Genomic DNA, 57,671 nt, shown 5'->3' on the forward strand with positions numbered 1-57,671 from the left:
GGACTAACTTTGCCAAAAATAGCAATCCAAATGACGATGCATTACCAAATTGGCCTGCTTTTAATAATGACAAACCCAGCACTATGTATTTTCAACAGCAAGCGAAAGTCGGCCCAGTGCCCGACAAACAAGCGCTAGAAACACTTGATCAGTATTTTAAATGGCGCCGCACACCAGCCGGTGAAAAATGGGCTAACCAAGTTCGTTAGTGTGCAGCTATCCAAATAAAAGCCAAATCAATATTTGGCTTTTATTTACATGCCTCCCCTTTAGTAACGCCTCTTTCAGCCGATAAGTATGATTAAATCACATTATAAAGAGCCATGATGCAGATACATAAACCACTGGGACAGCCAATTGCGTCACCATCAGAGTCTACGGTAAAAAGTAACGATACTACTGGCTATCGTTTATCAGAAAAAGAGTTAGACAATATATCAGGCCGGGAAACTAAAGAGAAAGCAGAAAAAGAGGCCAATTCAGATATGCCCGATCACATCGCTAAAATGATCGAACAGCTGAAAAAAATCAAAGAACAGATTGAACAACAAAAAGAGCAACTCGAAAAGTTAAAAGCGCTAGATAACCAGCAAGATGAAGCTGTTAAAGCACAAGTCGAAGCGCAAACTAATATGATTGTATCAATGCAAGCTCAAATGGGTTCGTTAGTTCAAACCATCGCTGAAGCGATGAAAGAAGCTGGTATTACCGACACAGGTGCACTTGTCAGTGCCATGGTGTGATCAACTGAAATCGCGATTAGTTGTTACTATTGTAGTACTGCTCATATTCTATTATTAGCAATCGTGTTTTTAGCTATACTTAAATAAGCGCAATATCAACAATTAGGCATAATTATGAGTTATAAAAACTGGCCAATCGCTAGGCAGATTGGTGCACTCGTATTTCCTTGCTACAGCAATTTTTACTGACAAAAGTAAATCGGCCATTAAAATGCCTTCTGCTACCAGGCGCAATAAGCTTTGCAATTTAATCACCAAAATAATTAGTGATTGTTTAATCGATAGATTTTTAGTTAAAGGAACCGCTTTTTATTTGTAGATACTTTTCGATAGTTTTATCTTTCTTATCTGATGCAAGCACTTCATCTAAAGATTTCTGAATTTTTGTTATCATTTCATCTGATGTTTTTTTATTAGCTATCATGTAATAGCCACCTTCGTTCGACAGTAAATAGGCTTTTTCAATTGCTGACTGATCATAGCCCAGCGTTTTCATTTGATAGGCTAAATCTAATGGATCTCCAGGGATCAGATCTGTCCTTTTTTTAAATAAAGCTTTTAATATTTGTTCTGAATTAACAGTAACATAGTAGTCTATATTTTCTTGAAAGTGATTACGCTTAAGGAATTGCTCAACTGAACCGCCCATCAGCACACTAGTTTTATATTGTTTGATATCTGCGATTTTGTTGATCTGTATATCAGATCGGGAATTTAATTTATACAGATATACCTCTCTGGTGTGCAAAGGGCCAATCCATTTATACATATTTTCGAGCTCAGGAATGCGGGCTACTGTAAAAAGCAAAGTGTTAGGAGTTTGTTGGACAGTGTATAAAGCGCGTTTAAAAGGATAAACTAACAGTTTGTATTTGATGTTCGCTTTTTGCAGCGCGGCTTCTACTAACTCTGTGCTAATACCAACTAGCTTACCACCTTTGTTAAAATTATAAGGTGGCCAGTCGTTCAACAAAATTGTAAGTTCAGGCTCTGGATCCTGAGCATTTGCATTTATATTTGACAATAAACTCAATAATAAAATCATTCTTAATATCATGAGGCTTCCTATTCCTGTGCCTGCTTCTATCTATAAAAAGCGCTATTTTTTAAGTTTATTTTATAATTATCTTTGGCTTTACCTTACATATTAGCAGCCTACGCTAACATTACACTTGGTTCACTGTATCTTACAATTATGGACAATCAAATTGTACCTTTGCTGCGTCACCTTACACTAATTAAATTAGCGACAACAGCTTAAAATACAACCACCTTTTATATTGAGCGAATCGCTTAACTTTGGCAGTTTGTTAAAAAATACTAAATGTACAGGCCGCGAGTGCACTTTATTAATGATGGCAATAACACGACTATTCAAATGTAAGTTCATAAAATTAAAACGCACGCTACATACACATAAAAAAGCCACTATCGAAACAGTGGCTTGGTGAGAGTCGAACGCTTATTTACATTTACTTTGGTTCGCGTAAATGGAAAATTTGGCACTTGTTACCTAAATCAGGTTGTTGTGCAAAATTAGTTTTATCTGCAAGGCCACAATCACTTAAACCCAGTGCTTGCTTTGTATAACGGTTGATCAACATCACGCCGCCACCTTCAACAGGGGTTATACGCCATTGTGCTGTTTTAGTTTCGCACGAAGCCATTTCAACGTTAGCGCCAGGCACTAAAGCATTGTTTGCCACAGCAGCGCAATAATCGCTATCTAGGTCTTGTTTTAGAGCAACGTAGCCTGTGTCTGTTGGCGCAAAGAACCATTGCTGGGCATCGCTGTGAGTAAACGCTTGTTGCTCAACATTAGTACCCGCTTTAACAGCTCCTGCAACGCTCAATGCTTTACCACTTTGTTGGCTCATTACCGCGACACTACCTACAGGCTGTAACTGCCAATCAGCACATGCAGTATCTTTACCTTGTTGTAAAACCGCTTGATTTTGCGCGGCTGAACACCCTGCTACGGCTAATGGTTTTTCAGTGTAACGGTTAGTAATAGTGACATTACCATCAGTGCTTGGTGCTACTTTCCATTGCTGACAGAAGTTATTACGCCACGCTGCAGATTGTATTTTCGCATTATCAGCATCACTGCAATTAGCCAGCTCTAAAAACTTGCTGTCTTCACGATTTGCTAAACGTACAAAACCATCTGTGGTGGCATCAATCACCCATTGACCATTGGTGCTTGCACATTGGCGTTGCACGGCACGCGCATCTTGAGGATCCGCTGCAATATCTAAACATAAACCGCTGGTTGCATTAACTAAGTTATAACGCTGACCTTGCACACGAGTTACAAGTGGCCCGTATTCACCTGATGGTGGAGCCACTTCAACACCCGGTGTAACAGGTTTTGCAAAGTTTGGCGTGCCATCCTTATTCCAAGTAAATTTTTGCGCACGTAAAGAACGTGTGGCACTACAACCATGCTCTACTGAGTCATTGCCATGGTATACCAGCCAGTCTTCACTGCCATCGGGTGAGGTAAAAAAGCCATTATGGCCTGGGCCAAATACTTCATCAGTACGTTCAAATACCGGCTCGTCAAACTTCTTCCAGCTGTTTGCATCAAGCGGATCATCACCTACAAGTTCTAACATCCCTAACTTGTAGTCTGGGGTGTTACAAAAGCTTGCTGAGTAAGTCATAAACGTGCGACCGTTATGCTGTAAAATCTCAGCGCCTTCGGTAACTTTACGGCCACTGATCTCCCAATCGAGTTCAGGACGTGTGATCACCGTGTGCGGTGAATTCTTTTTCAATGTCCACGGGTTTTCCATTTCAGCAATAATGTTTAACTGTTGATCTCCTTGCCACTGTGAGTAGATCACATACAGTTTGTCTTTATAGTTTAGGTAGTTACCATCGATATTCCATACATCAGGCATGAGTGCGCCTTTGTATTCATACGGACCCATTGGGTCGTCACCGGCACTTTCTAATACATTAAGATGTTGGTTATCTAAAGTACCATCAGTCCCTGCTGTATACATCATGTACCAACGGTAGCCGTCAGGGCCTTTAACACGATGAAATTCAAACGCCCAAAAGTTACAACAACGCGCAGGATCGGTCGCTGACCATACATTTACTGGGGTTGCATCGGCAAGTCCTGCTAAAGTAGGTGATTTACGCATCACCAATTCAGATGTCCATGTTGTCGTCGTTAGGTAATAGTTACCATCCCAGTACTCAAGCCATGGATCGGCACCATTAGGAAATAATGGATTAGTGAATACGCCATCATCTTGCGTGGGTGCTTTTGCGCTCGCGATTGGTGCTGCATCTTGTGTTTGTTGTGTGTCTGCGCGGGTTGTAGATTCACACCCTGTAAGTGAGCTTAATGACAAAGCGAATAAACCTACAAGGCCTGTTGCTTTAGCAGTACGCTTTAATTTAGTGCGCAAGTGATGTTGTGCATTCATTGTTGTTATCACCCTTAGTTATTATAACAAACCCGCTATTGGGGTTTAATTTTATAGAAAACAGTTTTGAGTTGAGCTGTTGCGCCTCAACCTGTGTTAATTTTTTACCTGCGCTAAGTAGCTGGGCTGAACTGAAGTTACTAAAGCTTAAGTCAATATCTAACGTAATAGCTTTATCCTGCGCATTAATACCTGCAACATACCAGTTGCAGCGAGAACGTCTCGCCATCACCACATGCTTACCTGGGCTGCCTTGCAAGAGCCTTGTTTCATCCCACAGAGTAGGCAGCGATTTCAAATAAGCTTTTACTGGTTCTGAAACTTTCGTCATTTGCTCAGGCGTTGTCACTAAGTGCTGTACCCCAGATGTAAATAAAATCGGCAGCGCGAGCTCAAAGGCATTATTGGTTTTGCGTTCAATATTAGGAATATCACCAAGTACCATAGGTGTAAAATCCATTGGATCAAACACGTTCCGAGTAAACACTAAGGTCGCTGCATGCTGCGCTTCTTTATCGGCAAATGCTTGAAAAAAGCTTATCATCTCAAAGCCTTTTACTGCTTCGGAGGTCATTAGATTAGGATAAGTTCGCTGCAAGCCCCTTGGCAAAGTGGTGCCATGAAAATTGACCATTAACTGATGTGCTGCTGCGTCTTTCAGCATAGCTTCGTAATAGGCCATCACAGATGAACCATCACCCGGGAAGAAGTCGACTTTAATGCCTTTAATTCCCATAGCTTGAAGTTTTGCAAAATGTTTAATGCGATCAGCACGCGTTAGTAATGCACTTTTAGGAGAATAAACCGTGTTATTCCACGCGCCTGATGAGTTATACCAAACCCATAAATCAACATTTTTTTGCTTAGCATAGGCTGCCAACTGCTGCATTTTCTCCCAGCCTATTTTTTGATCCCAATCCGCATCAATCAATACATATTGCCAGTGCATATCTGCTGCATAATCAATGAACTGTTTTTGCACAGGAAAGGTTGTAAAGTCATCCTTTAATAACCCCCAACTCCAAGCAGCAATCCCCGGTTTAACAAAATCAGTGTTAGTTAGCTGGTTTGGTCGTGCTAAGTCAGTCCCTAAAGTAGACTCAGTAACCGTTTGCAACGTGCCAATTACCAATAAACGCCAAGGCGATAACAGCGGCAGTGTATGCTCTGGTAAATAGCCACCATTAGAAGTAACTTCACGCTGATCAGGAAAACGAACCTTAAACTGCCCTTGGCTATTATTGGTTAAATTAGTACCACTGTAATAGTCTTCACCACCAGCTTCTGAGATTAAAATATACTGCTCTTGGTGCTTAAATAATGCCGGATACACCCAGCCATTATTGGTTATTGCAGGGGTCGTTAATGCTGTCGCTTGTAAATATTCTTCTTCATAAGAAGGGTTAGTGTTCATCCAGCCAGATTGCGCTTGCGCTTTAGGCTGTAACCACGCAACGGTTTCACTTGGGAAGTTAAAACCCGTTTGTTCACTCATAACGACCCGCGTATCCGAGGACTCCCCATCTAACTCGTAGCGAAAAGCAACCCCATCGTTGCTCACTTGAAAGCGAACATTCAATGTTTCGTGTTGCTGATTAGTCACGCTTACAACCGTACTGTTAGCCTGGTAATCAACAAACTGTTGCTTACCAGTAAAAAGCTGGTAGCTATCATTCACTGTCGGCTGTTGTTTAACAGCTAATAATCTAAGCTTTTTAGTAAAATCGGTATTATTAAGCGTGATACCTAATAAAGATGGCTCAATTACTTTATCGCTACCTGACTGTACTTGATAACTTAACTGCCCTTGCTCATCTAAATCAACCAATACGGCTAACTGCTGATCTGGGCTATGAATAGTCGCAACCTCAGTCGCTTGCGCCACAGTTGTTATCACTAAGGCTGCAAACAGCAGCCCTATTTGATTAACGAAGTGCATTACTTAGTGCCAAACTCATACACAATACGCGTTGAATAAACCTCACCAGGCATCAAAGTTGTACTGGGGAATGTTGGCTGATTCGGTGCATCAGGAAAGTGCTGTGGCTCTAGGCAAAAACCACTTCTTAATTTATGTACTAAACCAGAGGCTTGCTTACTGCTTCCATCTAAAAAGTTACCTGAGTAAAACTGTACCGCAGGTTCTTCGGTATACACAGTTAGGGTTCGACCTGAGCTTGGCTCATAAACGTTAGCTGCTTCAATCAAATCATGATTAGGTTTGTTTTTCAGCACAAAGTTATGGTCATAACCTTTACCAAGCTTCAGCTGCTCATCATCCACATTAATTTCTTTACCAATTGCTTTTGGATTTCTAAAATCAAACGGTGTACCCGCCACTTGCATTAACTCACCCGTTGGGACCAAACCGCCATCCACAGGGGTGATTGCGTTTGAGTTGATTTGCATTTGATGATCGAGAATATCGCCCTTACCGGCTAAGTTAAAATAACTGTGCTGGGTCATATTGATGATGGTTGGCTTATTTGTTTTTGCCACAAACTGCATATCAAGGGTATTTTTGTTGGTCAATGTATAGGTGACTTGTGTGGTCAGCTCACCAGGATAACCTTGGTCACCATCAGGACTTACGAGGCTTAGTGTTACACCAGCACTGTTTTGCGTGCTAAATGGCACCATATTCCAGACTTTCTTATCAAAGCCTTGCACACCACCGTGTAAATGGTTAGCACCATCGTTAGTTGCTAACTGATAATCCGTGCCGTTTAAGCTAAATTTACCATTAGCAATACGGTTACCAAATCTGCCAATGATCGCGCCAAAGTATGTGGTTGCATTAGTGTAATCTTCTAAATTATCCATACCTAAAACAATATTACCCATGTTGCCATTGCTGTCTGGCGTTTCGATACGGGTAATAATGCCGCCATAATTGATCACATCAACGCTCACGCCATTACTATTGGTTAGGGTAACTTGGTTGATCGGAGTTTGGTCTGCCAGCTTGCCATAAGCGTGCAGTAATGCAGAAGGTGAATTGGTCATATTGTCTCCTTGGTGAGCACACGCGGGGGTTAAAGCAATCCCAAAGGACACTGCTATTGCAAAGATACCGCGAGATAATTTTTTAATCGATGTTGACGACTGATGAACCGCTGTTAGGCGCTGAGTTACACATTGCAATGACATGACAATAACCTTATTATAATTGTATTTATACTTTTATAATACAATATAGTGATCGATTGCAAATTTATTCGCCTAACTTTTTAGTTGTATTTTGCCGTCTTTGACTAAAATACAGTCCATACCTGCCGCCGCTGCTGCCTGATAACCTATTTGCGTGTCTTCAAACACCACACAATTTTGTGGTTGAATGTTTATTTGTTTGGCTACGCTTAAAAAAGTTTCTGGGTGTGGTTTACCGTGGCGAACATCACTGGCAGTAACTAATGCGTCTATTTTATCGATTAACCCTGTTTGAGTTAGATGCTCAATGGCATGCGCACGGTCCGCGCCAGTACCTACCCCAATAGGCATTTTGCCATGGTAATAGTTTAATACATCGACTGTCTCAGTAATGATTTCTGGCTGATGGTTTAAGCCTAACCAAAATTGGTGTTTTTGCTTGGCAACTTCATCAGGATCATGACTAAGTCCATATTTTTCATTGAGAATATCAACAGTGGCAAGTGTTGGTACGCCACCTAAACTATACATATAGTCATAGTCAAACGGATAACCTAATGCATGGCAGGTCAGCTCCCATGCTTGTAAATGAGAGCCCATCGAATCGATAAGCGTGCCATCCATATCAAAAATAATGCCTTGGTATTTTGTGAGATCGAGCATGTGTACTCCAAAGTCTTAGAAAACAAAAGCCAACTTTACTATAAAGTTGGCTTATTTAGTTAACTTAGATCACTGCTGTTATAGGTGATTAAAGTCCACGTTTTAACATGTAATACGCTGCATTGTGGCGTAGCTCTGTTTTGAAACCACGGATGCTGGTATCAGCATCGATAATCATCGTTTCAACACCTGCCATTTCAGCAAAATCAACAATCATATCGGTGGTAACAGCTTGGCTGTACGCAGTGTGGTGCGCACCACCGGCATGGATCCACGCAGCAGACGCCACTGATAGATTCGGTTTTGGTTCCCACAATGCTGATGCAACTGGTAAATGCGGTAACTCAGCCGGTGGCGTTACTGTATCTACTTCGTTGATCAAAATACGGAAACGATTACCCATATCAATTGGCGAAACGTTAATTGCCGCACCGGCTTTAGCGGTAAACAATAAACGACCCACATCACATTTCACCCCAATGGTGTGAGTGTGAACTTCAAGGCGTGGTTTTTGCGCAGCAATTGATGGACACACTTCTAACATGTGAGCACCTAGTACTTGGTCGGTATCACCCATGTTATACGTGTAATCTTCCATAAATGAACAACCGCCTTCACGGCCTTCACCCATTACTTTCATGATGCGTACCATAGCAGCTGTTTTCCAGTCGCCCTCGCCGCCATAGCCATAGCCTTTAGCCATTAAACGCTGCGTTGCAAGTCCTGGTAAACCTGATAAACCAGACAAGTCTTCAAAACAGTTAGTGAATGCTTTAAAGCCACCTTTTTCTAAAAAGCGTTCCATACCAAGCTCTAAACGCGCTTCGTTGCGTAGCATCGATACTTTGTAGTCATCTTGCAACGTTTCATCGCTAATCACATAGTCAGTTTTATATACTTCAAGCTGGGCATCGACTTCAGCATCTGTCACGGTATCAACAACTTTAACGAGCTCAGCTACACCAAAGGCATGCACTTCATAGCCAAAGGTGATTTGTGCTGATACTTTGTTACCTTCTGTAACCGCAACTTGGCGCATGTTATCGCCAAAACGTGCCACTTTAAGTGTTTGGCTCTCAGCCCAACCTTTAGCAGCGCGACACCAATCATCAATTTGCTTTTGCACGTCAGCACGTTGCCAGTGACCAGCCACTACTTTACGCTCTTTACGCATTACAGTACCAATAAAACCAAACTCACGGTCACCGTGGGCACTTTGGTGGGTATTCATGTAGTTCATATCAATATCAGCCCACGGTAGCGCGGCATTGAATTGCGTATGAAGGTGTAACCATGGTTTACGTAACTCGTTTAATCCAGCAATCCACATTTTCGCAGGTGAGAACGTATGCATCCATAATACTAAACCCACACAGTTAGGATCGGTGTTGGCTGCTTGGCACACGGCATGAATTTCTTCAGGCGTTTTCACCGTTGGCTTACACACTAAGTTAACTGGTAAATTAGCTTCGCTATTTAAACCAGCCACAATTGCAGCGCTATTATCTGCAACGGTATTTAACACTTTTGGGCCATATAAATGTTGTGACCCAGTTACAAACCAAACTTCTTTCATTGACGACGGCATATATAAATTCCTCTTGTACTTGTTAGCCACGGTTACTTTGGCCGTAGTAGGCATCTTTACCGTGTTTTCTTAAATAATGTTTATCCATCACAGACTTCTTAAGCGCAGCTGCATTTTGATCAAGCGTGCGAGTTAAGTAAGCCATGCGAGCAATTTCTTCTAGCAGCGCCGCGTGATACACAGATTGCGCAGCATCTTTACCCCAAGTAAACGGTGCATGTCCTGCCACAATCACCATAGGTGCCGCTTTTGGGTCACGGTCTTTATAAGCATCGGTAATTTGAATACCGGTCTCAAGCTCATAATCACCATTTACTTGCGCATCAGTAAGCTCGCGGGTGCAGGTAATGTCACCGTGCACATAATCAGCGTGTGTAGTACCAAAACAAGGAATGCTCTGCTTTGCTTGTGCCCATGCAGTGGCATACGTTGAATGAGTATGCGTTACGCCACCAATGTCATTAAAATGACGATACAAATGAATATGGGTTTTGGTATCCGAAGACGGCCGCATGCTGCCCTCAACAATGTTGTTTTCTAAATCAACAATCACCATGTCTTCTGCTTTCATTTGGTCATACGATACACCACTTGGTTTAATCGCAATCACGCCTTTGTCGCGGTCGATTTGCGATACATTACCAAAGGTATAAATCACCAAACCACGACGTTGTAATTCCATATTTGCTTCGAATACTTCGCGCTTTAATTCTGTGTAGCTCATGCTTTTGCTCCATCAACATACTGTGCTAACGCTTGATAGTTAGCATAGAGTTCGTTATAAACCGCAACCCGCTCTGGGTTAGGTAAATACTGATGACATACAGCAGAAGCCATAACTTGCTGAGCATCCGCCACTGTTGCATATTCGCCCGCTGCCACAGCAGCCATAATTGCAGCACCAAGCGCACAGCTTTGCTCGCTTTCAAGTACGTCAATTGGGCAGTTCCATACATCCGCACAGGTTTGCATTACGTAATCTGATTTTTTTGAAATGCCGCCAATTACCACTACTGAATCAATCGGCACGCCTTCACTTTGAAAACGCTCAGTAATGGCGCGTGCGCCAAAGGCCGTCGCCTCAACTAATGCTTTAAAGAACTGCGGCGCATCAGTGCCCATTTTCATGCCCGTCATGGCCATTGCTACGCTTTGATCAGCATCAGGAGTGCGACGACCGTTGACCCAGTCAAGTGCCGTTACATCGGTATTTTTAACCGGTAACGCACTGGCAGCTTTTGATAAATCAACTAAAATTGAGTCTTCAATTTTGTTGATCAAGCTTTGTTCAACGTCGTTTAAATTTGTTAATTGGCGAGTCGGCCATAACATCAGGTTTTTAAACCATGCATATAAATCACCAAACGCAGATTGACCCGCTTCAAGGCCAATCATGCCTGGGATCACTGAGCCATCTACTTGACCACAGATACCTTTAACACAGGTATCGCCAAGTTGCTGTTTTGAAGTAACAGTAATATCACAAGTTGAAGTACCCATTACTTTAGTTAAAACACCTGGACGCACATTGGCAGCAACTGCCCCCATGTGACAGTCAAACGCACCGTAACCTACAACTACATTCTGTGATAAACCAAGTTTATCAGCCCATTGCGCGGTTAATTTACCAGCGACTTGGTCACTTGGTTGGGTTGCTGCATTAAGCGTATCAACCACACCATCTAATAATGGGTCAATATTGCTGAAGAAACTATTTGGTGGGAAACCACCCCATTGCTCATTCCACATTTGTTTGTGGCCCGTTGCACAGCGTCCCAGTGTTAATACTTCTGGGTGAGTGGTGCCACACATCAATGCCGTCATCCAATCACAATGCTCAACCCACGAGTAAGTTGCCGCTTTTACAGCCGCATCATCTCTAAAAATATGTAATGCTTTAGCCCAGTACCATTCTGATGAATAGATGCCGCCCATGTGTGAAAGATAATTAACCTCGTTATTGGTCGCGGCTTTGGTGATCTCATTCGCTTCTTTAATCGACGTATGGTCTTTCCAAAGAATGAACATCGCATTAGGGTTTTCAGCAAATTCTTCAGTCAGCGCTAAAGGCGTGCCTTGGCTATTAATCGCCACTGGCGTTGAGCCTGTGGTATCAAAGCTCATACCTATTACTTTATCCGCAGTTCCCGCAGGTACTTGTTGCCATAGACCATTGACGACCTCAATCAAGCTGTCGATGTAGTCTTGTGGATGCTGGCGAAATTGATCTTTACTTGGAGCGCAATATAAACCTTGCGCCCAACGCGGATAATTCACTAAATGGCTAGCCAGCTCTTTACCTGTGGTTACATCAACAAGCAGTGCTCTTACTGAATCAGAGCCATAATCTAAGCCCAATGTATAACGAGACATAAATACCTTTCACTAATTGGATACTAACAATGTTAGTCATTACTGTTATTTGTATGATAATATCAATAATGACGGGTTGTAAAGGTATTATAAAAATATTATTAACAGATTTATTCTGAAATATTCGTGACACCTGTGCCCTTTAAACTAATGTTTTGCACTAATAAAGGGCTTAAACCATGTCATAAGCAATGCTAAAAGCCGTTAATTTATTTTGTATGATGAAAATAGGATGTCTATGTCTAGCCAATTAGAACAATTAAAAACCATGACCACTGTGGTTGCTGATACCGGTGATTTTGAAGCAATCGATCAATATAAGCCGCAAGATGCCACTACCAATCCATCGTTATTGCTCAATGCGATTAAAATTGAAAAATACCGCCCACTGGCTGTTGAAGCCGTTGCTTGGGCTAAGCAACAAACAAGTGACAATGCACAGGTGATCAGCAAAGCTGCTGACAAACTGTCGGTACTAATTGGTGCAAATTTAATGGCTCAAGTGCCAGGGTTAGTGTCTACCGAAGTAGATGCGCGCTTATCGTTTGACACTCAAGCAACTATTGATAAAGCCCTTGAGCTTGTTGCGCTCTATAAAGAGCAAGATATTGATACCTCGCGCGTACTGATCAAAGTGGCGTCTACATGGGAAGGTATTCAAGCAGCAAAAGTACTCGAGCAACAAGGTATTCGCTGTAACCTAACGTTGGTGTTTGCATTTGCTCAAGCTCGTGCGTGTGCTGAAGCAGGTGCTTATTTAATCTCGCCTTTTGTTGGTCGTATTCTTGATTGGTATAAAGCAAACCAAACTGATAGCGATTTTAGCGGTGCTAATGATCCAGGCGTACAGTCTGTTGCACATATTTATAACTTCTTCAAAAAGCACGATTATAAAACCATCGTTATGGGTGCAAGCTTTAGAAACATCAGCGAAATCCAATTACTGGCAGGTTGTGATAGATTAACTATCAGCCCAGGGCTATTATCAGAACTAGCCGCAACAGATGCCCCATTAGCGCGTCAACTGACTGCTGCTACTGAAACAGTTGCCCCGCCAACGCCTATGACTGAGCAAGCATTTCGCTGGGAAATGAATCAAGATGCCATGGCCACTGAAAAACTAAGCCAAGGTATTCGCCAATTTGCAATTGACCAAGAAAAACTAGAAGCCATTCTAGCTGAGCTGATCTAAGCTTCAGTCGTTATATAAAATCAATTCTGCAAATAAAAAAGCCCGCTGATTTAATTAAATCAGCGGGCTTTTTGTTCAGGTAAATTTTTAACCCAAGTTCAAAACAATTAAGCGTCTAGTAACGCATTAGCCTTAGCAACTAGGTTACTCACAGTAAAGCCAAAGTATTCAAGCAGAACTGGTCCTGGCGCTGACTCACCAAAGGTAGTCATACCTAGTACATCGCCATCTTGGCCAACATATTTATACCAAAAATCGCTATGTGCAGCTTCTACCGCAATTTTAGCAACACCAACAGGTAATACACTCTGGCGATAGGCTTTATCTTGCAAGTCAAACTGATTGGTACATGGCATAGATACAACACGAACCTGTTTACCCTGTTCGGTTAGATCAGCTGCTGCATTTACCGCTAACTCAACTTCAGAACCAGTAGCAATAATGATCAGTTCAGGTGTGTGCTCGCTATCAACTAAGATATAGCCACCTTTAGCAACATTCGCTAGTTGCTCTTTAGTGCGCGGCATTGCTTTAGTACCTTGGCGACTAAAGATCAATGCACTTGGGCCAGCTTCTTTGATTAAAGCCTGACTCCATGCAACCGCTGTTTCAACTTCATCACATGGGCGCCAAGTCGACATATTTGGCGTCATACGCAAATTAGCAATTTGTTCAATTGGCTGATGGGTCGGGCCATCTTCACCTTGACCAATAGAGTCATGGGTATACACAAAAATACTCTGTGCTTTCATCAGTGCAGCCATACGCACTGCGTTACGAGCGTATTCCATAAACATTAGGAAGGTTGCACCAAATGGGATAAAGCCGCCATGCAGCGCAATACCATTCATTATCGCGCTCATGCCAAACTCGCGTACGCCATAAAATACATAGTTACCGGCAGCATCATCTTGCAAGCCTTTCGCGTCAGGCCATAAAGTTAAGTTGGAACCGGCTAAATCAGCGGAGCCTCCCATAAGTTCAGGCAAATGCTCAGCAAAGAAGGTAATGGCATTTTGTGATGATTTACGGGTTGCTATGTTTTGCATATCTTCTTGGCACTTGGCAATGTACTGATCAGCAATTTCTGCAAAGTTGCTCGGTAATGATTTAGCCGTTACACGGCGGTTAAATTCTTTACTCAGCTCTGGGTGTGCTTTGCTGTAAGCGGCAAAGGTTTGTTGCCATGCGCTTTCTAAATCTTGGCCTTTGGCTTGGCCATTCCACTCATTGTATAGATCTTGAGGAATTTCAAACGCTGGATGTGGCCAATTTAGTTGCTCACGAACCGCTGCAATTTCATCATTACCCAGTGGTGAACCGTGACAATCATGACTACCCGATTTATTGGGCGAACCAAAACCAATCACCGTTTTACAACAGATAAGCGTTGGCTGATCTGGGTTAGCTTGCGCAGCTTCAATAGCACTGGCAATCGCGGCCATATCGTGACCATCAACGCCACTAATAACCTGCCAACCGTATGATTCAAAGCGTTTTGGGGTATCGTCAGTAAACCAGCCTTCTACTTCGCCATCAATTGAGATGCCATTGTCATCCCAAAAAGCGATGAGTTTACCTAACTTTAATGTACCTGCTAATGAACATGCTTCATGAGAGATACCTTCCATCAAACAACCATCACCTAAAAAGCAGTAAGTGAAGTGATCAACAATATCAAAGTGTGGTTTATTAAATTGTCCAGCTAAGGTTTTTTCAGCAATTGCCATACCAACCGCATTGGCAATACCAGCACCAAGTGGCCCTGTAGTTGTTTCAACCCCAGGTGTATAACCATACTCTGGGTGACCCGGCGTTTTAGAATGCAGTTGGCGAAACTGTTTAATGTCTTCAATACTGACATCATAACCACTTAAATGTAGTAATGCGTACTGCAACATAGAGCCATGGCCGTTTGACAACACAAAACGGTCGCGGTTAGGCCAATCAGGATTCAATGGATTGTGGCGGTGGAAGTTTTGCCAAAGAACAGCAGCAATATCGGCCATCCCCATTGGTGCACCTGGGTGACCTGAATTAGCTTTTTGAACGGCATCGACAGCAAGCATACGGATTGCATTTGCAGATTGAGAACTGGGCAGAGTCATCTGTTACTATTTCCTTTTAATATTATATTATAAATAATATCTCAAAATGTAATATAAATAGCAATCAGAAATCGCCCGAACTCGCTAAAAACAGTTCTTCAGCGCATACAAATGCAGCTCTGCAAATCATTTTCCTAGAACTTAACGATTTGTTGCACAAAAAACAGACAGTGAGGGTAAATGAGAAACCATGAAATAATTTGTAGCTCGTGCTTAGCACGTTAAGCATATCGTCGCCGTAAGCATCCGTAGTGTGGCTTGTAGAAGAGCGCTTTAGCGCCGAATAGTGATCAAAAAACTCGTTTCACTGCCTCGCCACCTAAGCTGCCTGTGTCGTAGGCGCTAAGCTTGCTGGCGCGAAAAAAAACATCGGCGTTTGAATCCATCCATGGAGCTTGGTTACATCGGTCATTGCCTAAATGGATTTAGGTACTTAGATTTTGTCGGGAACAAAAATCTGCCATGACCTCACTTCTTCGCGCTGCACTCTTTACTAGATATGTCGTTTACTTTAGGCGTCCTGCCCTTCGCCATAAAGGTCTGCTTCGCAGTTCCAAAATATTCCCGATATTTTTGTCGGTCCCTCGTCACCTAAGCTGCCTGTGCGGCAGTAAACTTTTACGTGTCGGGGCTAGAGTAGTAAACTGCTTTCTAAGCTGCCTGTGCGGCAGTAAACTATAGAATATCAGCATAAAAATAAGTTACAACAAGCCATTAGGTTAAATATTACTATTTTACCTTATCAAAAACGATATGTTATAACCCATTGTTTTTATAGAAAATTTTAAAGAGAAAAAATAAAGGGTTAAAACCAAGGTATCGTGGCAACTTTACTTAATCCATAAGAATCAAACTTACCATCAATAGGTTTATCTTTTAAATCACTAAACGCAAAGAATTTGCGATGCACTTGTTCTGTTGAACCGCTGAACAAATCTAGATAAGGATTATCAGCAGCACCAAGTACATATTTACATTGTTTGAAAAAATGTGTACGTTGTTTTGAGCTAAACATGGTGCGGGGTCTATTCTTACATGAAGGTGAGTTTAACTATGTAAGGTATTCACTTTGAGTTTGCTAATCTTAAATTAACTGAGAGGCTCACAAACAGACTTCCCTTTCTGCCTGAACTATTTGCTTTAGATCAAAAATCAAACATACTTTCTGTGTGCATCTTCAAAAAACATGACCATAATATTGCAATCGTAATTAACTTACCGACATACTTTGTCACGATTTTTCACTAGCTGGGCTTACAGCTCAATGGTAATGTAGGGTTAGTCACGTTTATAAGTATATAAATTAAATAAATATGTGACACGCCATATTGGCCACTATTAAAGGAGAGTATCTATGGACCCGATAACGCAAGTTCTCAACATGTTATTCACTGTTGAGGCGTTTTTACTCATTTTTGTTTTAGTACTGCTAAAAAGTAGTGTTAAATTTGTGCCGCAAAACCGTGCGTGGCTCATTGAACGTTTTGGTAAGTATCAATCAACTAAAGAAGCAGGCCTAAACTTTATTGTGCCGTTTGTTGATCGTATTGCCGCTGATCGTAGTTTAAAAGAGCAAGCGCAAGATGTGCCGTCGCAATCTGCTATTACCAAAGATAATATTTCATTGATTGTTGATGGTGTATTGTATTTCCGTGTTATGGATCCATACAAAGCCACTTATGGCGTTGATGATTATGTGTTTGCCGTTACGCAATTATCGCAAACAACGATGCGTTCAGAGCTTGGTAAAATGGAGCTGGATAAAACCTTTGAAGAACGTGATGTACTAAATACTAATATTGTTGCGGCAATTAACCAAGCCGCAGATCCTTGGGGTATTCAAGTATTACGTTATGAAATTAAAGATATTGTGCCACCGCAATCAGTAATGGAAGCGATGGAAGCACAAATGAAAGCGGAACGTGTTAAACGTGCACAAATTTTAGAATCAGAAGGTGATCGTCAAGCTAATATCAATGTCGCTGAAGGTAAAAAACAAGCGCAAGTACTAGCCGCTGAAGCAGAAAAAGCCGAGCAAATCCTGCGTGCTGAAGGTGAAGCTAAAGCCATTATTGCGGTAGCCGAAGCACAAGCTGATGCACTACGTAAAGTAGGTGAAGCAGCTGATACTGAGCAAGGTCAAAAAGCCATTCAATTAGACCTCGCCTCAAAAGCAATTGCCGCAAAACAAGCCATTGCTAAAGAATCGTCAGTTGTTTTATTACCCGATAACGGCACCGATGCCAGCTCTATGGTAGCGCAAGCGATGTCGATTATTAATACCTTAAATACCAAACAAAAAGGTTAAGCTGTAAAGGAGCAAACTATGGAGTTCATTACCAATAATTTAGCCCAAACACTGATGATCTTAGGTGTACTGGCACTGATAATTGAAGTAGCAGTGCTGGGAATGTCGACCTTTATATTATTGTTTTTGGGTATATCATTATTTGCAACTGGATTAATGATGAACTTCGCGCTGTTAGAAGACTCATTAACCACCGCACTTTGGAGTAACACCTTGATCACCGCCGCATGCGCTGTTTTACTATGGAAACCGCTAAAACGCATGCAAGATAATGTTGATAATAAAGAAGTGAAAAGTGACTTTGCAGAGCTTGATTTTGTGCTCACTAGCGATGTTGATGAGTTAGGTGTTAGTACCTACTCGTATTCTGGAGTGAGCTGGAAACTAAAAAGCCAGCAACCACTAAGCGCTGGCACCCATGTAAAAGTGGTAAAAAAAGAAGTCGGTGTTATGTGGGTTGCAGCAATTTAACCTAGATGTGGGTATAACACTCTGAATATGCTGTATGATTTTTACCATAAAGCCAGCCAAGAAGTTTTTATCGAATTACTTGGCTTTTTTGTAACAAAAAATATTCGCTAAACCCGCACAACTCTTAGCTAAAACGCAATAAATGAAATATAAAACCACGCAATTGTTAACTGACAATGATTAAATTAGCCTTTAAATGTTAAAACAATTAAAGGCTGCAAATAGACGTATGTTTAACTACTATATTTGGACTTGTGTCTCGCTATAAAACTCGCTAGTTTAACCAATCAGATAATAATAAAAACAAAAAGTAACTGTATGATCAGGGTCGAAAATCTTTGCCGTACTTATGGCGCAGGCGAAACGCAAGTCATTGCATTAAGTAATGTTTCATTGCATATTGAAGAAGGTGAGTTTGTCGCCGTAATGGGCGCTTCCGGTTCAGGGAAGTCGACTTTAATGAATATCCTTGGGTGTCTCGATACACCAACCTCAGGCAGTTATTTGCTCTCTGGTGAAAGTATTAAAGAAATAGATGACGAAAGTTTGTCAGCTATCCGTAATAAAAAAATTGGCTTTATATTTCAAACCTTTCACTTATTAACTCGCCTTAGTGCTCAAGAAAATGTGGCTTTGCCACTGCGCTATACCGACACCCCAAAACAGCAAGCCAGTGAGCGCGCTATGGCGATGCTGGATAAGGTTGGCTTGCAAAATCGCGCACACCATAAACCCTTTGAAATGTCCGGTGGTCAGCGGCAACGAGTTGCTATTGCCAGAGCATTAGTAAACGAGCCAAAAGTCATTTTTGCTGATGAACCAACGGGTAACCTCGATAGTAAAACGTCTCATGAAATTATGCAGTTGCTTTGCTCACTCCACCAGCAAGGGCATACTTTGGTCATGGTAACCCATGAAGAAGATATTGCTGCTTATGCTAAGCGAATTATTCGGATGAAAGATGGCATAGTTATAGAGGATAGCGGATGTTAAAAAATCAATGTTTCAAAGCCTGTTTAGGATTATTACTTTACAGCTTAGCTTTCTCAAGCAACGCGCAAAGTTTATTACTCAGTGGTGAGCTAAAAGCCAGCGATAAGCAAATTTTTTATGCTCCAAAATCAGACAATTGGCGAGTACAAGTACAATGGATGATGAAAGAAGGCGAAATAGCGCAACAAGGTGATGTTGTTGTGGTGTTTGATAGTGGCTCGATTGCCAGTGAAATTGAACAAGATGAAGTAAGTTTAGAGGCCGCCGAAGAAGAGCTGCTTAGGATCACCACTAGCAATCAAGAAAAACAAATAGAAGCTGAGTTTAACTTTAAGCGCACTGAGCTTTTACTAGCGCGTGCCCGCATAGATGCTGCTATTCCACACGCTAACTTAAGTACCTATGATTATCAAAAAAATCAGCTCGAACTTGAAAAAGCCCTGATCAATAAACAAAAATCATCCGAAGAACTCAGCCAAGTTAAAACTGAAAATACCGTTGCGCGCAATAAGCAGTTACTGACTATTGAACAACTAAAAACAGACCTTGCATACAATAAAACGCAACTGGCAAGTATGAGCATTAAGGCACAGCGTACAGGGCCCGTTTTATATGCAAACCATCCGTGGAATGGCGAAAAAGCATTTGTCGGTATGACAGCCCAACCAGGCTGGAAAATTGTCGAAATACCGGCCATGAGTGAACTCTACATTGAAGCCTGGGTACACGAAATTGATTATCAACATTTACAACTTGGCCAACAAGCGCAATTGTTATTTGACGCCTATTTACAACAGCCGCTCAATGCGACTTTAAGCGAAATTTCAACTCAGCCAGAAGAACGCCTTCAGTGGGGCAAAGATGCCTACTTTAGAACTCGCTTTAACTTTAACGCTCAGAATTTAAAACTGTTACCGGGCATGAGTGCAAAATTAACAATCGGAGAAGACTCTGATGAATCATAACGTTTTATGCATAATATTGAGTATGTTGCTATTAACTGCATGTAATGACGATGAGCAACAACATTATCTAGTGAAAAAGAGTGATATTGCTATCACGGTTAATGCCAATGGCGAACTGGAGTCATCAACCAGTGCGATCATTGCCCCGCCGTCAGTTGCCCGTATGTGGCAATACCAAATTAAGACTATGCTAGCGGAGAACACCCAAGTTAAAAAAGGCCAAGTGGTGGTATCGTTTGACGACAAACAAGTTCGCGATAAGCTAATCGACAAACAATCTTCATTAGAGCGAGCAAAAAAACAACTCGAAAATGCGCAAAATAAAGAGCTTATCAAAGAGCAAGAACTGACCCTCAGCGTTGCCGAAATGAAAATGAACTACGATAAAGCTAAACGCAAAGCAGAGATTGTTGATCAATCTCGTTCTGAAGTTGAACGTAAAAAGTCACAAATTGATTTTACTATTGCAAACAACGATCTAACGCTTGCTAAAAGTAAGCAAACGTTTCAGCAACAGAGCAAAGAACTAAACTTAAAAATGGTGCAAAGTAAAGTTGCACGGCTGCAAAGTGAGGTAGACGAGTATTTACAAGATATTGAACGCCTTAAGGTAAAAGCCCCAATTGATGGGCTGGTAATTTATAAAACCAATTATGAAGGTGAAAAGTCATCCATTGGTGAAAGTGTGCAATTTGGTCAGCCTGTTATTGAGCTTGCTGTACTTAAAAATATGCAAGTAAAAGCACAAATCGATGAACCCGACAGCGGTAAAATTGCCCCAGGGCAAACCGTTAAAATAACCATTGATGGCAGTAGCGAACTAGTTGTGTCAGGGAAAATAAAGAGTTTGGGTCGTGTATTTAGAGAAAAGTCATATCAAGATAAGCGTCGGATTGTGGATGCCATTGTTAGTATTGATAATATTGACACCAGTGTTATTCGCCCAGGACTTACTGCGCGCTTAGAGATCACCACCGCTCGCTTACCTCAGGTATTAAGTATTCCTTTAACCAGTTTGCAATATGATCAACAAGGTCCCTATGTTACAACCACTGAAAATAACAAACAATTTATAGAGATAAGTCACTTTACCGATAATCTCGCCGTAGTTAAAAGCGGCCTACAACTAGGCGACGAGGTAAAATTATGAAAACGAGCTTTGCACTTAGCTTAATCGTTACAGCTTTATTTATCAGCGGTTGTTCAAAAGAACATGAAATTCAAAACGCGCTTACTTATACGGTTAGTGAACACAGTTTTAAAACTGAGGTTGAAGCCAAAGGGCATTTGATCGCGGCAAATGAAACCCTGATTGTTGCGCCAGCATCAAGCCGTGGGCCACAAACTTTAGCGTGGTTAATGCCAGAATATAGCCAAGTTAAAAAAGGTCAGGTCATTGCTCGTTTTGATGGCGAACAAATGCGTCGGCAAAGCCAAAAAAACACTAATCAAGCGGCTTTAGCAGCGCAAGATTTAGCACAAAAATCAGGAGAAATAGATAAAGATAAGACTATTTTAGAGCACGATATTGTATTGGTTAATGAAGAAAAGCAATTTGCCGAAGATTACTCAATTGAAGATGAACGCATTCGCTCTAAATTAGATATTTTAGAGTCACAACAAAATGTTGAGTTTTTAAATGCAAAACATAACTACTACGACTGGCAAACTGGCCGTTTTGAGCAAAGTGCCACCGGAGAGTTGATGTTATTAAAAATGAAAGAAGACCAATACAAACAAAAATTAGCAACGTTGAACACTAACCTATCATTGCTTGAGATCATCGCCCCTCACGATGGCTTATTAACCCATAGTACTAATTGGCGCGGCGAAAAACCGCGAGCGGGTGAATCCTTATGGCCTGGTCAAAAAATAGCAGCACTGCCTGATGTTAGCCAAATGCAGTTGATGTTATATGTGTCTGAACGTGAAGCAATCGATTTATCCGTAGGTCAGTCACTTACATTCAAACTTATTGCATTGCCTGAGCAGCAATTTCGTGGCGAGTTAATTGAAGTATCACCGTTTCCTAAATCAATAAAACGCGGCGACCCACAAAAATTTTACGAACTAAAAGCAACGATAAATCAGCAAAGTGACGCTTTACGCCCGGGTTTAAAACTCAATGCTACTATTTTAGTGACACCGCAAAGTGAGCGTTTAGTGGTACCTAAACAAAGTGTTTTTACCGAACAAAATGCGCATTATGTCTATGTTGAAGAAGCTGGCGAATTTGTCAAAAAGACCGTTTCATTAGGCAAACATAACCTTAGTCATGTAGAGATCCTCGCAGGCTTAGCTGCTAATGATGTGATCTCACTCATTGATATAAAGGACATCTGATGAAATATTTAACTTTATTTATCGACACCGCCTTAGAGCTTGCACAGCATAAATTACGTACTTTACTGACTTTATTAGGGATGATATTTGGTGTCGGTGCCGTCATTGCTATGCTCAATATTGGTGAAGGTGCTGAACGTGAAGCCATGAAAATGATTGACTCTATGGGGTTATATAATTTGATTGTTAATGGCAAAGAGTTCGATGAAAAAGAACTCAAAGAGCAACGTAAGCATTCGGCCGGTTTAAGCCTGCGTGATGCCCAAGTTGCCCACGACTCGCTGCCTTTTGTTACCGATTTTGCCGCACAAAAAACCATCGAGACGTATCATATTTTTAGCCAATACAATAACAGCGACGCCAATGCCGTAGGTGTAAGCGCTAATTATTTTCAGCTGTCACATTTTCAACTATTTGCTGGGCGTATATTAAATAAAAACGATCAACAACGGTTTGCTCAAGTGGCAATGCTTGGCGCAAATACTGCCAAGCAACTATTTCCGTTAGGTGACGCACTCGGTCAACAAATAAAAATTAACCACTTATGGTTTAAAGTAGTCGGTATTTTACAAGCGCCTTATTTAAAGAAAAAAGAATTTCAAGGAGTCAAACTCGGTAACGAACAAAACCAAGTATTTATTCCACTTAGTACTGCATTACACCGCTTTGAAAGTGGCTTACTTGATAGTGAAGTCAGCAGCTTGAAACTAGCCATTGATAAATCGGTTGATCCAATTGTTGCCGCACAAGCACTGGAACATTTACTGCAAAATCGCCACAGTGATATTGATGATTTTGAATTAGTTATTCCTGCCGCATTATTAGCCCAGCAAAAACAAACCCAGCAAATATTTAATATTGTAATGTCCTGCGTGGCAGGCATTTCACTCCTGGTTGGCGGTATCGGTATTATGAATATCATGTTGGCGACGGTGCTTGAACGCACTAAAGAAATTGGCTTACTGCGTGCTATTGGTGCAACACAAAAAGACATTCGAATACAATTTATTGCCGAGAGCTTTACCATTTCTATTTTAGGTGGCCTACTGGGTGTGGTATTTGGTATTGGCTTGTCTGAAATTATTTCTATGTACTCGCAGTGGGCGGTATCGTGGTCAATGACCGCCATAGTGTTATCGTTTAGTATTTGTGCGTTAGTCGGCCTTATTTTTGGTGTATACCCCGCGATCAAAGCGTCACAGCTTGATCCTATTGAAGCACTGCAAAGTGATTAACTCGAATGTTAGTAGTTAAAGGAGAAAATTTGGTGAGCAACAACAAACACACCCTTGTTGTAGAAGGTGGTGCAATGCGCGGCATATTTGCCACCGGCGTACTTGATGCGTTCTTAGGGGCACAATACCAACCATTTAATCGCTGCTTTGGTGTTTCTGCTGGGGCAACTAATATTGCGGCTTATTTATGCCAACAAGCTAAACGTAATCATAAAGTGATCACTGATTATTCATGTCGACCCGAGTTTATTAATTTAGCGCGCTTTATCCGTGGCGGACATTTATTTGACTTAGATTGGTTATGGCAAACCACCATGGCTGATATTCGTTTAGATCTTGGCACATTTGCAACACAGAACTGTGAATTTTATATTGTCGCTACCGATATAGACACAGCATCAGCGCAATATTTAAAAGCGACAGCAGAGCAAATGGAGCAACAGTTAAAAGCCTCCTGTGCGATTCCTATTGCTTATCGAGATTACCCAGTCATAGATGGTGTTGCCATGACCGATGGCGGTGTGGCTGATTCAATTCCGATCCGAAAAGCCTATCAAATGGGAGCTGAAGAAATCACGGTCGTTTTATCACAACCACTTGGATATCGTAAAAAAACCAGTAAGGCCCCATGGTTTACACGCCGCATTTATAAAAACCACCCGGCACTTGCCAGTGCATCTTTAGCGCGAGCTGATAACTATAATGCCAGTATTGCGTTTATTCATAATCCACCTGCAGACTGTAAAATAAATATCATCGCACCACCGGCTGACTTTAACGTTGGCCGCACCACTAAAAACTATCAAAAGCTCAGCGATGGTTACCAAATGGGGATTGTGGCTGCACAGCAACATTTGCAAAGCATACAGCTATAGAACAATGATTTTATCTATAAAAAAGTGTATGGCAGCTTATTTTTTTTGCTGATGTTGTCACAAAACTGCGCGAACCAAACCTTGTGAAAACGAATAAATTTAGACTGTACCTTGTCATTCGTACTCTATTAATAACAAGGTACACTCATTACAGTGTTATATTTTAAACTCATTTACTTGTTGTTGTAACATACTTGCGAGTAAGGCCAACTCCTGTGATGCTTGTGCGTTTTGCTGTGAACTTTCACTCACTGATGCAATACTAGAACTAAACTCGTTGATGTTACTACTTAATTCATTGGCCACCATTTTTTGCTCTTCAGTGGCTGTTGACACTTGCGTGTTCATATCGGCAATTTCGGTTACCTCTTGATTTATTTCAGTTAAAACTTGTGATGAATATTCTGCATGATCAACACTTTCTTGTGCACTACTTTCAGCGTTGCCCATAGCAACAACAGCTTGTTGAGCCATACCTTGTAGCTTGCTGATCATTTCATTAATACTCGCTGTGGCTTTTTGGGTATTATGAGCAAGCTGCCTTACTTCATCGGCAACAACAGCAAAACCACGACCAGAATCCCCTGCTCTTGCGGCTTCAATCGCAGCATTTAAAGCCAGTAAGTTAGTTTGCTCTGCAACGCCTTGGATCATCATTACAACCTGATTTATATCATTTGTTTGTGTATTAAGATCGTTTATTAATTGTGTATTTGTATTTACTAACTTAGATAACGTTTGGATTGAGCTAATATTATCAGCAACGGCTTGCTGCCCTTGTTGTGCTTTACTATCTGCATTAGTGGCTTTTTCTGATGTGGCCATCGCATTTTGTGCCACTTGTTCAATCGCACTACTCATTTGCGTAATGGCTGTCGCAATCATTGTAGACTGTTGCTCTTGCTCTGTGGCTGTTGAGGCCACTTGCTCACTAATTGAGTTCATTTCTTCTGCCGCAGAAGATAAAGTTAACGTCGCCCCAGATACATCGGTTACTAAAGTATGTATACGTGACAACATATTATTAAAGTTTCGCGCAGTATCTGCAATTTCATCTTCACCAAGTACATTGGCTCGTATTCGCAAGTCAGCATTATTTGCAATTTGCGTAATGGTATCGCGCAGCGCCATCAATGGATTTTGAATTGAACGATAAATAAAATAAGCAATGGCTAACAACAAAAAAATCAACAGTGCTACTGATAATTTCATCACTAGACTTACTAACGCAAAGTTTTCGTCGGCTTGTTTTTTAAAGTGATTCGCTTCATTTAATTGCAGCTCTATTAAAGCTTGATAGCTCGCACTTAACGGATCGAATACATCATATAGATCAGTAACAAACTGCTGTTGAGAGAGTGACTGGAAATCCCCATTGCGTATTTTATTCAACAAATTTTTGAGGTGCGCTTGAACTGGCTTAAGTTTTTGTTCAACAGTATTTACTAAGCTTTTTTCTTCACTGATTAAGTCTGTACTAAGGTAAGTATTCCATTCTTTATCGGCTGTATTTTGAGACTGCTGTACTGCCGCTAATAAATCATTTTGGCTTATAGTCCCGGCTCTAAATTTATGAAGTAAATCAACAATATTAACTGCGTAGTTATCTGACACTGTTTTTATCTGTTTCAATGGTACGATACGGTTTTCATATAAACTGTCAATTCCTTTGACTAACCCTCCCATAGTACTAATTGAATATATGGCAGTAATCGTAAATATTACAACAGGTAAAAGCGCTAATACAATTAAACGGGAACGGACCAAATAATTATTTAACATAGTATTCCAAAGCTACATCTTTAATATTTACAAGTATAATACGTAATTCAAAAGCCTCTACGTTTTTATAATATTTTTTGCAAAAATAAGGTATTATAATTTTGCTATACTAGAGTCATAAAATTTTAAGTTATAGCTCAATGATGAAATTGTATAATTTTGGCGTGCTCTGGTTATTGTTATTGCCTCTGGCGTTTACTAGCTTTGTACACGCAAATGAAGCAATCGTTAATCTTCATTTAGCCAGCCCCAGCAACACCGATACCCCTCGTAATCACTATATTCATGCGCTGTTAACGCTCGCCTTTGCTGAGCAAGGAAAACAGGTTAATTTTATATACTCCATTAGACCAATGAATAAAAAACGCGTGGTGGAAGAGTTGTCAAAAGCAAGCAGTATTAATTTAGCTTGGCTATCGCTCCCTGCTACTAGCTACCCAGATTTACATCATACCTCATTGTCAATTTACCAAGGTTTACACGGCAAGCGATTACTAATAATTAATAAAAATCAACAACCGCGCTTCGCTGAAATATCAACTTCAGCACAGCTTAAGCCTTTAATCGCATTACAAAAGCAAAGTTGGTCTGATTATGATGTACTTATCCGCAATGGCTTCACTGTTAATGGTGAGCTAGATTATAAAGGCATGACTAGAGCACTCGAGACAGGTTTGGCAGATTATTTTCCTCGCTCGGTATCAGCTATTGCCGCTGAGGTGACTAAACTGCAGCATCAAAACTTAATGATTGAACCAACGATCATGTTGCAATACCCGAGTCATTATTATTTTTACACTCATAAACAAAACGATGCTTTACTAATGGAGTTAGAGGCAGGGTTACTAAAACTTCAAAAAAACGGTAAGTTTGCGCAGCTTTATCAACAATTTTTTGGTGAAAAAGAACGAGATCTCGCATTATCATCGAGAAAAGTTTTTCACCTAAATTAGCGACACCATAGCTCACATTACTTATTGCGAGCTAACAACTAAGTCAGTTCACAATAGGGTCAAGCACCCTAATAAAGTAAATACTTAAATTAAGATTGAACTCGCCCAATCCAATTTTGTAAGCTAGCTTATAACTATAGATGAAGGCATCCGCTTGTTTTGCCCTATATACTGAATACTCTCATGGATAAGGTCTTATTATGATGCGTAAATTGTGGCAGGTAGTCGTTTATCTGATGATATTTTGTGTTGGCTTTGTTGCGGGGTTATACACACTGCCAATTTTAACGGCCCCACCATCCCCCAGCAAACTTGAGCTAGCCACACATGCTCAGCAAGCACTTTATAGTGGTGAATTCAAAGCTGACCTCGCAGGCTCCGATGCTTTGCATTATGGTAACGGCCAAGTCAGATTAACCAATGCAATGATCTCTTTTGATGGCACCTTGAGCCCAGGCCCAGATTACCAACTTTATTTAGCTAATCGCTTTATTGATAATGAAGCCGATTTTTTAGCCTATAAAGGCACAATGACAAGGGTTGCAAGCATAAATACATTCGATGGTTTTATAATTAAGGTGCCAGCCGATATTAATATTGCACGCTTTAACACTGTTATTGTGTGGTGTGAGAGTTTTGAACAATTTATAACCGCGGCTCAGTACCAATGAACAAGTACTGGGAAACAACTGCTTTAAAAGCAACAGAGAGTTGCGGCACAGACTATTTACCAGTTTACTTATTATAAAAACACTATCAGCCAACGAACTTAGCGGGTCGGTTCAAAACCATCATAGTGTGGGATATCAGCATTTATTTGCTCCCAATTCGCTTTTGAGCTGACAAAATTATGACTAATTGGCCGCTCTGTAATATCACTATCGAGTATACCCAGACGCAACCTTAGTCTGCTTATATCATCAAGGTTTTCACTGTAAATTGGGCTACCGCATGCACTACAAAAATAGCGGATACGCCCTGGTTTAAATTCAAAGCTGCTTAACCACTCATTGCCTTTGGTTACTTTAAAGTCAACACGAGAGATAAATCCATTGGTTGCAAATGCAGTGCCACTGGCTTTACGACACAACGAGCAGTGGCAATGAATAATGCTCTGGATCGGGCCATCAATTTGCACTGTGACCTTGTTACACAAACAACTTCCTTGATACATGCTAAAACTCTTTAAAAAAATAAGCCTAAATACTAGCACAATTTTTTATCCAAAAAAGCCGCCTTTGGAGAGGGCGGCTTGGGTGAACAAACAGCTATGGGTGGGAGCTGTTATATCAAGAGACTATAATTTGATTTATGCTACGCGTTGCTCTTCACTAGGTGTTTGACGAATTAAGTAATCAAATGCCCCTAGGCTTGCTGTTGCACCACTGCCCATCGCAATGATGATTTGCTTAAATGGTGTGGTCGTTGCATCTCCCGCAGCATATACTCCCGCTAAAGATGTCGCTCCTTTTGCATCTATTATTATTTCGCCAAACTGACTGAGTTCAACATTACTGTCTTTTAACCATTCAGTGTTAGGTATTAAGCCAATTTGCACAAATATACCGGCTAAGTTTAACTGTTTGTTCTCACCTGAGGTGCGGTCAGTATAGCTTAAGCCCGTCACTTTTTTACCATCACCGAGTACTTCTGTAGTCTGGGCATTCTTAATAATGGTGATATTCTCTAAGCTATTGGCTTTACGAATAAGGACGTCATCGGCGCGTAACGTATCTGCAAATTCAAGTACCGTAACGTGCTCAACAATATTAGCTAAATCAATTGCCGCTTCTATACCCGAATTACCACCACCAATAACGGCAACAGGTTTGCCTTTAAATAACGGTCCATCACAATGTGGACAATACGCTACACCATGACCACGGTATTGTTGTTCACCAGCTACGTTCATTTCACGCCAGCGAGCGCCCGTTGCCAGTACTAACGATTTAGTACTGAGCACAGCTCCGTTTTCAAGCGTGATTTCATAACCATTTTTATAACTAAGAGCGACGGCTCGTTGATTATGCATGACATCTACATCGTACTCTTTAACATGCTCTTCAAGCTGAGCTACGAGCTTAGGCCCCTCGGTTGCTTTAATAGATATAAAATTTTCGATTGCTAGCGTATCAGCTACTTGTCCACCAAACCGGTCAGCAACAATGCCCGTATTTAAGCCCTTACGTGCTGAATAAATTGCTGCAGATGCACCAGCAGGACCACCACCTACGACAAGCACATCAAATTGTGATTTTTCATTGAGAGAAGCGGCTTGGCGCTCTGCCCCTTTACTATCAACTTTATTTAAAATATCAGTTAAGCTCATCGCACCTTGGCTAAAGGGCTGGCCATTTAAGTACACCGCGGGTACTGCAAGTATATTTCGCTGCTCTACTTCATCTTGAAATAATGCCCCATCAATCATAGTTGCTTTGATGTTGCTATTATTAGCAGCCATTAAATTAAGCGCTTGTACGACTTGCGGGCATGTTTGGCAACTTAATGAAATATACACTTCAAACTCAAGTGGCTGAGTCAGTGACTTGATTTGGTCAAGATCTGCAGCCGACGCCTTACTCGGATGCCCTCCCGTATGTAACAACGCTAATACCAAACTGGTAAACTCATGCCCCATCGGCACACCAGCAAAGGTAATTTGGCTATCTCGAATAGGTGAAGATACCGTTATTGATGGACGGCGTACGCCACTATCTGGATTATCTCGCACCAAAAATTTGTCGCTCAACGACGCAATATCGTTGGCTAAATTGTCAATTTCTATTGATTTTTTGCTGTCATCCAAGGCGATAAGTAGCTCAACAGGATCAGCAATAGCTGCAAAGTGACTTTTTAATTGATTTTTAATGTTGGTATCTAACATGACTTACCCTTGTTTTAGCAAAAATGCCCATCATCACGCTAATGTGCTTAATAAAATTGTGATGATGAGCCTTCAAGCATATTAATGCTTTGTAATAGTAGATTTAAATTTTGCCAACTAAATCAAGCGATGGTGCTAATGTTTCTTCACCTGGCTGCCAAGAAGCCGGACATACTTCACCATCATGAGTCGCAATGTATTGTGCCGCTTGTACTTTACGTACTAGTTCTTTGGCACTACGGCCAATACCTAAATCATGTGTTTCAATGATTTTGATTTCGCCCTCAGGGTTCATTACAAACGTACCGCGAAGTGCTAGGCCTTCGTCTTCGATCATTACACCAAAGTTACGTGTAATACGTCCTGTTGGGTCACCGATCATAGGGTAAGTAATTTTACCAATAGTGTCTGATGTATCGTGCCATGCTTTGTGAGTAAAGTGAGTATCAGTCGATACTGAGTAAACCTCTACACCCATTTCTTGTAATTGCGCATAGTGATCTGCAACATCACCCAGTTCCGTAGGACATACAAAGGTAAAATCAGCTGGGTAGAAAAAGAAAATAGACCACTTACCTAAAACATCTTGTTCTGATAGTTCAACAAAATCACCATTGTGGTAAGCCGTTGCATTGAAAGGTTGTAATTTAGTGTTAATTAATGAAGTGCTCATAGTATTCCTCATTTGTTTATTTAAAGTGTAAACAACGCAGGTTGCTGCGTTGGCTTGAGTAATACAATAAGGTGTAAATAAAAATTAATAAATTTGATTGTTTAGATTAATTCAATCGATTTTATTGACTGAAGCGGTCATTGTCATCTGGACAGATAGGGCTAAAGCTTTTTTTGCGTCTAATGTTACAATGCTCACTGAAAAATATCGCGAATACGTATTTTTAGTTAATTTTGGGGTAAGCCATGAATAAATTCATCAATCATATCCAGTTAGGCTATTTAGGCTTATTGCCCTTTTTAGCGTGTGTCGGTTGGCCGTTATTAGTCGGTAGTAATAACTTTAATATGCAGTTTTTTACTTTTTATAGTATTGCAATTTTGGCTTTTATGAGTGGTAACTTATGGCACGCTGGACAACAGAGTTATCGAGATGCGATTAAGGCTATACTACCGATTTTACCGCTTGGCTTTTTAGCTTTTTTACCACAACACATAACCTTGGCTTGGTTAGCGGTTAGTTTTTGGCTGGTATTACTATTTGAAAAAACCAGCCCGCAATGGCAAAGCTACCATGCTGATTATCAAAAAATGCGCTTTGTATTAACCTCAGTGGTGTTTGTTTGCCATATATTAGTAATAGGCATTAGTTTATACCCTAACTAGCTCGCCCTTTAAAACGGATTAATGTACCATCCGTGCACTGCTTTTTGAGGAACTAAAATGATAGACCAATTGCGCCAACAGCTTGATCAACTCGGTGAAAACTATGTTGAGAAAAGCGCTCATTTCAAAATTAAAGTGATCCCTTTTTTTTGTGCTATTCAAATCAAGAAAGATCATAAGAGTGAAGGCCGATTATCGTTTTATTCTAATCAATGGCTTGAAATTGCACTCGTGGTACTCTTTTTACTGTTTGGCTTAATGCTCTTCGATCCTGACGCAGGCTTTACTCATGGCCCTATTCATATTGCGTTTGCAGTATTAATCACGTTTAATTTAATTATCAAACAAATCGCGATTGAAGGACTAAAGACTCGCTTAGCGTTTTTACGTTTAATTGATCATGATGCTAAAAACACACCACTAGAATAATTGAATTAATGTATTTAAATCCTAATTGGCGGATCCTTACCGTTGGCGATGGCGACTTATCGTTTTCTCATGCTTTATCTACTGATCTAAAGCCGGCCAAGTTAGTTGCTTCTACCTATGATAGTGCAGCCACGCTCACCTCCAAATATGCTGATAACGCACTAAATGCACTGCAAGATCATCACATTACGGTACTTGATAGTTTTGATGTGACTGACCCACAAGCCTGGCAACGCTTAAATGGCGAGCTATTTGATGTGGTGATTTTTCAATTTCCGCTTATTCCTGCTTTTGTCGGGGAGAGTGCTTATCGTGAAAACACCCAAACAACCAGTATGAACACCCTCAACCGGGCTTTGCTACACCAATATATTAAATATGCCACCAGCTATGCTCTTGATAACAATGGCCCAATGTTGTGCTACATCACCTCAAAAGATGTTAAACCATATCGTGAGTGGAATATTGAAGGCAGCTTAAATTATGGCTTAGCATCACGCTATATCGGCCAAATGCCATTTGATATCAGTCCTTTCCCTGGCTATAAAATCCGTAATGTTGATCGTGACAAACACGTAAAAGACACCAGTGGCACCACTTATGTATTCAGCCCCAAAGAAACGACTGAACTCCATAATCGATTAACTATACCAAGCTACTTAGCAGTTGATAGCTGTTCGCTGTGCCGAGTAGGTCCATTTCAAGCCAGTGAAGATAAACAAAAACACCTATTAGCTAAAAAGCACCAACAAATGTTAGGCTTTGAGGCAGACTGGCAAGCTTGGCTTGCACAATTCAACAATCAGGAGTGACCATGAATTTTGTGATAGTCGGCACTAATTTTATTAGCGATACTTTACTTGCAGCGGCTAAAACAGTCAGTGAGTTTTCATTATATGGCGTATGTTCGCGAGCCGAACAAAGCGGTCATGCATTTTTAGCTAAGCACGCTATAAAAAATGCAAAAGTATTTACGACTATTGAGCAAGTATGCAGCGACGACAGTGTAGACGCTGTATATATAGCAGCCCCCAATAGTTTGCATAAAAGCTATGCTGTGGCCTGTTTAAATGCAGGAAAACACGTGTTAGGTGAAAAACCTGCAGCAGCAAATAGCCAAGAATTAGCCGCGATAGTGGACGCAGCAAAACAAAATAATCGCCTTTATATGGAAGCGATGATGACCACTCACTTGCCTAACTTTGCCGTTTTACAACAAGCCATTGCCAAAATTGGCACGCCACGTAAATACATAAGTCAGTATAGTCAATATTCATCACGCTATGATAAATACAAAAATGGTGAGCGCCCTAACACCTTTTTGCCAGCATTCGCTAATGGTGCGCTCGTTGATTTAGGGGTTTATCCGCTATATATCTTGATTGCACTTTGGGGTGCACCAAACACGGTAAAAGCCAGTGGAGTATTACTTGAAACAGGGGTAGATGGTGCTGGTGATGTATTACTAAATTATAGTGATAAGCAAGCAGTGATCAGTTATTCAAAAATATCTCAAGGTGATAATTTTACAGAAATCCAAGGTGAGCTGGGCCGTATCAGAATTGAAGCCGTTTCGTTATTAAAACAGATACAATTTATTGCTAATGATGGCAGTGTTGAAGAATTATCACAGCCATTTGATGAACACTTTATGCGCCACGAAGTTGCCCATTTCATTACAATTGCCAACGCAGGACAACTCGAATCACCTATCAATACCCATCAACTAAGTATCAATGTGATGGCTGTACTTGATAAAGCAAGACAGCAACTTGGTGTTATTTATCCAGCCGACCGACTATAAGCTACAAAATATTATTCACGCAAAACAACGCCTCAACGCCTCAATGCTTTGAGGCTTGTCAATGTTGTTGTCACTTTTATCATACTCTTGCAATCTGCTCACTAATTTAATGCGTATCCAAATCTTCCTAGTTTGCAAATAAAATTCATGAATTCTTTAGTTAATTGAAATTATATTCTATAGTTATTTAGCATTATTATTAAATCGCATCAGAGGCAATTTTGACAATAAGATTAATGCTAAGAACTGTTTTTGCTCTAGCAATCACAATTGCAGCAGGGCTACTCATTATCATATTACTGTTAAAAACAGGATTATCTGATAGTCAACAATCAGCTCAGCAACGCTATCAGCTAAGTCATTTTGCTAAGCTGTCGGCCTCCAACTCTATCGAGCTAACAGAACTCGCCCGACAATATGTTGTCACCCTACAACCTAGCTATAAAAAACAATACTATGAACTTGTAAATCAAATTGAAGGAACTGAACCCTGGTTAGACGGTCGTAAAAAATCTTATATTGATCGCTTAAAAGAATTTAATGTAAATGAACAAGAACTTGCTTTGCTAAATAAATCTAACTCGCTCTCTTTGCAGTTAGTCAACACTGAAGAACAAGCTTTTCAATTGGTAAGTAGTTTTGCTGGGCAATCACCATCATTATTAAATACGAGCGAATCAAAACAGTGGGTACAGGCAATAGGACTGCTAACCGATAAGGGATATATGGATGAAGTAGCTAAAATACAGACACCGGTGCAAGAATTTTTAGCTGCGGTAGAAAACAGCAGCTTGCAAGAAGTAATGAATAATAACAATCGTGTTGCTAATTTAAGCCTTATTAGTATTGTGATGGTATTAGTTATAATCACTATTTTAATTTTATGCTACTTACAGCTTGAGAAGCGCGTAATAAAGACAACCACGCTATTAGTCAATGAAGCACAACGAATCGCCAATGGTGATTTAACGCATAAAATTGCTCACTCCGGTAACGATGAAATTGCAGAGTTATCAGCCAGTTTTAATATTATGATCGATAAACTATCTACCTTACTGTCAGAAATTAACTCGCAATCCCAACAAGCCCAAATTGCTGCAAACGAGCTAGATTCTATTGCACAGCAGGCAAGACAGCTTAATGACGAGCAGAGTCAAGCAATTGAGGTGATCTCAAGTTCAGTATATGAAAACTCCACCGCCGTCAAAGAAGTATCAAAAAACTGCTCTGAAGCGGCTCAAAACGCAGGAGATGCAGATGCTAAAACACAAGCAGGGATCGATGTCGTTAATCAGAGTATTCATTCTGTCGAATCGGTTGCTGAAATATTAACCGAGTCAATTAATGATTTAAATGATCTCGAATCTTCAGTTAACGAAGTAGCGGTGATCTTAAATGTGATCAGCAATATTGCTGAACAAACTAATCTATTAGCACTTAATGCTGCAATTGAGGCCGCACGAGCTGGCGAACAAGGTCGAGGTTTTGCCGTCGTTGCCGACGAGGTAAGGACATTAGCGAGCAGAACACAAAGCTCAACAGTTGAGATACAACAAAAAATCAATAGCTTACAGTCTGCAAGTAACGCTGTAACCGAACGGATCCGTAGCAGTGATACGCGGGTTAAAGACGCAGTATCAAACTCAGAAAAAGTGGGCTCAATGCTCAAAGAAATAAGCACCCAAGTGCGCTTAATTTCAGATGCAAACCGAACCATTGCAGCTGCATCCGAGCAACAAGCACAAGTAACCGAAGATATAGCTGAACGCTTAACTGGTATTCAAGATGCCAGTATGCAGTCGAAGTCGCAAACCGCACAAATTTCGTCTTCGTCTAGTGAACTCGCGCAAGTTGCGATTAATTTAAATACACAAATAAATAAGTTTAAATTAAGTTAACGGATCTCTGGATTAAAAACCTCAGGCTTTTATACAGCAACAGCCTAAGGTTTTAGAGTAGCTAAAAACGATAAGTAACTGAAGCACCTAATGTTTGTGGGCTAACTACAGAGACATAACCAGTTGGATACCTGCCACTTACAGGCTCTACACTGGTATAACCTTGTTCATCAAAGGCATTATTAATATAAGCGCTAATTAACCAATTCATTGTGTCATAGCTTATTGTAGCGCGAGTAATAGTGTAATCACCTGCCATGCGCTCTTCACTGTTAGTAAGATCACCGTAATACTCATCGACATAATTTGCACTGACATTGATTTTAAGGTTGTCAGTAAACCAATGAGACAGACCTAAACTGGCTGTAAATGAAGGGGCTGAATTAAGTTCGTTACCAACCGCTTCAGAATACGTTGTAGATGCGTCAATTTTTGTTTTTAACAATCCTAGACCAGCATGTAACTGCCATTGCTCACCTAACATACTGTAAGCCTCAAGCTCTAAACCATAACTATGAGCGTCATCGATATTAGTAATTCTACGATCTGAACTTAATGCCTGATAACCGTCAAAGTTATTGTAAAAGACATTTGCACTGATATTAATGTCGCCGTTATTTAATACACTACGTGTGCCTACCTCGTAGGTATTAACAGTTTCTTCATCATAGTAATAATAATCTTCAGCATTAAAGTCGAGTGCACCACCGCCGGAATTATAACCACGCCGCGCACTGGCTGATAAAGTAGTTGCCTCGGTAACTTTGTATTGAATAGCTAAGGTAGGTAATTTAATAGTATTAGAATCATCTAGCTGTTCAGCTAAGGTATCGCCTCTAAATGCCATGTTAAAGTTACGAAGTTGACTTTCATGTTCAACCCGCAAGCCACCTGTTACTATTAACTTATCTGTTAGGTTGAAGCTTGCCTCTGAGTAAATAGCTATCGAATCACTGCTATCATCACCAAAATAATCTGTTGCTCCAGTACTGTCGAAATCTTGATCTCGATCGAAATAAGCTAAGCCAATAAAACCTGAGTAAAAATCACTACTAAGACCGAAGTTTAATTTACCATCAATGGTAATATTTTTTTCATCCATAGTAACATCAGATTCTGCTGTTGCTAGCGGCTCATAAGCATCAAACGCCCAATGATAATCCATATATGCCACCAGCAGATCCACAGAGAAGTTCTCATCAATCTTATATTCAAAATCGATTTGTGTTGTATCTGAATCTGTATCCATTATACGTTGAAACAGTGGTATATAATCAGATGGGTTGTCACCTTCATAATAATGACGACCAGAATTTCCTTTTTCACTGTAGTTTGAATAACTTAGTTGAATTGATAGATCATCAAATGGAGTATAAAGTAATTTTGCTCGGGTGCTTGAGGTGTTTAATTTATTTAGATCGCGATCTGTCGGATTTGTTTCATAGACAGTTGGGTTACTGTAAGTTTCACCATCAACATATTGAGTCGATAACCTAAAAGCAAGTACATCTTCAACTAATGCACCGGAAACAACGGCTGCGGTGTCAAGGTAGCTATCTTGATTGCGGTAACCGACTCGCACTGCGCCTTCAAAGTCTTGAGTCGGTGCTTTGGTTGTCATATAAACAGCGCCAGCAATGCTATTACGACCATTACTTGTTGATTGTGGACCTCGATACACTGCTATTTGCTCCATATCCCACAAACCAGTATCACCGGTTAAATCAGCGACAAACGGCTGACCTACACCGTCAACTAACGTTGATACTCGCGCTTTAGAGCCACCACTAAACGAATTAAACCCTGTTGCTCCACCGTTACCTGACACACCACGCATATCAGGAACTGACCCCGTTAACACCACTACATTCGCCATTTCTGCAAGCGCTTCTGAAACAGATGCTAGCTGACCATTTTCTAATAACGACTTATCGACGACCGCAACTGAGGTAATAGTGTCTTTAAGTGATTTTGCTATTTTTTCACCCGTAACAACGATAGTATCGATTGATTCGCGATTACCCTCATCATCTGCTAATACCTGAGCTTGAGTAAATAACAGCGCGCTGGCAATAAGCAGTGAAAGCTTATTGCGTTTAAATAAAGCAGCCAAAATAATTTCCTTTTTTTGAGACATTTTAAATTGCGCGAAAAAATACCATATCAACTACAGTATTGCAATTGAGTTTACTTATCATTTAGAATGGCATTAAAAATAAACTATTATTGCTCTTATGTCTCAATTTACCGTTATTGTTATCTTACTCATTGCTATAACTGTGCTCTACTGCAGTAATCGCCATCAAAGATTACTTACTAAACCTATTTCTAAACACTGGCGTACACTTGCGCTAATGCTGTTTATAACTGCAATTATCATTTCTTTTTCTACACTGTCTAAATTAGCAGCAAGCTTCTTTATTATTTTAATACTGATGCTCGCTTTAATGGTCATGCCATTTGCAAGCTTAATTAAAGTGAAAGGGCTAAGAAATGACATCTGAGCAAAGACAAAAAATTCAACCAACTTGGCTTGGTAAAAGTTTAGCTGGTGTATTGCTGGGTTTAGCGCTGGCTTATATTCTGATTGCTTTTTTTGCTTGGTACGGCCCAGGCGGAATTGATGCCCAAGACAAGGTTCAATTTAATATGTGGATGATCCCGATTTTATGGCTCACGCTCTTTAGTTTTACTTATTTATTTAATTCAGCGAGGCAAGCTTGGCTCATACTCGGTGGAGCAAATGTTATCTTGTATAGTTTATTTTTGCTGTTAAGGGGTGGATTATGAAAGTAAGAGCCGATATTTTACGCACCTACCAAGGTGTGCATACATGGACGGGGATCATTGCAGGTTTAGTACTTTTCATCGGCTTTTATGCTGGTAGTTTGACCATGTTTAAACATGAAATCCAACAATGGGCAGAGCCAACTACTGCACCACTTACCGATCCCACTACTACAAACTATCAAAGCTTAGTCGACAAAGCCATCACTGTTTATCCTGAGCAAATGGCAAAAGGTTTTGAACTCGACCTTTTAACAACAGCTGCGCCACTGTCGTGGTATACACAAGGTCAAGCTCGTGGCATGCACCTAGATAATCAACAGCAAACAGCATATCTTGATGAAGATCAAAAGCTGATAATTGCTGATCAAGCAGAACATAAACTTGCTGATTTAATCGATTACCTACACCGTACCGCAGGCTTTATTGGTGAAATTGGCCACGACCAATCTGGCGTTTACATTCTTGGTATTGCTGCAGGACTGTATTTTTTAGCCTTGGTGTCCGGTGTAATTATCCTTTTACCAACACTGGTAAAAACATTTTTTGCGCTGCGAAAAGAAAAAGGCCCGAGTCGCTTTTGGTTAGATAGCCATAACCTTATTGGCGTTGCGAGTTTGCCCTTTCATTTGATCATTGCGTTTACTGTTATTGTATTTGCTTTTCACGACTTAATTTATGATGGTTTGGCCCAGTTTTATGGTGACAAACCACTATTTGAGCGTCCCCCAACCGCAACACACGCTTATAACATCAGCGAACTGAAACGTATTGATACACAAATACTAGCGGCTAAGGGCTATGCTACAGGCTATGAGCCAATACATATTAGCTACAGTCGATTGAATTTAGCGTCCCCTTCCGCTGTATTTAAAATGAGTAATGATTCTGCAGTGGTACGTGGACCTGATACGGATTATTTATTTATGAACCCGTATACTTTAGAGATCAGCGGATCAACTTACCCACAGGGTGAAGAAAGCTTCTGGGGCAATTTTGTCGCGAGTATCTTTTCACTGCATTTTGGAACATATGGCGGTGAGTGGGGTCGCTGGGCTTACTTTATAATGGGACTATTCGGCGCATTGCTTTTTTATTCAGGCAACTTATTATGGATAGACAAACGAATGAAAAAAGATGCAAATAAAACCGGCACACATATTATGGCAAAGTTAACGATTGGCGTGTGTTTAGGATCCATGCTCGCTGTTGTTGCAGTATTATTGTTAGCAAAATGGAGTAACATACTGATAAATAACATTAATCACCATTATATGCAGTGTTATTATGTTGTTTTTTTTATTTCCTTAGCCTACTGCTTTACACTAGGCGCTAACAAAGCAAGCTATACTGGCTTAATAACATTATCGATTTTAACCGTATGTTTACCCATCTCGAGTGTTATTCAAGGCCTGAATAATTTAGCTCTGCTCCCCTATTACGAAAGCTATTCTGTTGATTTTATAGCCACACTTTTCTCAGTTATGTTTTTCTTTATCGCTAAACGCTTAAAGCAAAAACCCATTAAAGATAAAGTAATTCTGGATCACAAAACAATAGAGTTCATAAGGTAAATAAAGGCTCACGCATTGTTTAATACGTGAGCCTGCATCACTTAATGGCTGCTATTTATCGCAAATATATTAAATTGTTACATTAATCTGTACACTCTGCAGATAATTTCCTTTTTCATTTTTTATACGTTATGTCTCGAGTTATTTCTCCTTTTTTCATTGCTGTTATATGTGTATTACTTGCCATGGTGACTATTCAGTCAGGCGCTTCAATTGCTAAGCAACTATTTCCATTAATTGGCCCTGAAGGGACAACCGCACTTCGTTTAGGTTTTTCAGCAACGATATTGTGCTTAGTGTTTAAACCTTGGCGCGCCTTTCCGCCACTGGGTCAACGCATGCCAATTATTGTTTATGGCTTATGCTTAGGCGGTATGAACATTTTTTTTTACTACGCCATTGCGCGTATTCCATTGGGGATTGCGGTCGCCCTTGAATTTACCGGCCCGTTAGCGGTAGCGCTGCTATCATCGCGACGTAAGCGAGATTTATTTTGGGTCGCCTGTGCTATATCGGGGATCGTAATGTTGCTCCCGGATATGAAAGGTGAAGAAAGTCTCGATCTACTGGGCGTGATTCTGGCACTGGGTGCTGGTGCATGTTGGGCTGGCTATATCTTATTTGGCAAAAAAACGGGGAATCAAAGCTCTGGCGGGATGACTGTTGCCCTTGGTATGAGTGTCGCGGCGCTTATATTAGTGCCTTATGGTGCTATTTCTCAAGGTGGTGCACTACTAAGCTGGGAAGTGATCCCTTTAGGTTTATTGGTTGCTATTATGTCAAGTGCCCTACCTTATACGCTGGAAATGGTTGCACTGCGTAATATGCCTGCACAAGGGTTTAGTATTATGATGAGCTTAGAGCCCGCTATTGCGGCACTTGCTGGCTTTATAATTTTAGGCGAGTTATTAACTCTTTGGCAATGGTTAGCCATTCTTTTGGTGATAGTTGCATCGGTTGGCAGTTCAATGTCTACAAGTAAAGACAGCAACTAACAAACCAAAAAAGACGTAAAAATATTAGTTATAAAGCTAAATGTTGATTTTGATCAAAGGGGAGTAACGTGTTTAGACAATACGATTACCCCCTGCATTTTTTGCAACATACATTGCTTGATCTGCATGTTGAATAAGTTGTTGTTCATTCTCGCCCATTTCAGGATAACTGGCGATACCGATACTGACTGAAAGCTGTAATGAATGTTCATCTATCACAAAAGCTTGTTCGCACTCTTTGCGGATTTTTTCAGCTGTTTTATGTACGTCTGAGCGTAAGCTAATCCCATGAAGTAAGACTAAAAATTCGTCGCCACCTAAACGCCCAACAGTATCAGATCCTCGAATACACCCTTGCAGCCGAGCAGCAATGGCTTGTAATAATCGATCACCACATTGATGCCCATATGAATCATTAACTTCTTTAAAACCATCAAAATCTATAAATAGTAGCGATAATTCAACTTGCTGTCGGTCAGCTTTCGTTAATGTTGATTGAATTCGGTCAAGTAACAGCATGCGATTGGGCAACCCAGTTAACTGATCATGTCCCACCATATGTTGTAATTGCTTTTCAAATTTTTTGCGCTCGGTGATATCATGAGCAACAGCAATTCTGAACTGATGTGAATCAGACCAGCGGACAGACCATAATATATGCACCACTCGCCCGTCTTTTCTCACCCAACGATTTTCAAAGCGCGGTTTAGAGCCCCCAGATAATAACGTATTTACTGCGTCAAGCGTGATCTCAATATCTTCTTTATAAACAAAGTCGAGCATTGGTTTACCAATTACTTCGCAAGGCTCATAACCAAAAATATCTTTAAAAGCCGCGCTCACAAAAACAAATACGCCTTGCTTGTCAACCACGCAAACAGCGTCAAGCATCAGTTCAAGTACATCCGAGAGACAAATCACACCACTATTTTTCATTCAACTCCATGCCTCAAACAGTAAAAATACAGACTTTATTATTTATTTACAGTACCCATCAGTTAAGTAATCAATCATTACCCAATAGTGTATAACGTATCTTAGAATACGATTCATCGCTGTTGAGATCTATAAAGAAATAATAATATATTGCGATAATAAAACTAATCATAGTGCGTTTTATCAAATACCACATTAAAAAACATACAAATATTAGGCCACGTTATTTTTCTCTGTTAATAAACTAGCTTATTTCTTTAGTTTTGCTCTTTCCTACAGCATTAACTACCGCTTCCTCAATCGAATGTAGTTTAAAAGGCTTTGAAATAAACATATCCATGCCAGCTTCTTTGCACGCAACTTTATCGGTAGATGATGTATTTGCAGTTAATGCCACTATTAAGGTATCTGCATAAGGACAAATATGTTGCGCTCGCAAAATTTTAGTGGCCTCAAGTCCATCCAGCTGCGGCATCACGCAATCCATAAAAATAAGATCGTATTTTTTTTGCTTACATTTTAAAATTGCGTCTTCGCCATCAACTGCAAAATCGGCTTTAATATTTAATTTTTCAAGCGAAGCGTCCAGTACCAATCGGTTTATTTGGTTATCATCAACAACTAAAACCGATAAATTAGTTGCCGCTATGACAACGTTTACCCGAGGGTTATTTTCGATTTGTACGGCGCCGACTGCAAGTGGGATATCCACGATAAATGTCGTACCCTGATTAAAAGTACTATCAACCGTTATTGTCCCCCCCATAAAATCAATCAATTCTTTTACGATTGCCAAGCCTAAGCCGGTACCACCTTTACTCTTTTTGGCGTCTATTTCTTGTGTAAAAGGTGAGAACAATGAATCTAAAAATGAGTTGGTCATCCCCCTTCCGCTGTCACACACTTCAAGATGCAAGGCTAATTTATCACCGACTACATTCACATCAGCATTAAATTTTACCAAGCCTTCGTCAGTGAATTTTAACGCGTTACTTAATAAGTTTGACGCAATTTGGCTCAGCCGAGCATTATCGCAATAAGCCCAACAGTCATCTGCTATCGTTATATTTGTTTGAAAATCAACCTTACTATCTCTAAACAATGGAATGTACAACGAAGCAAGATCAACAAAAATTGTTTTTAATAAAAAATGATTTGGTTCGAGTTTTAACTCACCGTGGTTTATTTTTGAAAAGTCGAGCACTTCGTTAATTATACTCAATAAAATATCCGCGCTACGCAAAGCTATCTTTAGTTTTTCAACTCTCTTATCTTCACGGCGCTCACCTAATAGCGTAGTTAACATTCCGGTTATGCCGTTCAATGGTGTCCTGAGTTCATGACTTATTTTAGCTAGTAGCATGCTTCTATCTTCTAACATGCGCTCTGCTTCTGCTTTTTTATTTTTTAACTCTTCGCGAAGCATGACCGATTCAGTCACGTCTTGTAAGGTACCAAATAACCTCACACATCGACCATTTAATAATTCAGCTTCACCAAATGTTGATACCCACAAAGTCTGTCCATTAGCGGTAACAAGTTCGAGGTCGAGATGCCATTTCTCGCCACTTTGTATTGCAGAGTTCACTGCATTAACGATGCTTTCTCTGCTTTCTCCTGCTTTAAAAAATTCAGTCGCAGCATTAAGATCAGGAACATAGCTATCACTAACTTGGTAAATACGTCGTGTTTGCTCGCTCCAAGTGACTTTATCAGTGAGTAAATCAACTTCCCACGTGCCAATATTTGCTACAGCCTCTAATTTTAACAGCGTATTGTTGTTTTTAATAAGCTGTTCATTGGTGATCTTGCGGGCAAACTCAGCACCCAGCCATTGTGCAAATAACTCAACATAGTCATGGGCTTGTTGTGAAAAGGGAGTTGATACAGCCGGTGATGAAAAGTTAACTGTACCGAATACATTTGAACCGACTTTTATTGGCGCCCCAATATAAGATTCGAGCTGGAAATTTAGGTAACATGGGTGGTTTGCAATGCGACTACTCGACGCTTTATGAAAAGTAAGCGCGGCATTTGCTGCGAGTGTATGTACACAATAAGTGCCTTCTAAATCAAACGTTGTACCAGAAGCTAAAGAATTATCAGGTGTTATAACGTAGAGCACGGTATAAATATTTTGTTCAATTTTACTAACAATCGCGATATCTAAATTAAATACATCAAGCCCAAACTTGAGCAAACTATGCGTTTTCTCGTCAAAACTTTGACTTTGATCAGATACAATATCATGGAAGCTTCGAAGGAAATTCAAATAAATACCTCGTATTATTTTGCATAGCGACAGATGCTATAGCTAAAAAATCTTATCTAACCACTTCATATTGGTTAATTATTATAGCGTGTAATTAAATATTTACCTTACTAAGGAGACTGACCTTTCGGGATTAAAATTTGTTCAATTTAGGTTTAACACTTAGAGCATAGTATGTTTGCCAGTTATGCTGCGTTATCGCCTATTTATGGGGAATTACCACACTACATAAGCTCAGCCTAGCCTAAAAGCCAAACACATTGCTGCAAACTTCGAAATAGAAACACACGCTACCCTAACTTTAGAGTAGAAACTTTTCATCAGCAATAGTTTATTTATATTTTCAGTTAGTTATAAAGCTCCATTTATAAAATAAGGCCTCAATTGAGACCTTATTACTTAACCTAAGCAGGGGTTACTAAGTGGTATGCATTAAAACTGCCACCCGAGCGATGCCCAATAACGGCGTCCGTCTTCGACATAACCATATTCATTCTCAGTGATATCTTTATCAAATAGGTTATAAATACCAAAGCCTAACTTTACGCTTTTAGTCAAAACATAATTACCACCCACATCGGCTAACGTGTAGTTAGGTGCAATTAGGCTGCTTTGTGAAGGTCCTGTGGTTGGTTGACTTTCCTCACCACGATAATGCACACGTAACCACCCCCCTAACTTATCGCTTGGCTGCCAGTTTAACGATGTTTGCACTATATGTTTAGGTAACTGATTGAGAGGACTGCCTTTATATTGCCCGGTTTTTTGCTCAGAATCGGTATAAGTGTAATTAGCGCTTAAACCTAAATCGCTGGTTAAGTCGTAAGAAACTGAAAATTCAAACCCTTGAGTCACGGCTTCATCAACATTTACATAGGTTGTCGGATCTGAACCAAACTGATTTTGGCCATCCGTGCATTGCGTAAGTGGGCATGCAATTCGCGTAATTTTGTCATCAAACTCATTGTAAAACACCGTACTTGAGATTGTGTAATCACCACGTGGATCGTAATAAATACCCATTTCATAATTCAATGACTTTTCAGGACTAAGATCTGGGTTGCCATAGATATTGCCGCCTCGACTTACTTGTCCCCAGTCTGCATTTGATTGACGAATATTAGGCGCTCTAAAACCTGTCGAAATACCACCTTTGATAGTGATAGCCTTAGAGGCGGTATAAACACCATATAAACGTGGACTCCAATGGCCTGAAAAATTATCGTCGTGGTCGTAACGCAAACCTGTGGTGAGCTTAAATTTGTCGCTGGTGCTCCACTCATCCTCAGCAAATACCGACCACTGTTTATTTTCTACATGGGTTAACTCGCTGATCCTATTACTCGTGTAATCATCAAGCACTTCTTTTAAGTAGGCTGCACCAAGCGTCGCGTTATGACCGGCAAAAATCGGTAAAGTCCAACTGGTTTGCGCATCCGTGTTTTCAACAAACATTTCACGAGAAGTATTATCGTACTTATCGTATTTTAAATAGCTGCGCGAGTTACCAAAGTCATAATAACCGTTATGGGTTAACGAGTAAGTTTGTTGCTCATACTCTGTTGTCGATGATTCTGGGCAACCTCTTCGGCCACAGCTTTCACCCGGCGCCAATGGTTCAACTGTTTTACCCAGTGTGTTTTCAAATTTTTGCTGCGCGCTGCCAACCTCTAGCATTATTTCGTGATTATCGTTTGGCGTTAAAATAAACTTTGCTTTAAGGTTACTTTGCTCTTTGCCCCTAAAGCCTGAAGTAAAGTTATCTTCGTCACGTTTTGAAAACTGCCCATATAATTGCACACCTAATAATTCTGGGACAAGTCCACCAGCTGCGAAAAAACTACCTTGATTAGTATTACCTGAGTCGCTACTTTGTTGAACTGTACTGTCTAAACGCAGCTCACCATACCACTGCAGGGGTGTTTTTCGAGTAATAATGTTTATCACCCCACCGATAGCGTCTGAGCCATACAAGGACGACATAGGCCCACGTATCACTTCAATGCGTTCAATTGCAGAGATTGGCGGTGTCCATGCACCTTCAACACCTGGTCCATCACTGTTTGGCCTTGTTTCACGTGATGATTGTCGCTGGCCATCAACTAAAATTAATGTGTATTGGCTAGCCATGCCTCGCAAGCTTATATCTTTGCGATCGCCACCGCCGGTAACCACAACTCCAGGAACATCGGTCATTGCATCGGTTAAGTCACGATAAAAGCGTTTTTCCAGATCTGCGCGATCAATCACACTGATGCTTGCTGGCGCGTCCTTTAACATTTGCTCATAACCTGACGCTGATACCACGATAACTTCCATATCTTGTTTCGTTTCATCAGCTAACACTATTGAGCTGGATAAACTAAGCGCGGTTAAAATGGCGCTAGTTAACGGTATTAACTTACAACTTACCGTGTTCATGATTTTTCTCCGTGACAAATGCAGTTTAAATGATAATAATTAGCGTTTGCATGGTAGTGAGATGTTCCTTTTTCTACAATGTGTATTTTCTTAAAACAGTATTAAGTAAGACTTAACCAAATGAATACAAAATTACTTCGCGCATTAACTGTATTTGTGCGCATTGTTGAAACGGGTAGTATGAGTAAAGCCGCAGTTGATCTTGCCATGACCACATCAGCAATTAGCCAACAAATCAAACAAATAGAGCTTGATATTAAGTTGAGCTTATTTAATCGCAGTCCACGAGAACTGACACTCACCGAGGCTGGCGAGATTTATTATCAAAGCTGTGTAACCATCCTCACCGCTGCAAAACAAGCTGGTGAAAAGCTGCAATTTTTACAAAACAGCCCTAGTGGTCAATTAAAGTTAGTAGCACCGGTTGGATTTGGTGGCGGAATATTAAGTGAACCGCTTAAAAAATTAACCAACCAGTACCCTTATTTTGATGTGCAACTGACTTTATCTGACGAACCCCTTGATATAATAAAGTCGGGCGCTGATTTGGCTATAGCGATTGGCCCGCTGGATGATTCAAGTTTAGTTGCTCGGCCTTTGGCGAAGTGGCCACTCGTATTATGTGTACATAAAAGTCACCCATTGGCTGAGCATTGCACACTGTCGCCTTGGCAGTTAAACCATTATACTCGTATCTCGCATTGCACTGCAGATCACCCATTAACGCATAGTTTAAACAGCCAAAAAAAAGCGCTCCCAAAACCACGTATCGTGGTTAATAACATGCACAGTATTATTCAATTAGTGTGTGATGGCGTTGGTTATGCAATTTTACCAAAGCCAGAAGTACAATCATTATTGCTAGAAGGAGAACTCGTTGAGTTATGCACTGACTGGCAACTGCCAACCTACAGTGTGTATGCAATTACCCCAGCAAGAGATATTTTGGCAGGTAAAACCAAAGTGGCTATCGAAATTTTAAAACAGCACTGTGATGAAATCTCAGATTCATTAAAGCAGTCTGCATAAAGCAAATTATCCTAAACTTACTTGTAACTACTGCAACACAGCGGGTCTATATCTTAAAGTAACTTGTGTATATACTTTATGTATTGAATACCAATGATTGATGCATAATGACAGCGGCAAAAAAGAAGAGTAATTTTTTCAGTAATATAATTTTTAATATTATTTTACCTGCGGTGATTTTAAGCCGCTTTAGTACACCTGATACGTTAGGCCCGGTATGGGCAGTAGTGGTAGCACTTGCTTTTCCGCTGTTATTTGGTTTGTGGGAACTTAAACAATCAGGCAAAGTAAACTTTTTCTCAGTACTTGGCATTATCAGCGTACTACTTACTGGCGGTATCAGTTTATTTGAACTTGACCCAGCTTATATCGCGATTAAAGAAGCGATGGTACCAGCAATTATTGGTGTGATTGTATTGATCAGCCAGTACACCCCTTATCCGCTGATCCGTAAATTACTAATTAATCCTGAATTGCTTGATATTGATAAACTTATGCATTCGTTAGAGCAACAAAACAACACCGCGGTATTTGATGCAAAAATGCGTCTTGCCGGTTTTATTGTTGCCAGTGCGTTCTTTTTATCTGCAACACTCAACTACTTTTTAGCAAAAAGTATTGTTGTTAGTATGCCAGGCACCACAGCTTATGCCGAAGAGTTAGGACGTATGACTTGGTTAAGCTACCCAGTCATTGTGGCGCCGACTATGGTGCTATTAGGCGGAGCAATTATTTTCATTTTTAAGCAAATAGGTAAATTAACTAAACAACCTATCGATGAATTTATATTGCAGTAAGTGGTTACTCAAAAGCCTTAGCGATACATTTTAATAAACCGCCTTACGCAATCTTCAATATATGCTGCTGGCGGTACATCATTAATTTTTGCGTGCCCAAGTGCATGGCGTAATTTCCAATCACCTGTGGCCATGCCCAGTAACTGTAACGTGGCAAACTTAGGGTTGTCGATATCAAGCAAGCCCGCCTGTGCAATACTACATAAGCAGACCTCTACCTGCTGCATCACTACTTTAGGGGCAGCGTCATAAAACAATAAGGCCAACTCAGGGTATTCATCCTTGTGCGCTACGCACGTGTCGTATACTTTCAATGCCTCGGGTGAAAATACCAGTGTAATAAAATTAGTCACAACACGTAGTAAGTTTTCCTCAAGGCTTTGCGATGGCTCAAAACGCTCTTTACGTAAGTTTGAGGAGGAACAATGCGCTGTTACAGTTTCAACAAATAGATTATTTTTGTCTTTGAAATGACTATAAACCGTTTGTTTAGATACTTGGGCTAATTTAGCAATTTGATCCATGCTGGTATTAGGAAAGCCTTTATCCATGAACAAGGTCGTTGCAGCTGTAATAATTTGTTGTCGTTTTTGTTCTGACCGACTTAGGGTAGTTATTTCCATTTTCACCTCAAATCAAACTAGACAGTCTAGTTTGATTGATTTATATTTATACAAAATTAGACTCTTGAGTCCAATTCTAAATCATTCTGCGTCTAGCACAAAGCATAACTGTGTTTAATGCACCTGACTAACCACGCTGATTTAACATGGCGATAAATAAGGATATTATAATGAAAAAATATCTGCTTAGTGCATTCATTTTATTCACACCATTTATATGTTACGGCGAAAGTCTGGTTCATGTAGCTGCCTACACAGTACAACAAGAGGCGGGCTATTATCAAACACGTACGCTTAGTGGCAAAGTGATCATACAAAACGATGCAAAGTTGAGTTTTGAATTTCCAGGAAAAATTGCACAAATTTATTTTGATCAAGGCGAGCAAGTAAAACAAGGCGATATTATTGCACGCCAAAATACGCAGCTTTTAGTTATCGAAGAACAAAAACTCCAGGCGCAAAAACAACGAATTCAAGCACAACTTACCTTCGCTGAACTTGAAAAAAAGCGTTTAGCAGAACTTGATAAAAAGAACTACTCTGCCACCTCGGCACTTGACCAAGTTAAAACCAATATCGCTGTACTTAACGCAGAACTAGCCGCAATAGCAGCAAGCTTGAATGAAGTCAGTATCCGCACTGAAAAGGCACATTTAACCGCGCCATTCAACGGTATTTTAGGCCAGCGCTTTGCCTCACAAGGTGAAATTGTTGCAGCCAGTACACCGATTGTGCGTTTAATCGAAAACCAACATGCGCAAGTTAGCATGGGGATCCCACTGACACTGCAAAGCACCATCCAAAATAGCATGGACATTGAGATTGCCGGACAAAACTTTACTGCACAATCTATCAGTAAAGGAGCGAGTATCGACCCACATACACAAACCTTAACAATGCGCTTTTCTTTGCCAACTAGCGCAGTTGTTTATGCTGGCCAATTAGCAAAATTAACAGTGCAACAATATCAGCAACAAAGCGGTTTTTGGGTGCCTCTTGATGCCCTTGCCGATGGTGTGCGCGGTACTTGGCAGGTTTATCAAATAAAAAACAAGGTACTAAAACCTATCATTGTGCAGCTTTATTATGCCCATGATGGCTATGCGTTTATTGGCGCCCCATTACACAATGGTGCGCAAATTGTTGCCAATGGCATGCATAAGCTGTCGGCCAACATTTCGGTTAATGTTGTTGCAAATCAACCAACCAAGGTGCTGTGATGATCCGCTATTTATTTAATCACGGGCGTGTCCAAGCGCTTTTAGTGGCGTTACTTATCGTTAGTGGTTTAGCTGCGATCAGTGGCTTAGCGCGCAGTGAAGATCCTCGAATAACTAATCGTATCGCTATCGTAACCACTGCTTTACCTGGCGCCAGTGCTGAACGAGTTGAGGTGCAAATAAGTGAGAAAATCGAACAAAAACTAAAATCCCAAGCTGAAGTAAAGCATTTATCGTCGATTTCTCGTCCTGGGCTCTCAGTGATCACCATTGAGCTAAAAGACGAAGTCACGAACGTTAAACCCATTTGGTCGCGAATGCGTGATTTATTAGGTGATGTCAACAACCAGTTGCCAGTAAATGCTTCATCACCGCTACTGGATGACGAGCGTGGCTATGCTTATACTCGTATCTTATCGCTTAACGCCAATGACGATATAACCACATTAGCAACGGTTAATCGCTATGCAAAAGAACTGCAAAATCAATTACGTAATGTTTCAGGTGTGGAGTTGGTGCATTTTTTTGGCCAAGTTGATGAGGAAATTTTAGTTGCGGTTGATCAACAAAAAGCCAGTTTAGCTGGTATTCCTTTAGCGCATATTCATGCAGCTATTCAAGGTGCAGATGCAAAAGTAGCCGCTGGTACCCTTACAAATGACAAATCGCAAATGCAAATTGAAGTGACCGGTGCGTTTGACTCGATTGCTCGCATTGGCGCAATTCCACTAAGTAGTAATCAAAATGCAGGGCAATATCAACTCTCTGATGTAGCCCAAATTACTCGCTCAGTAAAAACCCCCGTGAACGAAATTGCATTAATTGATGGAAAACCCGGTATTTATATTGCGATCCGCATGTTACCAAACTTGCGTATCGATACTTTTTCTAAGCGTGTTGATGTCGCCATCGATAACTTTAGCCAAGACTTACCAAGCCAAATTTTACTCCAAGATATTTTTGATCAACGCGGTTATACCCAAACTCGTTTAGCCGATTTACTCAGCAATATTACCGTGGGGTTTGTGCTTATTCTAGTGGTACTATTTATCACTTTAGGTTTTAAAGCTGCTCTAGTTGTCGGCACCGCGTTACCTTTAACCGTATTGTTTACGTTAGTAAGTATGCAGCTCTATGGCTTACCTATTCATCAAATGTCGGTTACCGGTTTAGTCGTGGCCCTGGGCATTATGGTTGATAACGCCATTGTCATCACCGATGCTGTTCAGCGCTTTCGCCAACAAGGCCTAACAGCTTTAGCCGCAGTAGAAAAAGCCGTGGCACATTTTTGGCTTCCACTGCTTGGCTCAACTCTAACAACTATTTTAGCGTTTGCACCGATTGTGTTGATGCCAGGTGCTGCAGGAGAGTTTATTGGCGGTATTGCCTTAAGTGTTATTTTTGCCTTAATTGGTTCATACCTGATTTCACACTCTTTAGTGGTGGTATTTGCAGGGCAATTTATCAATAACGAACAGCGTACTGGTATCTTTTATCAAGGTATACGCACACCTAAACTCAGTAAACGCTTTGAAGCAACGTTAAAACGTAGCCTAGAAAAACCAATACTCACTTTACTACTGGTCTTTATACTCCCTGTTGCCGGTTTTTTTGGGGCAGGACAACTCACCGAGCAGTTTTTCCCGCCCTCAGATCGCGATATGTTTCAAATTGAAGTGCATTTTGCCCCTCATGTGAGTATTACATCAACTCGACAAGCCATAGAGAAAATGGATCAACTAATTCGGCAATCTGAAGGCATTGAAAAGCTCGATTGGATGATCGGAACTAATTTCCCAAGCTTTTACTATAATATGCTCCAGCGTAATCGCGGCGCCAATAACTATGCGCAAGCGATGGTAAAAGTAACCGACTTTAAACGTGCCAACGAGTTAATAAAAAGCTTGCAAATACAACTTGATAAAGCATTTCCAAACGCACAAACTTTAGTCAGAAAGCTTGAGCAAGGTCCACCATTCAATGCACCAATTGAAATGCGTATTTATGGCCCAAGCCTAGATACTCTCTCTGAACTGGGCCAACAATTACGCACGCAGCTCATTGCTCATAACGATATAACCCACACCCGTCCAACCTTATTGTCGGGCTCGCCTAAACTATGGTTAAACACCGATGAAGCAGCGCTGACTCATGCAGGATTAAGCCTAAGTAATATGGCAACACAACTACAAAACCAGTTCAATGGTGTCGTGGTCGGCAGTATTATTGATAATACCGAAACCGTTCCCGTACGTGTTAGAGTTGCAGATAAGCGCCGAGATGATATTAGCTCGCTATTTAGTACGCAGTTAAATACGCCAGCTAGTTCAAACCAAATAGATACTGCACAACCGCTAGTGGTTGAATCATTTGCCAGTGCAACACTGAGCCCTTCTCGTGGCTCTATCGCTCGCCGTGACGGTGAACGTGTTAATATTATCGAAGCTTATTTAGCAACTGGCGTATTACCGCAAACCGTACTGAATGAAATGACCGCCACCATTGCACAATCAGGCTTTGTATTACCCCATGGCTACAGATTAGAGCTCGGTGGTGAGTCGCAAAAACGCAACGAAGCGGTTGGTAAATTGCTTGGCCAAGTGGGGATTATTGTCGTGTTATTGATCACCGTACTGGTGATGTCATTTAATTCATTTACCACCACAGGGCTAATCTTAATAAACGCCCTGCAAGCTGCAATGCTGGGCTTGCTCAGTGTATTTATTGCTGGCTACCCGTTTGGTTTTACTGTGATCATTGGTTTATTGGGCTTAATGGGACTGGCCATAAATGCCGCCATTGTCATTTTATCAGAGTTAAATTCACTGCAAGCCCTCACTGATAAAAACAAAATCGTTGCCGCTGTGATGACTTGCTCACGCCATATCAGCTCCACGACTATCACCACCGTTGGTGGCTTTTTACCACTCATACTCGCCGGCGGAGGTTTTTGGCCTCCGTTTGCCGTCGCTATCGCAGGTGGTACTGTATTAACCACTGTGTTGTCATTTTACTTTGTTCCTGTGGCATATTATTTAGTATCAAAACGCACGCTACGCACAAAAAAACATGGAATTAACGCACACTAGTAAATTTAAATTAATATCTTTATTTTTAAATTATAAAACACCATTGATATAATATTTTTATGAGGTATGATTACTTTAAATAAGAGGAACATCATGTTTATATTAATATCTCATCCACAAAAAACAAATCTCACCTTCGACATTTAAGCCGAGTGTAACTCTTACACTCGGCAGTCTCACTGTATTATTTTAAATTTAAGTTCGGTTCAGTTTTCGTGGAGGTATAGTCCGTGTTTGCTTTTCTGTTCGGGTACAAAACCCCTGCTTTTTATAAGTATAAAAACTATTTAAGCCAAAGTTCAGCATTTTTACATCCGCTGAAACTCGCGCATGTGTTGCAAAAAATAGAGTATTCAAAACGACCTTGGTCAAAGTTTAGCCCACATGTACAAATTGGCTGTACCGTAGTCATCCAGCATACTGATACGGGTTATAAACGCCGTATAAGCTTAGTTCCGGCTGCAGAAAAGGGGCTATGTAATAATGTTGTGTCATTACACTCTCCTATAGGTACTGATCTTTTAGGACATAAAATAGGTCACATTTTTGAGTGTAAAGAATATGGATGTTTTCACTCTTGGCAAATATTAGCAATTAATAGTAAGGAGAATTATATAGAGTAAATCATTTCAATTTTTATTTATTAATTTTTATATATTTAATTGGAGTTATTTATAATGAGTAAAGAAAAAGCTAAAAAACCAGCAAAAATGACGTTAAAAGAAAAGCGAAAAATACGTAAGGAGAAAACAAAGACAACCGAAAAGTAAAGAGTTGTCACTTTACATATAACGTTTCATGGAAACCTTAATAAAGTCCAAAGCTCGGCATTATAATAATGTCGGGCTTTTATCGTTTAAATATATTAATAACAAAGGCCTCAATAGAGACCTTTGTTATAGATGAAGTTTAAATAAAACTGAATTAGCTACTGTATTGTTGGCACGGTAATAATTGATACAGAGCCTAGCGGATCTACGTTATAGTCTTCACTCGGTTCGCCTTCGTCAGCGGTGATGATTAATTTACCATCGGGACTGAAAGTTACCATATCTGGCAGTGCTCCGACCGCAGATATCATTTCAAGCTCATAACTACTCGTGTTAAACATAGCAACAACGCCAGTATCAGTTTTCACGCCTGACTCGATCGCAGCGGCAAGTTTTCCGTTTGATACTGCGACAGAATTAACACCTGCACCGTAATAGCTAATATCAATTGCACCAAGTGTTGCAATGTTATTTGGGTTAGCAAAATCAATCACTTCAATACGAGGAGCGTTAAGCAAGCTGCCGTTATTTACTACGAATAAACGTTTTGTTTGTGCATCATAAGCCGTGATCTCTGCGGCGCCTTCACCACCTTCAATTAACAAGCGTGATGCAAAATCAAACTTGCCTTCGTTGTTTTCACTATAGACGGTGATATTACCACTGTCTTCGTTTGCAACTACCAGCTGCGCTTTTGACGTTGGGCTTTGATCAGCGGTTATAAATAACACCCCTTCTGGCGCATCATCACCTTGGGTAACGAGCATTTGCACAAAACTTACGGCATTAACATCACTAATATCATATACTGCAACCGCATCAGCACGCTCTAAAGCAATAAATGCATAGCGCTTATTGGCAACCATACCTGTTGTTACACTCTCAGGCTCAGTGCCTTTCGCATCACTGCGACCATCTGGGTAAACGCCGGCTTTATTAGCTTCAAAGGCAAGTGATGAACCACTATCAAACACCTGCTCACCGGTATCACCATTGAAGATTGAGAATGAACGTGCACCAAAACTATAGAGTTTATTATGACTTGATGCTGCAGTATCAGAATCAACATATTGCGATACTAATAAACGCCCTAATTCGACGTTGTTTTGTAATATACTTACGTCTGTAAATACCGACTCATCAAGCACGATATCTGCAACTTTCTCACCTTCAGCGAAGTTGCTAAACCAGTCACGTATATCCCCCTCGTTGGCAGTTAAAACGTAATCTATGCCATCTTGTGTAAATGTTGCGATGCCATCAGGTTGATACATACCCACTACGTTTGCGCGGGTTTGTAGTTTGATCATATTATCTTTATCACTGGCATCGATTTCATTGCCAGCCATACCATAATCTTTAAAGCCCAGCGGAAAAATATCAGTGATAGTTTTCGTGGTTAAGTCTATTTTTGCAAGGCCGTTATTCTCTTGCAATGACACCCATGCAGTGCTTGAATCAGCTGATACGGCGACATACTCAGGCTCAACGTCTGCAGCTAAATCTGCACCTTTACCAAATACTCGGAAGCCTTTGCTTTCAAGAGCCGCTTCTTGATCATTAAATGATGTGAAATTTAATGTAGTTGCAGCACCCACATGCATAGGAGTTTTGAAGTTTTTACGTCCAGGGCTGGCATAAAGTTGTGGCGCATTCTCATCAACAAGCTCTATAAATTCCATACCATCAGGAAAACGGCCATAACTATTAACATGGAAATCGCCATAACTGACTTGTTGATGCACTTGGCCTTGGTATTTTAGTTTAATGGTTTCGCCTTTGCCTAAGCCAAAGTCTTCATTATTATTTAAAATAGCCGTTGCGGGTGCACCGTTAGGTAACTGAGCACCCGTAACTAAATTCGGCAATAATACAATAAAGCCGTGGCCAGGAATTTCTGTACCTGCAGGGATAGTTAAACCCGCTTGGTTATTCGCTTCACGGTCTAAATCAACTAACTCCCACTCATTAGCTGCAAAAACAAATGGTTCAGAAGATGTGTTGTACAGCTCAACAAAATCAAAATCGGCGTCATCACGGCCTTTTGAAACCACTTCATTGATCACAATATTAGCGGCAGTTGCACCATCAACCGGCGCTGGTAATTTATTGGCAGCACCAGGCGTTGGCGCGAGCGCTTCATCTTGAGTGTGCCAATTACCACCATCTGGTAAACGCCCCCATGTAGACACATGGCTACCATCACTCCAATGTGCGCTATCTACAATTTGATTGTTGTGCACCAGTAATGCGGTGTCGCCTTTACCTAAACCAAAATCAGTATCGCCAGCAGTGGCAACTAAAGTATCTGTTGGTGCATCAAATGGAATGCTAGTTTGATCTGTGGCAATCACTAAAAACCCACCTGCAGCGATGGTTGTACCTTGTGGAATTTTAATGCCCGGCTCTTTATCAATCTCAAAGCCTTTTAAATCATTTACTGCCCAATTAGCGTCACTAAAGGTAAATGCTTGTTCAGAGTTATTAAACAACTCAATAAAATCATAACCGCCTTCATTTGAACGCACCTCGTTGATCACCACTTGCCCTGCTGATGGTGTCTCAGTAATTTGGCTAAATGTTGCAGTAACCTCTTTATGGTTATTCATTGTAAGAGTTAAAGAAGTCGCGCTATAGTCTGCATTACCAATATCGCCAGACCATGAAACAAATTTATATCCTTGTGCAGCCTGAGCGTTTAGCATAACAATAGCACCTTGCTCATAATCAGCACGCTCTGGACTTATTACTACGTTTCCAGCACTTTGCTCTGTGATATTTAATATCAGTTGGTAACGCAAAGGCTCTAAATCATTATCATCATCTGCTAGATCACAGCCACTTAATAGACCTAGCATTAATAAGCTGCCTACTATCGGTTTCAATTTCATCACATTTCCTTGGTATCGTTTTAGTTTTAATTAATCACGATACCCTAAAGCGTAATATTGACAGCTAAATGTAATTATCATGTCAATGGGATGACATTGCGAACGAGAATAAACTATAAGATCATGATTTAATTTATAATTCACCTCATTCTAAATAACCAAAATTCAGACGTACAGGTAGTAATTTCCAACTCTAACTACGTTGAATTTACTTGCCGTTGCTCTCTAACTAATAGCTGTAGTGATGTACTGAATATCAGGTTGTAACTCTGCGCAATAGAAAAAATTTATAAAATGCTTAAAATTGTGAGGGGCACTTTTTGGCATAAAAAGCGCAGCATAATCCGCGCTTTCAATTTACTCTGATACAGAAGGTTCAGTATTTGCTTGAGCTTCGCTTACAGGAGCTTCGTCACTTAACAAGTACTTTTCGAGCCATTGCTCTTGCTCCCAAAGCACATGCAGTAAACTCTTGCGAGCACGGAAGCCGTGAGCTTCGTAAGATAACATTACTAAACGCGCTTCTTTACCTAAATGAGCAAGGTTTTAGGCTTAACGCACTCTGGTGCGGTTAGATTAATAAATACGCTTGAAAAAGAAGAGCTTGTAAAGAGGCGTAAATCGGTAAAGGATGCTCGCTCTGTTGTTTTATACGTAACTGATAAAGGAAGTCAAAGGGTTAAACGAGTACTAAACAGCCGAGAAACAGCCACCTCTAAAATACTAAAT

The 57,671-nt window shown here is 40.5% G+C and carries 47 protein-coding genes and 1 pseudogene (2 of these 48 cut by a window edge); 27 read left to right on the forward strand and 21 right to left on the reverse strand.

The genetic code is table 11. From position 1 onward, the window contains the following. Positions 1-209 carry the 3' portion of a carboxylesterase/lipase family protein gene (locus FW757_RS11650; RefSeq protein WP_446441239.1) on the forward strand. 1,693 nt of this gene lie to the left of the window's left edge, so 209 of the gene's 1,902 nt are visible here — the last part of the coding sequence; the start codon falls outside the window, past its left edge; its stop codon occupies positions 207-209. A gap of 114 nt (positions 210-323) precedes the next feature. Continuing rightward, the gene (locus FW757_RS11655) at positions 324-743 is read left to right on the forward strand and encodes a hypothetical protein (RefSeq protein WP_259397091.1); all 420 of its coding nucleotides are present in this window, start codon (positions 324-326) and stop codon (positions 741-743) included. A 289-nt stretch (positions 744-1,032) separates the two neighbouring features. Here the strand turns inward: FW757_RS11655 and FW757_RS11660 are convergent, their stop codons facing one another. From FW757_RS11660 to FW757_RS11695, 8 genes are all read right to left on the reverse strand, one after another. After that, complete coding sequence (locus FW757_RS11660) at positions 1,033-1,800, reverse strand: substrate-binding periplasmic protein (RefSeq protein ID WP_182717785.1); 768 nt, start codon at positions 1,798-1,800, stop codon at positions 1,033-1,035. 415 nt (positions 1,801-2,215) lie between these two features. After that, positions 2,216-4,186: a family 43 glycosylhydrolase gene (locus FW757_RS11665; RefSeq protein WP_182739561.1), complete on the reverse strand. Its 1,971-nt coding sequence runs from the start codon at positions 4,184-4,186 to the stop codon at positions 2,216-2,218. Beyond that, positions 4,158-6,125 (reverse strand): glycoside hydrolase family 97 protein, encoded by a 1,968-nt coding sequence (locus tag FW757_RS11670; RefSeq protein WP_182739560.1) that lies wholly within the window; start codon positions 6,123-6,125, stop codon positions 4,158-4,160. The genes FW757_RS11665 and FW757_RS11670 overlap by 29 nt, the downstream gene beginning before the upstream one ends. Next, a complete protein-coding gene (locus FW757_RS11675; RefSeq protein ID WP_446441240.1) occupies positions 6,125-7,192 on the reverse strand; it encodes an aldose epimerase family protein in 1,068 nt (355 codons plus the stop codon). Before FW757_RS11675 ends, FW757_RS11670 begins: the two co-directional genes overlap by 1 nt. A gap of 216 nt (positions 7,193-7,408) precedes the next feature. Then, positions 7,409-7,999: an HAD family hydrolase gene (locus FW757_RS11680; protein WP_446441241.1), complete on the reverse strand. Its 591-nt coding sequence runs from the start codon at positions 7,997-7,999 to the stop codon at positions 7,409-7,411. Positions 8,000-8,087: 88 nt separating this feature from the next. Then, entirely contained in the window at positions 8,088-9,587 is a 1,500-nt protein-coding gene (gene araA / locus FW757_RS11685) for an L-arabinose isomerase (protein ID WP_149980044.1), read from the reverse strand. A gap of 22 nt (positions 9,588-9,609) precedes the next feature. After that, complete coding sequence (locus tag FW757_RS11690; protein ID WP_182739556.1) at positions 9,610-10,311, reverse strand: L-ribulose-5-phosphate 4-epimerase; 702 nt, start codon at positions 10,309-10,311, stop codon at positions 9,610-9,612. Continuing rightward, positions 10,308-11,960, reverse strand: coding sequence for a ribulokinase (locus tag FW757_RS11695; protein WP_446441242.1), 1,653 nt, complete (start codon positions 11,958-11,960; stop codon positions 10,308-10,310). The genes FW757_RS11690 and FW757_RS11695 overlap by 4 nt, the downstream gene beginning before the upstream one ends. Positions 11,961-12,198: 238 nt before the next feature. Between FW757_RS11695 and tal the strand changes: the two genes are divergently transcribed. After that, complete coding sequence (gene tal, locus FW757_RS11700; RefSeq protein ID WP_149980042.1) at positions 12,199-13,152, forward strand: transaldolase; 954 nt, start codon at positions 12,199-12,201, stop codon at positions 13,150-13,152. 107 nt (positions 13,153-13,259) lie between these two features. Here tal and tkt read toward each other — a convergent pair whose 3' ends face one another. Together tkt and cas6f are read right to left on the reverse strand one after the other, a co-directional pair. Next, complete coding sequence (gene tkt / locus FW757_RS11705; RefSeq protein WP_446441243.1) at positions 13,260-15,260, reverse strand: transketolase; 2,001 nt, start codon at positions 15,258-15,260, stop codon at positions 13,260-13,262. Positions 15,261-16,065: 805 nt separating this feature from the next. Next, complete coding sequence (cas6f, locus tag FW757_RS11710) at positions 16,066-16,275, reverse strand: type I-F CRISPR-associated endoribonuclease Cas6/Csy4 (protein WP_182717775.1); 210 nt, start codon at positions 16,273-16,275, stop codon at positions 16,066-16,068. A gap of 339 nt (positions 16,276-16,614) precedes the next feature. Between cas6f and FW757_RS11715 the strand changes: the two genes are divergently transcribed. The 8 genes from FW757_RS11715 to FW757_RS11750 all read left to right on the forward strand — a co-directional run bounded on the left by FW757_RS11715 (position 16,615) and on the right by FW757_RS11750 (position 24,450). Further along, positions 16,615-17,568, forward strand: a complete 954-nt coding sequence (locus FW757_RS11715; protein WP_145234179.1) for an SPFH domain-containing protein — start codon at positions 16,615-16,617, stop codon at positions 17,566-17,568. An 18-nt stretch (positions 17,569-17,586) separates the two neighbouring features. After that, positions 17,587-18,039, forward strand: a complete 453-nt coding sequence (locus FW757_RS11720) for an NfeD family protein (protein WP_145234181.1) — start codon at positions 17,587-17,589, stop codon at positions 18,037-18,039. Positions 18,040-18,357: 318 nt separating this feature from the next. Beyond that, positions 18,358-19,032, forward strand: a complete 675-nt coding sequence (locus tag FW757_RS11725; protein WP_182717774.1) for an ABC transporter ATP-binding protein — start codon at positions 18,358-18,360, stop codon at positions 19,030-19,032. Next, on the forward strand, positions 19,026-19,997 hold the full coding sequence (locus FW757_RS11730) for an efflux RND transporter periplasmic adaptor subunit (RefSeq protein WP_182717773.1): 972 nt from the start codon (positions 19,026-19,028) through the stop codon (positions 19,995-19,997). The genes FW757_RS11725 and FW757_RS11730 overlap by 7 nt, the downstream gene beginning before the upstream one ends. Next, the gene (locus FW757_RS11735) at positions 19,987-21,147 is read left to right on the forward strand and encodes an efflux RND transporter periplasmic adaptor subunit (protein ID WP_182717772.1); all 1,161 of its coding nucleotides are present in this window, start codon (positions 19,987-19,989) and stop codon (positions 21,145-21,147) included. Before FW757_RS11730 ends, FW757_RS11735 begins: the two co-directional genes overlap by 11 nt. Continuing rightward, positions 21,144-22,340: an efflux RND transporter periplasmic adaptor subunit gene (locus FW757_RS11740; protein WP_182739553.1), complete on the forward strand. Its 1,197-nt coding sequence runs from the start codon at positions 21,144-21,146 to the stop codon at positions 22,338-22,340. Before FW757_RS11735 ends, FW757_RS11740 begins: the two co-directional genes overlap by 4 nt. Beyond that, positions 22,340-23,575 (forward strand): ABC transporter permease, encoded by a 1,236-nt coding sequence (locus FW757_RS11745; protein ID WP_145234192.1) that lies wholly within the window; start codon positions 22,340-22,342, stop codon positions 23,573-23,575. The genes FW757_RS11740 and FW757_RS11745 overlap by 1 nt, the downstream gene beginning before the upstream one ends. A gap of 29 nt (positions 23,576-23,604) precedes the next feature. Then, a complete protein-coding gene (locus FW757_RS11750) occupies positions 23,605-24,450 on the forward strand; it encodes a patatin-like phospholipase family protein (RefSeq protein WP_259398468.1) in 846 nt (281 codons plus the stop codon). Positions 24,451-24,606: 156 nt separating this feature from the next. On the opposite strand, the gene FW757_RS11755 is transcribed toward FW757_RS11750, so the two are convergent. Next, a complete protein-coding gene (locus tag FW757_RS11755; protein ID WP_182739552.1) occupies positions 24,607-26,232 on the reverse strand; it encodes a methyl-accepting chemotaxis protein in 1,626 nt (541 codons plus the stop codon). Between the two features lie 140 nt (positions 26,233-26,372). Between FW757_RS11755 and FW757_RS11760 the strand changes: the two genes are divergently transcribed. Then, positions 26,373-27,185: a transporter substrate-binding domain-containing protein gene (locus FW757_RS11760; protein ID WP_259398462.1), complete on the forward strand. Its 813-nt coding sequence runs from the start codon at positions 26,373-26,375 to the stop codon at positions 27,183-27,185. Between the two features lie 200 nt (positions 27,186-27,385). Then, positions 27,386-27,856, forward strand: coding sequence for a DM13 domain-containing protein (locus tag FW757_RS11765; RefSeq protein WP_145234199.1), 471 nt, complete (start codon positions 27,386-27,388; stop codon positions 27,854-27,856). 98 nt (positions 27,857-27,954) lie between these two features. Here FW757_RS11765 and FW757_RS11770 read toward each other — a convergent pair whose 3' ends face one another. From FW757_RS11770 to ahpC, 3 genes are all read right to left on the reverse strand, one after another. Continuing rightward, positions 27,955-28,359 (reverse strand): GFA family protein, encoded by a 405-nt coding sequence (locus FW757_RS11770; protein WP_182717767.1) that lies wholly within the window; start codon positions 28,357-28,359, stop codon positions 27,955-27,957. Positions 28,360-28,494: 135 nt separating this feature from the next. Next, on the reverse strand, positions 28,495-30,069 hold the full coding sequence (gene ahpF / locus FW757_RS11775; RefSeq protein ID WP_182717766.1) for an alkyl hydroperoxide reductase subunit F: 1,575 nt from the start codon (positions 30,067-30,069) through the stop codon (positions 28,495-28,497). 103 nt (positions 30,070-30,172) lie between these two features. Continuing rightward, the gene (gene ahpC / locus FW757_RS11780) at positions 30,173-30,742 is read right to left on the reverse strand and encodes an alkyl hydroperoxide reductase subunit C (protein WP_145234205.1); all 570 of its coding nucleotides are present in this window, start codon (positions 30,740-30,742) and stop codon (positions 30,173-30,175) included. Positions 30,743-30,987: 245 nt separating this feature from the next. On the opposite strand from ahpC, the gene FW757_RS11785 reads away from it, so the two are divergent. From FW757_RS11785 to FW757_RS11805, 5 genes are all read left to right on the forward strand, one after another. Then, complete coding sequence (locus FW757_RS11785; protein WP_149980032.1) at positions 30,988-31,407, forward strand: DUF3429 domain-containing protein; 420 nt, start codon at positions 30,988-30,990, stop codon at positions 31,405-31,407. Between the two features lie 57 nt (positions 31,408-31,464). Then, positions 31,465-31,836 carry a hypothetical protein gene (locus FW757_RS11790; protein ID WP_145234209.1) on the forward strand — a complete coding sequence of 124 codons (372 nt, stop codon included), beginning with the start codon at positions 31,465-31,467 and terminating at the stop codon, positions 31,834-31,836. Positions 31,837-31,844: 8 nt separating this feature from the next. Next, a complete protein-coding gene (locus tag FW757_RS11795) occupies positions 31,845-32,648 on the forward strand; it encodes a class I SAM-dependent methyltransferase (protein WP_446441244.1) in 804 nt (267 codons plus the stop codon). A 2-nt stretch (positions 32,649-32,650) separates the two neighbouring features. After that, positions 32,651-33,640 (forward strand): Gfo/Idh/MocA family protein, encoded by a 990-nt coding sequence (locus FW757_RS11800; protein ID WP_446441245.1) that lies wholly within the window; start codon positions 32,651-32,653, stop codon positions 33,638-33,640. A 236-nt stretch (positions 33,641-33,876) separates the two neighbouring features. Then, entirely contained in the window at positions 33,877-35,538 is a 1,662-nt protein-coding gene (locus FW757_RS11805) for a methyl-accepting chemotaxis protein (protein ID WP_182784241.1), read from the forward strand. 61 nt (positions 35,539-35,599) lie between these two features. Here the strand turns inward: FW757_RS11805 and FW757_RS11810 are convergent, their stop codons facing one another. Beyond that, a complete protein-coding gene (locus FW757_RS11810) occupies positions 35,600-37,675 on the reverse strand; it encodes a TonB-dependent receptor (protein WP_446441246.1) in 2,076 nt (691 codons plus the stop codon). Positions 37,676-38,031: 356 nt separating this feature from the next. Here FW757_RS11810 and FW757_RS11815 point away from each other — a divergent pair, with 356 nt between their 5' ends. From FW757_RS11815 to FW757_RS11825, 3 genes are all read left to right on the forward strand, one after another. Next, entirely contained in the window at positions 38,032-38,328 is a 297-nt protein-coding gene (locus FW757_RS11815) for a hypothetical protein (protein ID WP_145234221.1), read from the forward strand. Beyond that, positions 38,325-39,899 (forward strand): PepSY-associated TM helix domain-containing protein, encoded by a 1,575-nt coding sequence (locus FW757_RS11820; RefSeq protein WP_145234223.1) that lies wholly within the window; start codon positions 38,325-38,327, stop codon positions 39,897-39,899. The genes FW757_RS11815 and FW757_RS11820 overlap by 4 nt, the downstream gene beginning before the upstream one ends. 131 nt (positions 39,900-40,030) lie before the next feature. Continuing rightward, entirely contained in the window at positions 40,031-40,894 is an 864-nt protein-coding gene (locus tag FW757_RS11825) for an EamA family transporter (protein WP_182717761.1), read from the forward strand. Positions 40,895-40,966: 72 nt separating this feature from the next. Here the strand turns inward: FW757_RS11825 and FW757_RS11830 are convergent, their stop codons facing one another. The 3 genes from FW757_RS11830 to FW757_RS11840 form a co-directional block, all read right to left on the reverse strand. Continuing rightward, positions 40,967-41,830, reverse strand: coding sequence for a diguanylate cyclase domain-containing protein (locus FW757_RS11830; RefSeq protein WP_145234228.1), 864 nt, complete (start codon positions 41,828-41,830; stop codon positions 40,967-40,969). 244 nt (positions 41,831-42,074) lie between these two features. Next, the gene (locus FW757_RS11835) at positions 42,075-44,102 is read right to left on the reverse strand and encodes a hybrid sensor histidine kinase/response regulator (RefSeq protein ID WP_182717760.1); all 2,028 of its coding nucleotides are present in this window, start codon (positions 44,100-44,102) and stop codon (positions 42,075-42,077) included. A gap of 432 nt (positions 44,103-44,534) precedes the next feature. Beyond that, entirely contained in the window at positions 44,535-46,523 is a 1,989-nt protein-coding gene (locus tag FW757_RS11840) for a ligand-gated channel protein (protein WP_182717759.1), read from the reverse strand. Between the two features lie 120 nt (positions 46,524-46,643). Here FW757_RS11840 and FW757_RS11845 point away from each other — a divergent pair, with 120 nt between their 5' ends. Both FW757_RS11845 and FW757_RS11850 read left to right on the forward strand, forming a co-directional pair. Then, entirely contained in the window at positions 46,644-47,552 is a 909-nt protein-coding gene (locus FW757_RS11845; RefSeq protein ID WP_182717758.1) for a LysR family transcriptional regulator, read from the forward strand. A gap of 107 nt (positions 47,553-47,659) precedes the next feature. Beyond that, complete coding sequence (locus FW757_RS11850) at positions 47,660-48,349, forward strand: VC0807 family protein (protein ID WP_149980025.1); 690 nt, start codon at positions 47,660-47,662, stop codon at positions 48,347-48,349. A 17-nt stretch (positions 48,350-48,366) separates the two neighbouring features. Here the strand turns inward: FW757_RS11850 and FW757_RS11855 are convergent, their stop codons facing one another. After that, positions 48,367-48,972, reverse strand: coding sequence for a TetR/AcrR family transcriptional regulator (locus tag FW757_RS11855; protein ID WP_182739543.1), 606 nt, complete (start codon positions 48,970-48,972; stop codon positions 48,367-48,369). A gap of 170 nt (positions 48,973-49,142) precedes the next feature. Between FW757_RS11855 and FW757_RS11860 the strand changes: the two genes are divergently transcribed. The 3 genes from FW757_RS11860 (at position 49,143) to FW757_RS11870 (ending at position 53,904) form a co-directional block, all read left to right on the forward strand. Beyond that, on the forward strand, positions 49,143-50,192 hold the full coding sequence (locus FW757_RS11860; protein ID WP_182739542.1) for an efflux RND transporter periplasmic adaptor subunit: 1,050 nt from the start codon (positions 49,143-49,145) through the stop codon (positions 50,190-50,192). Beyond that, a complete protein-coding gene (locus FW757_RS11865; RefSeq protein ID WP_182739541.1) occupies positions 50,192-53,281 on the forward strand; it encodes an efflux RND transporter permease subunit in 3,090 nt (1,029 codons plus the stop codon). The genes FW757_RS11860 and FW757_RS11865 overlap by 1 nt, the downstream gene beginning before the upstream one ends. Before the next feature lie 230 nt (positions 53,282-53,511). Further along, a complete protein-coding gene (locus FW757_RS11870) occupies positions 53,512-53,904 on the forward strand; it encodes a GreA/GreB family elongation factor (RefSeq protein ID WP_182717755.1) in 393 nt (130 codons plus the stop codon). Between the two features lie 305 nt (positions 53,905-54,209). Here FW757_RS11870 and FW757_RS11875 read toward each other — a convergent pair whose 3' ends face one another. Both FW757_RS11875 and FW757_RS11880 read right to left on the reverse strand, forming a co-directional pair. After that, positions 54,210-56,942 (reverse strand): choice-of-anchor I family protein, encoded by a 2,733-nt coding sequence (locus tag FW757_RS11875; RefSeq protein ID WP_182730904.1) that lies wholly within the window; start codon positions 56,940-56,942, stop codon positions 54,210-54,212. Positions 56,943-57,299: 357 nt separating this feature from the next. Further along, positions 57,300-57,485, reverse strand: a pseudogene (locus tag FW757_RS11880) (hypothetical protein); the annotation flags it as partial. Here FW757_RS11880 and FW757_RS11885 point away from each other — a divergent pair. After that, positions 57,477-57,671, forward strand: partial view of a MarR family winged helix-turn-helix transcriptional regulator gene (locus FW757_RS11885; RefSeq protein ID WP_246175457.1) — the 5' portion only. 159 nt of this gene lie beyond the right edge of the window; the window shows 195 of its 354 coding nt (coding positions 1-195); it begins with the start codon at positions 57,477-57,479; its stop codon lies off the right edge, out of view. The pseudogene FW757_RS11880 and the gene FW757_RS11885 sit on opposite strands and share 9 nt — an antisense overlap.

Source organism: Pseudoalteromonas sp. 1181_04 (genome assembly GCF_052850545.1).

What these genes read in the sequence shown, in the direction of transcription:
- FW757_RS11655 (WP_259397091.1), top strand. Translation starts at nt 324, where the DNA reads ATGATGCAGATACATAAACCACTGGGACAGCCAATTGCGTCACCATCA.
- FW757_RS11660 (WP_182717785.1), bottom strand. Translation starts at nt 1,800, where the DNA reads ATGATATTAAGAATGATTTTATTATTGAGTTTATTGTCAAATATAAAT.
- FW757_RS11665 (WP_182739561.1), bottom strand. Translation starts at nt 4,186, where the DNA reads ATGAATGCACAACATCACTTGCGCACTAAATTAAAGCGTACTGCTAAA.
- FW757_RS11670 (WP_182739560.1), bottom strand. Translation starts at nt 6,125, where the DNA reads ATGCACTTCGTTAATCAAATAGGGCTGCTGTTTGCAGCCTTAGTGATA.
- FW757_RS11675 (WP_446441240.1), bottom strand. Translation starts at nt 7,192, where the DNA reads ATGACCAATTCACCTTCTGCATTACTGCACGCTTATGGCAAGCTGGCA.
- FW757_RS11680 (WP_446441241.1), bottom strand. Translation starts at nt 7,999, where the DNA reads ATGCTCGATCTCACAAAATACCAAGGCATTATTTTTGATATGGATGGC.
- araA (WP_149980044.1), bottom strand. Translation starts at nt 9,587, where the DNA reads ATGCCGTCGTCAATGAAAGAAGTTTGGTTTGTAACTGGGTCACAACAT.
- FW757_RS11690 (WP_182739556.1), bottom strand. Translation starts at nt 10,311, where the DNA reads ATGAGCTACACAGAATTAAAGCGCGAAGTATTCGAAGCAAATATGGAA.
- FW757_RS11695 (WP_446441242.1), bottom strand. Translation starts at nt 11,960, where the DNA reads ATGTCTCGTTATACATTGGGCTTAGATTATGGCTCTGATTCAGTAAGA.
- tal (WP_149980042.1), top strand. Translation starts at nt 12,199, where the DNA reads ATGTCTAGCCAATTAGAACAATTAAAAACCATGACCACTGTGGTTGCT.
- tkt (WP_446441243.1), bottom strand. Translation starts at nt 15,260, where the DNA reads ATGACTCTGCCCAGTTCTCAATCTGCAAATGCAATCCGTATGCTTGCT.
- cas6f (WP_182717775.1), bottom strand. Translation starts at nt 16,275, where the DNA reads ATGTTTAGCTCAAAACAACGTACACATTTTTTCAAACAATGTAAATAT.
- FW757_RS11715 (WP_145234179.1), top strand. Translation starts at nt 16,615, where the DNA reads ATGGACCCGATAACGCAAGTTCTCAACATGTTATTCACTGTTGAGGCG.
- FW757_RS11720 (WP_145234181.1), top strand. Translation starts at nt 17,587, where the DNA reads ATGGAGTTCATTACCAATAATTTAGCCCAAACACTGATGATCTTAGGT.
- FW757_RS11725 (WP_182717774.1), top strand. Translation starts at nt 18,358, where the DNA reads ATGATCAGGGTCGAAAATCTTTGCCGTACTTATGGCGCAGGCGAAACG.
- FW757_RS11730 (WP_182717773.1), top strand. Translation starts at nt 19,026, where the DNA reads ATGTTAAAAAATCAATGTTTCAAAGCCTGTTTAGGATTATTACTTTAC.
- FW757_RS11735 (WP_182717772.1), top strand. Translation starts at nt 19,987, where the DNA reads ATGAATCATAACGTTTTATGCATAATATTGAGTATGTTGCTATTAACT.
- FW757_RS11740 (WP_182739553.1), top strand. Translation starts at nt 21,144, where the DNA reads ATGAAAACGAGCTTTGCACTTAGCTTAATCGTTACAGCTTTATTTATC.
- FW757_RS11745 (WP_145234192.1), top strand. Translation starts at nt 22,340, where the DNA reads ATGAAATATTTAACTTTATTTATCGACACCGCCTTAGAGCTTGCACAG.
- FW757_RS11755 (WP_182739552.1), bottom strand. Translation starts at nt 26,232, where the DNA reads ATGTTAAATAATTATTTGGTCCGTTCCCGTTTAATTGTATTAGCGCTT.
- FW757_RS11760 (WP_259398462.1), top strand. Translation starts at nt 26,373, where the DNA reads ATGATGAAATTGTATAATTTTGGCGTGCTCTGGTTATTGTTATTGCCT.
- FW757_RS11765 (WP_145234199.1), top strand. Translation starts at nt 27,386, where the DNA reads ATGATGCGTAAATTGTGGCAGGTAGTCGTTTATCTGATGATATTTTGT.
- FW757_RS11770 (WP_182717767.1), bottom strand. Translation starts at nt 28,359, where the DNA reads ATGTATCAAGGAAGTTGTTTGTGTAACAAGGTCACAGTGCAAATTGAT.
- ahpF (WP_182717766.1), bottom strand. Translation starts at nt 30,069, where the DNA reads ATGTTAGATACCAACATTAAAAATCAATTAAAAAGTCACTTTGCAGCT.
- ahpC (WP_145234205.1), bottom strand. Translation starts at nt 30,742, where the DNA reads ATGAGCACTTCATTAATTAACACTAAATTACAACCTTTCAATGCAACG.
- FW757_RS11785 (WP_149980032.1), top strand. Translation starts at nt 30,988, where the DNA reads ATGAATAAATTCATCAATCATATCCAGTTAGGCTATTTAGGCTTATTG.
- FW757_RS11790 (WP_145234209.1), top strand. Translation starts at nt 31,465, where the DNA reads ATGATAGACCAATTGCGCCAACAGCTTGATCAACTCGGTGAAAACTAT.
- FW757_RS11795 (WP_446441244.1), top strand. Translation starts at nt 31,845, where the DNA reads ATGTATTTAAATCCTAATTGGCGGATCCTTACCGTTGGCGATGGCGAC.
- FW757_RS11800 (WP_446441245.1), top strand. Translation starts at nt 32,651, where the DNA reads ATGAATTTTGTGATAGTCGGCACTAATTTTATTAGCGATACTTTACTT.
- FW757_RS11805 (WP_182784241.1), top strand. Translation starts at nt 33,877, where the DNA reads ATGCTAAGAACTGTTTTTGCTCTAGCAATCACAATTGCAGCAGGGCTA.
- FW757_RS11810 (WP_446441246.1), bottom strand. Translation starts at nt 37,675, where the DNA reads ATGTCTCAAAAAAAGGAAATTATTTTGGCTGCTTTATTTAAACGCAAT.
- FW757_RS11815 (WP_145234221.1), top strand. Translation starts at nt 38,032, where the DNA reads ATGACATCTGAGCAAAGACAAAAAATTCAACCAACTTGGCTTGGTAAA.
- FW757_RS11820 (WP_145234223.1), top strand. Translation starts at nt 38,325, where the DNA reads ATGAAAGTAAGAGCCGATATTTTACGCACCTACCAAGGTGTGCATACA.
- FW757_RS11825 (WP_182717761.1), top strand. Translation starts at nt 40,031, where the DNA reads ATGTCTCGAGTTATTTCTCCTTTTTTCATTGCTGTTATATGTGTATTA.
- FW757_RS11830 (WP_145234228.1), bottom strand. Translation starts at nt 41,830, where the DNA reads ATGAAAAATAGTGGTGTGATTTGTCTCTCGGATGTACTTGAACTGATG.
- FW757_RS11840 (WP_182717759.1), bottom strand. Translation starts at nt 46,523, where the DNA reads ATGAACACGGTAAGTTGTAAGTTAATACCGTTAACTAGCGCCATTTTA.
- FW757_RS11845 (WP_182717758.1), top strand. Translation starts at nt 46,644, where the DNA reads ATGAATACAAAATTACTTCGCGCATTAACTGTATTTGTGCGCATTGTT.
- FW757_RS11850 (WP_149980025.1), top strand. Translation starts at nt 47,660, where the DNA reads ATGACAGCGGCAAAAAAGAAGAGTAATTTTTTCAGTAATATAATTTTT.
- FW757_RS11855 (WP_182739543.1), bottom strand. Translation starts at nt 48,972, where the DNA reads ATGGAAATAACTACCCTAAGTCGGTCAGAACAAAAACGACAACAAATT.
- FW757_RS11860 (WP_182739542.1), top strand. Translation starts at nt 49,143, where the DNA reads ATGAAAAAATATCTGCTTAGTGCATTCATTTTATTCACACCATTTATA.
- FW757_RS11865 (WP_182739541.1), top strand. Translation starts at nt 50,192, where the DNA reads ATGATCCGCTATTTATTTAATCACGGGCGTGTCCAAGCGCTTTTAGTG.
- FW757_RS11875 (WP_182730904.1), bottom strand. Translation starts at nt 56,942, where the DNA reads ATGAAATTGAAACCGATAGTAGGCAGCTTATTAATGCTAGGTCTATTA.